This is a genomic window from Streptomyces sp. NPDC048623 (assembly GCF_040650755.1).
In the GTDB taxonomy this organism is placed as follows: domain Bacteria; phylum Actinomycetota; class Actinomycetes; order Streptomycetales; family Streptomycetaceae; genus Streptomyces.
Window position 1 is genome coordinate 111,452 of the sequence record NZ_JBEZHV010000011.1, and the last position, 53,878, is coordinate 165,329.

Annotated in this window: 46 protein-coding genes, 3 tRNA genes and 2 pseudogenes (1 of these 51 only partly in view); 18 read left to right on the forward strand and 33 right to left on the reverse strand. The window is 70.5% G+C overall.

All coding sequences use genetic code 11. From position 1 onward, the window contains the following. The 9 genes from AB0C73_RS18155 to AB0C73_RS18195 form a co-directional block, all read right to left on the reverse strand. A protein-coding gene (locus AB0C73_RS18155) for a class E sortase (RefSeq protein ID WP_362530732.1) crosses the window boundary here: on the reverse strand, positions 1-263 show its beginning. It extends 628 nt beyond the left edge of the window; the window shows 263 of its 891 coding nt (coding positions 1-263); its start codon is at positions 261-263; its stop codon lies beyond the left edge, outside the window. Further along, complete coding sequence (locus tag AB0C73_RS18160) at positions 260-2,329, reverse strand: DUF916 domain-containing protein (RefSeq protein WP_362530734.1); 2,070 nt, start codon at positions 2,327-2,329, stop codon at positions 260-262. Before AB0C73_RS18160 ends, AB0C73_RS18155 begins: the two co-directional genes overlap by 4 nt. A 69-nt stretch (positions 2,330-2,398) precedes the next feature. Next, a complete protein-coding gene (locus tag AB0C73_RS18165) occupies positions 2,399-3,973 on the reverse strand; it encodes an Ig-like domain repeat protein (protein WP_362530737.1) in 1,575 nt (524 codons plus the stop codon). A 14-nt stretch (positions 3,974-3,987) separates the two neighbouring features. Next, positions 3,988-4,983 (reverse strand): substrate-binding domain-containing protein, encoded by a 996-nt coding sequence (locus tag AB0C73_RS18170; RefSeq protein WP_362530740.1) that lies wholly within the window; start codon positions 4,981-4,983, stop codon positions 3,988-3,990. 95 nt (positions 4,984-5,078) lie between these two features. Then, entirely contained in the window at positions 5,079-7,766 is a 2,688-nt protein-coding gene (locus tag AB0C73_RS18175; RefSeq protein ID WP_362530741.1) for a hypothetical protein, read from the reverse strand. Then, the gene (locus AB0C73_RS18180; RefSeq protein ID WP_362530744.1) at positions 7,763-9,505 is read right to left on the reverse strand and encodes a phosphate ABC transporter substrate-binding protein PstS; all 1,743 of its coding nucleotides are present in this window, start codon (positions 9,503-9,505) and stop codon (positions 7,763-7,765) included. The genes AB0C73_RS18175 and AB0C73_RS18180 overlap by 4 nt, the downstream gene beginning before the upstream one ends. Positions 9,506-9,567: 62 nt before the next feature. Continuing rightward, positions 9,568-10,827, reverse strand: a complete 1,260-nt coding sequence (pstA, locus tag AB0C73_RS18185; protein WP_362530747.1) for a phosphate ABC transporter permease PstA — start codon at positions 10,825-10,827, stop codon at positions 9,568-9,570. Further along, positions 10,824-11,843 carry a phosphate ABC transporter permease subunit PstC gene (pstC, locus tag AB0C73_RS18190; protein WP_362530750.1) on the reverse strand — a complete coding sequence of 340 codons (1,020 nt, stop codon included), beginning with the start codon at positions 11,841-11,843 and terminating at the stop codon, positions 10,824-10,826. The genes pstA and pstC overlap by 4 nt, the downstream gene beginning before the upstream one ends. Beyond that, the gene (locus AB0C73_RS18195) at positions 11,840-12,193 is read right to left on the reverse strand and encodes a hypothetical protein (RefSeq protein ID WP_362530752.1); all 354 of its coding nucleotides are present in this window, start codon (positions 12,191-12,193) and stop codon (positions 11,840-11,842) included. Before AB0C73_RS18195 ends, pstC begins: the two co-directional genes overlap by 4 nt. 449 nt (positions 12,194-12,642) lie before the next feature. Between AB0C73_RS18195 and AB0C73_RS18200 the strand changes: the two genes are divergently transcribed. Then, a complete protein-coding gene (locus tag AB0C73_RS18200; protein WP_362530754.1) occupies positions 12,643-15,306 on the forward strand; it encodes a tetratricopeptide repeat protein in 2,664 nt (887 codons plus the stop codon). A gap of 107 nt (positions 15,307-15,413) precedes the next feature. Here the strand turns inward: AB0C73_RS18200 and AB0C73_RS18205 are convergent, their stop codons facing one another. The 5 genes from AB0C73_RS18205 to AB0C73_RS18225 all read right to left on the reverse strand — a co-directional run bounded on the left by AB0C73_RS18205 (position 15,414) and on the right by AB0C73_RS18225 (position 18,898). Next, complete coding sequence (locus AB0C73_RS18205) at positions 15,414-16,025, reverse strand: hypothetical protein (protein ID WP_362530755.1); 612 nt, start codon at positions 16,023-16,025, stop codon at positions 15,414-15,416. After that, a complete protein-coding gene (locus tag AB0C73_RS18210; RefSeq protein WP_362530757.1) occupies positions 16,012-17,310 on the reverse strand; it encodes an ABC transporter permease in 1,299 nt (432 codons plus the stop codon). Before AB0C73_RS18210 ends, AB0C73_RS18205 begins: the two co-directional genes overlap by 14 nt. Next, on the reverse strand, positions 17,304-18,080 hold the full coding sequence (locus tag AB0C73_RS18215) for an ATP-binding cassette domain-containing protein (protein ID WP_362530760.1): 777 nt from the start codon (positions 18,078-18,080) through the stop codon (positions 17,304-17,306). Before AB0C73_RS18215 ends, AB0C73_RS18210 begins: the two co-directional genes overlap by 7 nt. 67 nt (positions 18,081-18,147) lie before the next feature. Then, positions 18,148-18,492, reverse strand: a complete 345-nt coding sequence (locus AB0C73_RS18220) for a hypothetical protein (protein WP_362530763.1) — start codon at positions 18,490-18,492, stop codon at positions 18,148-18,150. Between the two features lie 238 nt (positions 18,493-18,730). Then, a complete protein-coding gene (locus AB0C73_RS18225; protein WP_362530765.1) occupies positions 18,731-18,898 on the reverse strand; it encodes a hypothetical protein in 168 nt (55 codons plus the stop codon). A 573-nt stretch (positions 18,899-19,471) separates the two neighbouring features. On the opposite strand from AB0C73_RS18225, the gene AB0C73_RS18230 reads away from it, so the two are divergent. The 4 genes from AB0C73_RS18230 to AB0C73_RS18245 all read left to right on the forward strand — a co-directional run bounded on the left by AB0C73_RS18230 (position 19,472) and on the right by AB0C73_RS18245 (position 26,992). Further along, entirely contained in the window at positions 19,472-21,067 is a 1,596-nt protein-coding gene (locus tag AB0C73_RS18230) for a sigma-70 family RNA polymerase sigma factor (protein ID WP_362530768.1), read from the forward strand. A 185-nt stretch (positions 21,068-21,252) separates the two neighbouring features. Continuing rightward, on the forward strand, positions 21,253-23,643 hold the full coding sequence (locus AB0C73_RS18235) for a non-reducing end alpha-L-arabinofuranosidase family hydrolase (protein ID WP_362530771.1): 2,391 nt from the start codon (positions 21,253-21,255) through the stop codon (positions 23,641-23,643). Positions 23,644-23,706: 63 nt separating this feature from the next. Beyond that, positions 23,707-26,334 (forward strand): RICIN domain-containing protein, encoded by a 2,628-nt coding sequence (locus AB0C73_RS18240; RefSeq protein ID WP_362531008.1) that lies wholly within the window; start codon positions 23,707-23,709, stop codon positions 26,332-26,334. A gap of 349 nt (positions 26,335-26,683) precedes the next feature. After that, positions 26,684-26,992, forward strand: a complete 309-nt coding sequence (locus AB0C73_RS18245) for a hypothetical protein (protein ID WP_362530774.1) — start codon at positions 26,684-26,686, stop codon at positions 26,990-26,992. A gap of 3 nt (positions 26,993-26,995) precedes the next feature. Here AB0C73_RS18245 and AB0C73_RS18250 read toward each other — a convergent pair whose 3' ends face one another. Continuing rightward, positions 26,996-27,640: a hypothetical protein gene (locus AB0C73_RS18250; protein WP_362530775.1), complete on the reverse strand. Its 645-nt coding sequence runs from the start codon at positions 27,638-27,640 to the stop codon at positions 26,996-26,998. A gap of 123 nt (positions 27,641-27,763) precedes the next feature. Here AB0C73_RS18250 and AB0C73_RS18255 point away from each other — a divergent pair, with 123 nt between their 5' ends. Next, positions 27,764-28,063, forward strand: a complete 300-nt coding sequence (locus AB0C73_RS18255) for a hypothetical protein (RefSeq protein WP_362530778.1) — start codon at positions 27,764-27,766, stop codon at positions 28,061-28,063. A gap of 181 nt (positions 28,064-28,244) precedes the next feature. Here AB0C73_RS18255 and AB0C73_RS18260 read toward each other — a convergent pair whose 3' ends face one another. The 5 genes from AB0C73_RS18260 to AB0C73_RS18280 all read right to left on the reverse strand — a co-directional run bounded on the left by AB0C73_RS18260 (position 28,245) and on the right by AB0C73_RS18280 (position 31,047). Next, positions 28,245-28,688, reverse strand: a complete 444-nt coding sequence (locus tag AB0C73_RS18260) for a hypothetical protein (protein WP_362530780.1) — start codon at positions 28,686-28,688, stop codon at positions 28,245-28,247. A 66-nt stretch (positions 28,689-28,754) separates the two neighbouring features. After that, positions 28,755-29,279, reverse strand: a complete 525-nt coding sequence (locus AB0C73_RS18265) for a hypothetical protein (protein ID WP_362530783.1) — start codon at positions 29,277-29,279, stop codon at positions 28,755-28,757. A 329-nt stretch (positions 29,280-29,608) separates the two neighbouring features. Continuing rightward, on the reverse strand, positions 29,609-29,854 hold the full coding sequence (locus tag AB0C73_RS18270; protein ID WP_362530785.1) for a hypothetical protein: 246 nt from the start codon (positions 29,852-29,854) through the stop codon (positions 29,609-29,611). A gap of 17 nt (positions 29,855-29,871) precedes the next feature. Beyond that, positions 29,872-30,138, reverse strand: a complete 267-nt coding sequence (locus AB0C73_RS18275) for a hypothetical protein (protein WP_362530787.1) — start codon at positions 30,136-30,138, stop codon at positions 29,872-29,874. A gap of 33 nt (positions 30,139-30,171) precedes the next feature. Further along, positions 30,172-31,047 carry a peptidoglycan-binding protein gene (locus AB0C73_RS18280; RefSeq protein WP_362530788.1) on the reverse strand — a complete coding sequence of 292 codons (876 nt, stop codon included), beginning with the start codon at positions 31,045-31,047 and terminating at the stop codon, positions 30,172-30,174. Between the two features lie 371 nt (positions 31,048-31,418). On the opposite strand from AB0C73_RS18280, the gene AB0C73_RS18285 reads away from it, so the two are divergent. Then, the gene (locus AB0C73_RS18285) at positions 31,419-31,907 is read left to right on the forward strand and encodes a hypothetical protein (RefSeq protein ID WP_362530790.1); all 489 of its coding nucleotides are present in this window, start codon (positions 31,419-31,421) and stop codon (positions 31,905-31,907) included. A 129-nt stretch (positions 31,908-32,036) separates the two neighbouring features. Continuing rightward, positions 32,037-32,522: a DUF1877 family protein gene (locus AB0C73_RS18290; protein WP_362530793.1), complete on the forward strand. Its 486-nt coding sequence runs from the start codon at positions 32,037-32,039 to the stop codon at positions 32,520-32,522. A gap of 18 nt (positions 32,523-32,540) precedes the next feature. On the opposite strand, the gene AB0C73_RS18295 is transcribed toward AB0C73_RS18290, so the two are convergent. Both AB0C73_RS18295 and AB0C73_RS18300 read right to left on the reverse strand, forming a co-directional pair. After that, a complete protein-coding gene (locus AB0C73_RS18295; protein ID WP_362530795.1) occupies positions 32,541-32,957 on the reverse strand; it encodes a hypothetical protein in 417 nt (138 codons plus the stop codon). A 489-nt stretch (positions 32,958-33,446) separates the two neighbouring features. After that, a complete protein-coding gene (locus AB0C73_RS18300) occupies positions 33,447-34,316 on the reverse strand; it encodes a hypothetical protein (RefSeq protein ID WP_362530798.1) in 870 nt (289 codons plus the stop codon). 472 nt (positions 34,317-34,788) lie between these two features. Between AB0C73_RS18300 and AB0C73_RS18305 the strand changes: the two genes are divergently transcribed. From AB0C73_RS18305 to AB0C73_RS18315, 3 genes and pseudogenes are all read left to right on the forward strand, one after another. Continuing rightward, the gene (locus tag AB0C73_RS18305) at positions 34,789-35,367 is read left to right on the forward strand and encodes a hypothetical protein (RefSeq protein ID WP_362530800.1); all 579 of its coding nucleotides are present in this window, start codon (positions 34,789-34,791) and stop codon (positions 35,365-35,367) included. Continuing rightward, entirely contained in the window at positions 35,364-35,852 is a 489-nt protein-coding gene (locus AB0C73_RS18310) for a hypothetical protein (RefSeq protein WP_362530801.1), read from the forward strand. Before AB0C73_RS18305 ends, AB0C73_RS18310 begins: the two co-directional genes overlap by 4 nt. Before the next feature lie 153 nt (positions 35,853-36,005). After that, positions 36,006-36,397: pseudogene (locus tag AB0C73_RS18315) on the forward strand (transposase family protein); the annotation flags it as partial. 6 nt (positions 36,398-36,403) lie between these two features. On the opposite strand, the gene AB0C73_RS18320 reads toward AB0C73_RS18315, so the two are convergent. The 3 genes from AB0C73_RS18320 to AB0C73_RS18330 all read right to left on the reverse strand — a co-directional run bounded on the left by AB0C73_RS18320 (position 36,404) and on the right by AB0C73_RS18330 (position 38,494). Beyond that, positions 36,404-36,856, reverse strand: a complete 453-nt coding sequence (locus tag AB0C73_RS18320) for a hypothetical protein (protein WP_362530804.1) — start codon at positions 36,854-36,856, stop codon at positions 36,404-36,406. A gap of 15 nt (positions 36,857-36,871) precedes the next feature. Beyond that, positions 36,872-37,786 carry a restriction endonuclease fold toxin-2 domain-containing protein gene (locus tag AB0C73_RS18325; RefSeq protein WP_362530806.1) on the reverse strand — a complete coding sequence of 305 codons (915 nt, stop codon included), beginning with the start codon at positions 37,784-37,786 and terminating at the stop codon, positions 36,872-36,874. A gap of 474 nt (positions 37,787-38,260) precedes the next feature. Further along, on the reverse strand, positions 38,261-38,494 hold the full coding sequence (locus AB0C73_RS18330; RefSeq protein WP_362530809.1) for a hypothetical protein: 234 nt from the start codon (positions 38,492-38,494) through the stop codon (positions 38,261-38,263). Between the two features lie 250 nt (positions 38,495-38,744). On the opposite strand from AB0C73_RS18330, the gene AB0C73_RS18335 reads away from it, so the two are divergent. The 3 genes and pseudogenes from AB0C73_RS18335 to AB0C73_RS18345 all read left to right on the forward strand — a co-directional run. Continuing rightward, positions 38,745-39,260, forward strand: coding sequence for a hypothetical protein (locus AB0C73_RS18335; RefSeq protein ID WP_362530811.1), 516 nt, complete (start codon positions 38,745-38,747; stop codon positions 39,258-39,260). A 125-nt stretch (positions 39,261-39,385) separates the two neighbouring features. Further along, positions 39,386-39,610 (forward strand): hypothetical protein, encoded by a 225-nt coding sequence (locus AB0C73_RS18340; RefSeq protein WP_362531018.1) that lies wholly within the window; start codon positions 39,386-39,388, stop codon positions 39,608-39,610. 194 nt (positions 39,611-39,804) lie between these two features. Further along, positions 39,805-40,038, forward strand: a pseudogene (locus AB0C73_RS18345) (tyrosine-type recombinase/integrase); the annotation flags it as partial. Between the two features lie 264 nt (positions 40,039-40,302). On the opposite strand, the gene AB0C73_RS18350 reads toward AB0C73_RS18345, so the two are convergent. The 3 genes from AB0C73_RS18350 to AB0C73_RS18360 form a co-directional block, all read right to left on the reverse strand. Next, positions 40,303-40,379, reverse strand: a tRNA-Ile gene (locus AB0C73_RS18350). Between the two features lie 163 nt (positions 40,380-40,542). Continuing rightward, positions 40,543-40,618, reverse strand: a tRNA-Asn gene (locus AB0C73_RS18355). Between the two features lie 5 nt (positions 40,619-40,623). Then, a tRNA-Asn gene (locus AB0C73_RS18360) sits at positions 40,624-40,696 on the reverse strand. A gap of 135 nt (positions 40,697-40,831) precedes the next feature. On the opposite strand from AB0C73_RS18360, the gene AB0C73_RS18365 reads away from it, so the two are divergent. From AB0C73_RS18365 to AB0C73_RS18380, 4 genes are all read left to right on the forward strand, one after another. Further along, positions 40,832-41,140 (forward strand): YtxH domain-containing protein, encoded by a 309-nt coding sequence (locus AB0C73_RS18365; protein ID WP_362530813.1) that lies wholly within the window; start codon positions 40,832-40,834, stop codon positions 41,138-41,140. 167 nt (positions 41,141-41,307) lie between these two features. Further along, the gene (locus tag AB0C73_RS18370; protein ID WP_362530816.1) at positions 41,308-42,747 is read left to right on the forward strand and encodes an FGGY family carbohydrate kinase; all 1,440 of its coding nucleotides are present in this window, start codon (positions 41,308-41,310) and stop codon (positions 42,745-42,747) included. Between the two features lie 122 nt (positions 42,748-42,869). Continuing rightward, positions 42,870-44,603, forward strand: coding sequence for an ABC transporter ATP-binding protein (locus AB0C73_RS18375; protein WP_362530819.1), 1,734 nt, complete (start codon positions 42,870-42,872; stop codon positions 44,601-44,603). Next, positions 44,603-46,534 (forward strand): ABC transporter ATP-binding protein, encoded by a 1,932-nt coding sequence (locus AB0C73_RS18380; RefSeq protein WP_362530821.1) that lies wholly within the window; start codon positions 44,603-44,605, stop codon positions 46,532-46,534. The genes AB0C73_RS18375 and AB0C73_RS18380 overlap by 1 nt, the downstream gene beginning before the upstream one ends. An 89-nt stretch (positions 46,535-46,623) precedes the next feature. On the opposite strand, the gene AB0C73_RS18385 is transcribed toward AB0C73_RS18380, so the two are convergent. The 5 genes from AB0C73_RS18385 to AB0C73_RS18405 all read right to left on the reverse strand — a co-directional run bounded on the left by AB0C73_RS18385 (position 46,624) and on the right by AB0C73_RS18405 (position 53,347). Beyond that, positions 46,624-47,724 carry an RNA polymerase sigma factor gene (locus AB0C73_RS18385; RefSeq protein WP_362530823.1) on the reverse strand — a complete coding sequence of 367 codons (1,101 nt, stop codon included), beginning with the start codon at positions 47,722-47,724 and terminating at the stop codon, positions 46,624-46,626. Positions 47,725-47,841: 117 nt separating this feature from the next. After that, positions 47,842-49,755 (reverse strand): DNA primase, encoded by a 1,914-nt coding sequence (gene dnaG, locus AB0C73_RS18390; protein ID WP_362530825.1) that lies wholly within the window; start codon positions 49,753-49,755, stop codon positions 47,842-47,844. Between the two features lie 22 nt (positions 49,756-49,777). After that, positions 49,778-51,040: an FAD-dependent oxidoreductase gene (locus AB0C73_RS18395; protein ID WP_362530828.1), complete on the reverse strand. Its 1,263-nt coding sequence runs from the start codon at positions 51,038-51,040 to the stop codon at positions 49,778-49,780. A gap of 184 nt (positions 51,041-51,224) precedes the next feature. Beyond that, positions 51,225-52,547, reverse strand: coding sequence for a deoxyguanosinetriphosphate triphosphohydrolase (locus AB0C73_RS18400; RefSeq protein WP_362530831.1), 1,323 nt, complete (start codon positions 52,545-52,547; stop codon positions 51,225-51,227). Between the two features lie 35 nt (positions 52,548-52,582). Next, complete coding sequence (locus AB0C73_RS18405; protein ID WP_362531010.1) at positions 52,583-53,347, reverse strand: sirohydrochlorin chelatase; 765 nt, start codon at positions 53,345-53,347, stop codon at positions 52,583-52,585. Between the last annotated feature and the right edge of the window lie 531 nt (positions 53,348-53,878).

Sequence of the window (53,878 nt, forward strand, 5' to 3'; positions counted from 1 at the left end):
AGCGCGACGGGGGTGCCCGGTTCGATGGACGGGCCGACCGGCGTGGTGGCGCCGGCCAGCGTGCCGCGCAGATCGGCGTAGCCGACGCGGCGGTCCCGCTCCTGGCGGAGCTCACCGAGCGGGCCGACCTCGGCGACGAAGCCGAGCAGCAGCGCGCCCAGGATCGCCAGGGCGCCGCCGACGGTCCACAGCCGGCTGGAGCGGGGGGCCCGCCCGGCGGCGGGGGCGGGACGCACGTCCACGGGGGTGAGGGTGGCTGTCATCGGGTGCCGAAGGTGATCAGTCCGCGGCGGCGGGCCCAGCGGACGGCGAAGGTGCCGGCGGCCACGAGGGCGGCCGCGAGCAGCCCGAGCAGCAGCGGGTCGGCGCCGGTGTGGGCCAGTCCGCCGCCTCCGTGGCCGCCGGTGGTGCCGGTGGTGCCGGTGGTGCCGGTGGTGCCGCCGCCGGTCGTGCCACCCGCGCCGGAGGAGCCGGTGCCGGGGTCGGTGGCCGAGGGGGTGCCCGTGGTGGGCCGGATGCTGGTGGAGACGCCGACCGTGTCGCCCCCGGTCGCGGTCGCGGTCGCGGTCGCGGAGTCGGTGGCGGTCGGGGTCGGAGTCGCGCTCGTCGACGGCGAGGAGGTGTCGGTCGGCGTCGGGGTGGCCGTACCGGTGGGGGTCGCCGTGGACGTGGGCGTGCCGGTCGGGGTGCCCGTCGGGGTGCCGGTCGGGTGCGGGCCCGCCGGGTCGGTGGTCCGGTAGACGGTGCCGGAGGTGAACCAGAGGGAGCCGGTGAACTCCCCGTACGTCTGGGTGCCGAAGGCCTTCCGGCAGATCACCGTCAGGTCGTACCTGCCTTCAAGGGTGGTGAACCCGGCCTCGTTGGCGTAGTCCCGCATGGTCATGGTCAGCGGCACGACGAAGCCGGTGCCGGCGGGGTCCTGCCCGTAGGTGGTGAGGGGCGCGTTGCCGACGACGTTCTTGCCCTCGGCCGGGAAGCCCTTGCCGGTGACCGTCACGATGACGTGGGTGGCGGGCGCCGGGCAGGCGCCCGAGGTGGTCAGGGCGATGCTGGTGTCGTCGGCGCCCTCGCCCGGGGTGATCCGGGCGGTGCCCAGCGGGGCGGCCGTGGCGGTCGGCACGGTGAGGAGGCCGACGCCGGCGAGGGACGCGGCCACGGCGAGGGCCACGCCGGTCGCGGCCCGCCCCGAGAGGCGGGTGAAGCGGGTGAACTGCACGATGAGCTCCTTGTCGGGAGTGTCGGGCGCCTCGGGGTTCTCGGCGGACTTCTTCGGGGACACGGCCGTCTCGGGCCGCCCGCGCCGCTTCCGCCGCGACCGCCACCGCCACACCACGCCCGCGATCAGCAGCAGGAGCAGGCCGAGCGCCGTCCACGGCACGGTCCACAGCCCCACCGAGCGGGTCAGCGAGGGCAGCTTGGGGTCGACGCCGTCCCGGGTCACCACCGGCTGTACGGAGACGACGGCGGAGGCGTGGAAGAGCGGCGCGATCCCCTCGGCCTCGGCGGTGACGGTCAGGGCGCTGCCGGGGAGCAGTTCGCCGAGGTCGCGGGCGCCGGTGGCGGTGACCGAGGAGTCGAAGAGGCCGTTGACGCGGACGGCCTGGCGGGCGCCGAGGCGCATGTTCCCGGTGTTGCGAACGGTGTAGGTGACCGTGGCCGTGCCGGCGGCGAAGGGGTTGAGGCTGCCGTGGTACTCGGCGTGGACGTCGTCCACGGTCAGCTCCGGGTGGACGGTGCCCGCCACCCGCAGATAGACGCGGGCTCCGACGCGCTGGTCGAGCCGGACCTGGTTGCCCTGCGCGTCCTTGCCGGTGCCGGAGAGCGAGGCGACGATGCCTCCGGTGTGGTCGCCGGGGGTGACGTCGCGCGGCACGGCCAGCGTGAACGGGACGATGACCCGGCCCTTGGGCGGCACGGTCACCTTGTTCTTCGCGAGCTTGATCCAGCTTCCGGCGTCGGTCGGCTTCGCACCGGCGGGGAGCAGGTCGAAGCCGCCGTCGACGGTGTTGACGGCGTCGCTCGCGTAGACGGCGAGGGTCAGCGGCTCGGAGCCGTAGTTCAGCAGGGCGATCTGGTCGCGGAGGCCGGCGCCGCCGGTGACTCCGTACGAGAAGTGGGGCCGCTGGTCGGGCTTCTTCGGGCCGGAGGGCTGGACGCCGAAGACGGCCTTCGTGGCCTGCTTCTTGTCGTTCTTCCTGTCCTCGGCGGGCACGGCGGGCACGGCGGCCGTGGCCGTACCCGGCAGGAGTACGAGGAGCAGGGCCGGGAGCAGCAGCAAAAGCAGGCCGAGCGCGCCGGTCCGGCGGGCGGGGCGGAGGTGAGCGGTCATGACGGGTCTCCAGAGGTCAGGGGCGGGGCGGAACCGCGGCGCGGCTCCGCCCCGGAGCTCACGCCTGGATCAGATGGCGGTGAGGGTGAGCGTGGTGGTGTACGTGCCGGCCTGCGTGGAGGTCGGGACGCTGAGGGCCAGGTCGGCGCCGATGTGGGCGGTGCCGAGACCGGTGCCGTTGGCGAGGGTGCGCGCGGCCTTCAGGCCGTCGGAGCCCGCGTCGCCGGGGGCCACGCCGCGGGCCGCCGCGACATGGGAGCCGGGGGTGACGGTCTGCGCGGGCGCCTTGTCGACGACCTTCGGGGACCAGCCGAGGTTCTGGCCGTTGATGGTGTGGGTGGCGCCGTCGCTGAAGTCGGTGACCTGGCCGCTCACGGTCCAGCCGGGGTTGCCGGCGCGGGTGTCGGTCAGCGTCACCGGGCTGAGGGCGCCGGCGGTGGTGAGCAGGTCGCCGTCGGCGTTGAGGACCGGCGAGGGGAGGGTGACCTGCGGGGCGTCGACGCTGATGACGAGGGCGCCGGCGTTGACGGTGGTGGTGATGGACTCCGAGGCCGTGACTCCTGCGAACGCGCCGACGGTGTACGGGATGGCGTTGGAGTCGGAGGCGGTGTACCGGGCCGGGTCGGCCGGGACGAAGACGGCGGTGAAGGAGTGCGCGCCGGCCGCCAGGCTGGAGGTGGTCAGCGTGGCGGTGCCGCCGGAGACCGGGACGGTGCCGAGCGGGACGGCGGTGCCGCCGACGGTGTCGGTGAACTTCAGCGAGCCGGCGGCGCCGGCCGGGGTGACCGTGCCGGTCAGGGTGACGGGGCTGTACTGCGGGGTGCCGGAGGCCGGGGAGACGGCGAGCGCCGTGCTCGTCTGGGTCGCCGCGGCCGGCTTGATCTCGTACGAGACGGCGGCCGAGGTGGAGCCGTTGTAGGAGGCGCTGTCCGGCGTGAACACGGCGGTGAGGGCGTGGGTGCCGGCCGTCAGGTTGCTCGTGGTCAGCGTGGCGGTGCCGCCGTTGACGGTGACCGGGGTGCCGAAATCGGCGGAGCCGTCCTTGAACTGGACGGTGCCGGCGGCGCCGGAGGGGGTGACGGTGGCGGTCAGGGTGACCGGAGAGCCCGCCTGGGCCGGGCCGGCCGGGGTGACGGCGAGCGAGGTGGTGGTGTCCGTCTTCACGGCCGGGTCGTTCGCCTGGTACGTGGTGTTCGAGGTGAACCAGATCGCGCCCGTGAAGTCGCCGAGGCTGGTCCCGTTGAACGCCGTGCGGCAGATGACGGTGAAGTCGTACCGGCCCTGGAGGGTGGTGAAGCCCGCCTGGGAGGCGTAGTCGCGCATGGTGGACGTCAGCGGGATGATCATGCCTCCGTTGCCCGCCTTGGGGTACGTGGTGATCGGCGAGTTGCCGACCACGTTGAGGCCGCCGGCCGGGAAGCCGGAACCCTCCACCTTCACCAGGACGTTGGTGGCGGTGTCCGGGCAGGCGCCCGAGGTGGTGAAGGAGATGCCGCTGGTGTCGGCACCGGTGGCGGGGGCGATGTCGAGGGTCCCGATGGGCGCGGCGTACGCGGCGCCCGCGGTGGCGAGGCCCGCCGCGAAGGCGGTGGTGACGGCCGCGACACCCAGCGCGAGGGCCCGGGAGATTCTGTTCTTCAGCACGGGGAGGCTCCTCATCACGGGGTCTGCTTGGTGGTGTCGCCGCAGTTCGGGTTGGTCGCGAAGCCGTAGGTGTTGATGACGGCGGTCTGCTTGCAGATGCCGGAGTTCGGGCCGACGAAGACGTCGCTCCACGGCGAGGTGGCGACCTTGCTGGTCGGGATGACGTTGTAGACGTCGCGCTTCACGCCGAAGCCGCTGTTCAGGACGGTCGGCGAGAGGCCGTCGACGGTGCCGAGGATGGCCCGGCCGCGCAGGTCGGCGATGGTCTGCGAGGACTGCGCCTGGTACTGGGCGATGGAGAAGGGCACGATCGACCTGTCGTCGAGGACGCGGCCGTCGTGCTCCTGGACCGGGGCGGTGCCCTTCTTGTCCTTGACGCAGGGGTAGACGCCGGCGACGACGTCGGCGTCGGTGATGCCCATCTGCGACTCCCAGAAGGAGCGGGTGCCGGAGCCGGCCTGCGGCAGGTAGACCGTGAGGTCGTAGTTCGGCCCGGATCCCACGTAGTTGGGGTCGCAGTGGTAGATGGCCTTGAGGTCGGCAAGGGTCAGCTTGCGCGGGATGGCGGAGCCGGGGGTGATGGCGTAGCTGACGCCGTCGATCGCGAACGGCACGTACGTCAGGCCCGGGCTGGCCGCGCCGAGGCTCAGGGAGGAGGAACGGGAGAAGTCGAGGCACCCGTTGCCGGCCTGGAGGGAGGTGAGGAGCGCGGAGCGTCCGGCGCCGGAGCCGTTGGGGCGCGGGATGGTGCAGTTGGGGTTGGTCGCCGGGTCCTTGGTGGTGATGGTCGCGGAGCCCGTGGCGTCGTACGAGCCGATGACCTTCTGCCCGTTGAGCGTGACGGCGTCGGCGAGGCCGTTCATGACGTCCTGGGTGGTGTCGGAGCCGACACCGGCGAGCTGGCGGTACTGCGGAGGGCCGGCCGGGTCCGCGGCGGCGATGCCGCTGCCGATGGTGACGGCCGCGAGCGTCGCGGCGGCGAGCGCGAGGCCGGTCTTCTTCTTGTTCACTGGGGGTTCTCCTCAGCTAGGCTGCGCTCCGGGTGGTGTCCGGGGCGCGTGTGCAGGACTTCCGTTGGCGCGGACGAATCAGACGTTCTCGGGCATCACCTCCCTCTCAGCTCGCGTACGGCGGCCACGAGGCGCGGCAGGTATCTCGGCAGCGCGGGGCCCGCGAAGGCGGCGAGCGCGCCGACGATCAGACAGACGAGCAGGGCGTTCCGGACGGCACCGACCTCCCAGGCGGGCGTCGGGGAGCCCAGGGCCGAGACGGTCCGCGGTCCCGGGGCGGGCTTCGCGGTCGCGGCGGGAGCGGCGGACCGGCTGGGGCCGGGGCTCGCGGGCGTGGTCGCGTTGCCGCCCTGGCCCGCGGAGCCCGTACCGCCGGAGTCCGTACCGCCCGAACCCGTACCGCCGGAGTCCGCGCCCGCTCCGCCCCCGCCCGTCGTCACTGCGCTGTCGGACCCGCCGGTGGACGTGCCCCCGGGTGACGGTGCGGGCGTCGGGGTGGGGGTGGGAGTGGGAGTGGGAGTGGCCGTCGGTTTCACTCCCGCCTGCGTCGTCACCTGGCGCGCGGCCGCGCGGGTCTGCTCCCGCAGCGCCTCGGGCAGCGGCGCGTAGCCGTGCGGGAGGCTGCCGGCGGCGACGCCCGGGGTCTGCCCGGCGCCGGCGGCGTACGTCAGCAGGGTTCCGTAGTCGCGTCCTTCGGCCGCGGTGAGGTCGGCCGGGACGGTGGCGGCGTAGGTGAGGACGGTCAGCGGGTACGCGGCGGGGTCCTTGGTACCCGGGTCGGGGACGCTCACCCCGTTCGGGCCCGGCTTGCGGGCCTTCGCCGCGGCCGTCAGGGACGCCGTGTCGGGGGCGGTGAACCGGCCCGCCGCGTTGAGGAGTTCGGCCCGCATCAGGCCGTACCGCTCGGCGGTCGCGGTGTCCGTCACGGCGAGCACGGCCCGCTGGCCGGCCGGCTGCGGCGGGTCCTTCTTGTACGCGGGCGGGGTCGCCGTCGCGTCCCAGGAGGTACGGGCCAGGGTGTCGCCGCGGCCGGCCGCGCGCGCCGCGGCGTGCATGTCGGTGGCGTACGGCTTCTTGTCCTGGATGCAGAGCGGGTGCTCCGGCCGGTCGTCGAAGGCCTGGCAGTACGGGTCGCTCTTGGGGAAGGAGTCGAGGGGCGTCGCGAGGTCCTTGTAGTGCGGGTTGACCTTCATGCCGGAGTTGCCGGGGTCGCCGTGGGCGCCCTCGTCGTCGGGCGTGCCCTTGAGGAACTCGGCGGCGGCCGGGTCCTGGGCCACCCACTCCCACAGCTGCCGGGTGGTGTCGGCGAGCGGCTGCGGGACGAGGGCGTCGCCGAGCTTGCCGCCGAAGTCCAGGTCGGCGTACTCGGGGTTGTGACGGATGAACTCCGGGTCGCGGCCGAGGTTCTCGGGGTTGCCCGCGACGCTCTCGGCGAAGCGGGAGACGCCGTCGCGGTACGACTCCGTCAGCAGCTTGGCGACCAGGCGCGGGGTGAGCCGCAGGGTCGTCATCCGGGTGCCGTTGCGCCGCCGGACCTCGTCGGAGGCGCCGAAGGACGCCTGGCTCTCCACGGAGTAGCCGATGGTGATGCCGGAGAGCGCCACCGGGGCGTAGACGGGGATGCGGCCGGAGTCGGAAGCGGGGGCGGGCGCGGCGCGGCCGACGAAGACCAGGCCGGGCGTGCCCGAGAGCAGCTTGACGCGGGCGGTCTCGTCGGGGACCTGGGCGTAGCCGTAGATCGCCTGGTCGCCGGTCCGGCAGAGGGCGGGCTGCCAGCGGGTGACGGCCTCCGCGGCCATCTCGCTGCCCAGGGTTCCGCGTTCCTCGGCGCCGATCGGGCAGTAGCTGCCGATGGGTTCGAAGCCGAGGGGGACGGTGATGCGGTGCTTCCAGTTGGCCGGGCTGAGCGGGGAGGACTGGAGCTGACCGCTGGACTGGGAGGTGTACGCGCTGCCGTCGACCTCCTTCGTGCCGCGCGGCACGATCACCAGCCAGCAGCCGCGGCCGGTGACGGTGCCGGTGCCGGTGCCGGTACCCTCCGTGCCCTGGGTCTCGACGGCGGCGCCGCAGCCGAGGCCGGGCGCCTCGACGCCGGTCTGCATCTCGAAGTGCACCTCGCCGGTGCCGCGGGCGTCGGTGCGGGCGTAGGGGACCTCGTTGGTGCTGTTGACGTCGAAGAACTCGTTCCAGTTGCCGGGGCTGACGTCGTCGCCGGTGACCGAGCGGAAGGGCGCGTACGAGATGCCGCTGGGACTGGGCGGCGGCAGCGGCTGGTTCTCGGAGTCCTTGAGGTGGGCGCCGTAGTTGAGCTGGCGGCCGTTGGTGTACGCGCCGGCGGCCTGGTTGCCGGAACCCGCGCCGAGCGCCGAGGAGCCGCCGAACTGGCACTGGTCGGTGCCGGGTCCGCGCTCGTCGCCCCAGCACTGCATGATCTGGAGGTAGTTGGCGGCGTAGGCGGTGTCGGAGACGGTGGGCGCGCCGCCGGTCCAGTTGATCCGGACGACCTGGTTGACGAGGTTGCGGGTCTGGCCGACGGTGATCCTCAGGTCGGCGAACTCGCCGGTGCCGGAGACGGTGACCGCCGAGCTCTCCCCGTTCCCCGCGTTCTCCCCGCTCTCGCCGTTCTCCCCGGTGGCGGCGTAGGCGGGTGCCGCGGCCGGGTCGAGGCCGGTGCCGACGGCGGCGACGACGGGGACGAGGGCCAGGCAGAGGGTGCCGAGGAGGGTCCGCAGCCGGCCGGGGCGGGTGGGTTGGGCTCTGCGAGCCGGTCGGGTGCCGGTCATCGGGGGCCCTCCCCCGTGCGGCGGGCGGCGAGCCGGCGGTGCAGCAGCGGCGGGCCGACGGTGACGGCGACGAAAAGCAGCGCGCCGAGCACCATGAGGGTGGTCTGCAGTCCGCCGCCGACGCTCGCCGCGGTGGTCACGGGGACGCCGTACAGGTCACCGCCGCCGCCCGCTCCGCCCGCGTCGCCGCCGCCCGCACCGCCGCCTGCCGCGATGGGCTGGCCGGTGTCGGGGTCGATCGCGCCGCCGGTCGCCGCGCCGCCGGAGCCGGTGGCGGCCCCGCCGGAGGTGCCGGCTCCGCCCGTACCCCCGGTGCCTCCGCCGGCTCCCCCGGTGGCCGCGCCGCCGGAGCCCGTACCGCCACCGGTGCCGCCCGTCCCCCCGCCGCCTCCGCCGGTTCCCCCGGTGGTGCCGCCGGAGGAACCGCCCGTCCGGGTCGGGGTCTTGTTGCCGCCGGTGCCGGTGTCGCACTGGGTGGCGCCCTTGAGGTCACAGGCGGGCGGCATGGGGGCGGTCTTGGCGAGGGTGTTGGTGCCGTCGCTGGAGAAGGTCGGGTTCTTGCAGTTGCGGATGTCGATGGTCTCGGCGACCACGCCGGGGATGCGGCGCACCTGGGTCAGACCGGCCTGCACCAGGTTGATGGGGAGCGGCGAGTAGCCGAGCCGGTCCACCGACTGCTGTCCCTGGCACAGGAAGTAGTAGGCGAACGCCCCGAGGGACTTGCCCTTCTGCGGGTTGAAGTTCGACTCCACCGCCGTCGGGACGATCATGTAGCTGTAGCTGGAGAGCGGGTAGGTCCGCGGGTCCGTGGAGTCGTAGACCCCGTCGAGGCGCTGGGTCAGGTCGGGGTTGATGCGTGCCGCGGTCAGCGAGACCGCCACGTTCTGGGCGGTGGGCTCGGTGTAGTAGCCCTTGGCGTTGAGGATCTTGGCCACCGGGAAGCCGGTGGTGGACACGGCGTACGAGTACTCGACGTAGGTGATCGTGCCCTGGTTGCCGTCCTGGGCGACGTAGCCGGAGACGCCGTTGGAGCCGGACTGCCCGACGAAGCCGGTGCCGCCGACGACGGGGAAGTTGGAGGTCGGTCCGCAGGGGGTGCTGCGGCCCGCCCGGCGGCAGTACGCGTCCCAGAGCGCCGGGTGCTTCCTGCTCATCCACGTGGTCAGCTGGGCGGTGGTGCCGGAGCCGTCGGAGCGGACCACGGGGACGATCCGGCGGGCCGGGAGGCTCGCCGCGAGGGCCGGGTTGTCGGCCTTGAGCGCGGGGTCGTTCCACATGGTGATCGCGCCGGTGAAGATCTTGGCGACGTTCTCGCCGGAGAGCCGCAGGTTGGTCACCCGGCGGCCGCCGATCCGCAGGTTGTACATGAAGGCGGTGCCGCCCGCGACGATCGGCATGTAGCTGAACTTCCGCGAGGGCGGCGGGTCGGCGACGCCCGAGTCGTTGATGCCGTACGGGATCTCCGAGACGGCGAAGTCGACGGTGCCGTTGCGGAACTGGTTGCGCCCGTCGGAGGAGCCGGTGCCGTTGTAGTTGACCGTCATCCCGTACTGCTTGACGTTGGCCCGCCACTGGTCGAGGGCGTTCTGGCTCCAGGTGGAACCGGCCCCGGAGACCGGTACGTAGCTCTCGGCGGCGGCGGGCGGAGCGACGGGCACCACGAGGGCGAGGGCGGTGACGAGCGCGGCCAGGGTGCGCCGCAGCACGCTCGCGGGGAATGCCGGTGGGCGTCCGGACATCGGGTTCTCCTGATCGGTGGCGGGTGGTGCGGGTGGTGCGGGGGTGGTCGTACGGCGGACGGTCAGCCGGCCGGGGGCGACGGGGCGGCAGCGGGCTCGGGCTCGGGTCCGTCGACGGGCGACCCCATGCGCTCCAGGTCCTTGAGCGAGGCGGCGGCCCTGCGGCGCTGCTGACGGTTGCTCAGCTGACCCGGTCCCCGGCCACCGATGAGCCGCGCGAGCAGGAAGAGCAGCAGGACGAGGGCCATCAGCAGGGCGGCGCAGCCGAAGCCGCGGGCGATCATGGCCTTCTCCGGGGAGGCCACCAGGGTGAAGGTGGCCAGCGGCAGCGAGGTCTGCGGCCCGTCGAAGGGGTTGAGGTTGAGGCCGGTCGCGGCGCCCGAGGTCAGCAGCACCGGGGAGGTCTCGCCGATGCCGCGGGCGGTGCCGAGGATGACGGCGGTGGTGAGGCCCGAGCGGGCGGTGGGGAGCACCACCGTCCATACGGTGCGCCACTGTCCGGCCCCCAGGGCGTACGAGGCCTCCCGGAGCGAGCCGGGCACCAGCCGGATGACCACGTCCGCGGCCCGGACGATGATCGGCAGCATCATCACCGAGAGCGCGAGGGAGGCGGCGAAGCCCGACTTGCCGAGGCCCAGGGCGAGGATGGCGGTGGCGTAGATGAACAGGCCGGCCACGATGGAGGGCAGGGCGGTCATCGCCTCCACGATGGTGCGGACGAAGCGGGCGTACCGGCCGGGCACCTCGTTGAGGAAGACCGCGCAGGCGAGGCCCAGCGGCACCGTGATCAGCAGGGAGATGCCGATCTGCTGGAGGGTGCCGACGATGGCGTGGAGCATGCCGCCCTGGGTGATCGGCTGGAGCGGCCCGGTGCCGGACATGTCCTCGGTGAAGAAGTTCAGGTGGGGCAGGGCCTCCCGGCCGCGCCAGAGGGCGTACCCGACGATGAAGAGGAGTGCGGCGAGCAGCAGGAACGCCAGGGCGTGGACGAGTGTCTGGGCGAGCCGGGCGCGGATCACGGCGCCGTTCTCGTCGAGGGAGATCAGCACCGCGTACAGCGCCATGAAGGCGAGGTAGGTGACGACGGTGAAGCCGAGGGCGCCGTCGAAGGGCAGCACCCGCCCGAAGAGCACGGAGGTCAGGGCGACGGCGGCGGCGCCCGCGCCGAGCAGGGCGAAGACGTCCCGGGCGTGCAGGGCCGAGGTGGTACGGCGGAACTCGGCGGGGGCGCCGGGGCCGTCGGGGACGACGTCGGGCGTGACCGTGCCGGCCTCGTCGGGACCCGGCTGGTCGGTGGTCGTCTGGTCGGTGGTCAGGGTCATGCCTCGGCTCCCGTTCCGGACCGGCTGCGGGCGACCACGGAGGACGCGACGAAGTTGACGACGAGGGTCATGAGGAAGAGCGAGAGGCCCGCCGCCATGAGCGCCGACATGCCGAACGGGCTGGCGGCTCCGTACCGCAGGGCGATCAGGGCGGAGACGGAGTTGGCGCCGTTCTCCAGGATGTGCGGCTGGAAGACGAAGACCGGGGAGATGATCATGACGACGGCGATGGTCTCGCCGAGTGCCCGGCCGAGCCCGAGCATCGTGCCGCCGATGATGCCGCCCTTGCCGAAGGGCAGGACGACGGTGCGGATGACGCCCCACTGGCTCGCGCCGAGCGCGAAGGCGCCCTCGCGTTCGCCGGGCGGCGCCTGGGCGAAGGCCTCGCGCATCACGGAACAGGCGATCGGGGTGACCATCAGCGCCACGACGACCCCGGCGATGAACGTGGAGGAGGTGTACACGGTGGCCGGGGCGAGCGGGTCGTCCGGGTCGGCGCCGTTCACCGTGAAGAGCGGGATCCAGCCGAGGTAGGTGGAGAGCCAGCGGGACAGGCCGGTGATGTGGGGCTGGAGGAAGAAGAAGCCCCACAGGCCGTAGACCACGCTCGGCACGGCGGCCATCAGATCGACCAGGCTCACCAGGGTGCGGCGCAGTCGGCGGGGCGCGTACTCGGTGATGTAGAGGGCCGTGCCGAGGGCGAGCGGCACGGCGAGGCCGATCGCGGTGAGGCCGATGAGGACGGTGCCGGGCAGGACCGCGGCGATGCCGAAGCGGCGGGAGTCGGGCTCCCAGGCCGGAGTGGTCACGAAGGAGCCGCCGGCCTCGCCGAGCGCCTGGGCGGCGCGGACCGCGAGGAAGACGCCGACGAGGGTCATGATGACGAGGACGAGCGCGCCGGCCCCGCGGGCGCCGACGCGGAAGACCCGGTCGGCGGGGTCCTGGGCGGCGGTCCCGGTACGCGGCGGCTCGGGTTCGGCGGTGGCGGTGGCGGTGGCGGGAGTCACGGTGCTCACGAGGCGTTCTCCGGGACGGCGTCGGGCAGCCGCAGGCCGCGCAGCCGGCGGGTGTGCGTCACGTCGGCGGCGACCTCGCCCTCGGCGGCCGCGGCCAGGAACAGCCGGAGGCTGTCGCGGCACTCGCGCTGACGGTGGAACTCGCGGGCGGCGACCGCCACGCAGCGCTCGTCCACGGCGAGCTGCCAGGTCCAGGAGCCGCCGCCGGCGCCCATGGTCACCTGGGGCACCGCGCGGTCGAGCCCGGCGCGCAGCCGCCCGACGGCGGCGCTGCACGCCGTGTGGTCGCGGTGGAGGTCGGGGCCACGCCCGAGTTCGTGGTTGTTGGCACCGACGAGCCGCCAGCTCACCGCGGCATCCGGCCCGGAGTGCCGCCCCTGGCATCTTTCGAGATCCACCCGTGAGACAAACAGAAACCGTGGCCGAGACACGGCACCGCCCCCTTCACCCGACCCCTCACGAAGGGCCGACATCCGGCCACTCCACCGTGACCGCGGGCATGACAATCACGGCACTGGGCGCTGACCACTCCACGGACCGGTGAAGCAGCGACGGCGGGCATATGAACGCGAGACGGAAGCCGTTGGGAGATATGTGGGGGACCGACCGATGACCGTCCGGCAGGGGCGGCAACCCGGTTCGGGTCACCGGGGACGACCGGGGCCCGATCCGTCAACTCCGGTTGATCTCCACGGCACTTGGCTGGTCCACGCGTCCGCCGCCATGGCATCATGCGCCCACGCCGACTTCATGGGGGATGACCGTGGCGGAACAGATCGGGTCACGTCGTCACACGATCTTGCTGGCCGGAACCGCCTTCAGCGTCGCCGCTCTGGGTACCACCGGCGACCTCATCTTCAACGTCCTCGGCGACGGGATGACGGCCAAGTCCGTGTCTGTCGGTGTCACTGTCGCGGTCGGCGGACTCGCGGCGTACCACTTCGTCAAGGAGCGCCGGGGGCACCACGTGGACACGGTGGCGTCCGGGCGGACGCGGCCGCGTCAGCTGCCTCCGGTGGGGTCGCTGGTAGGACGCGAAGCCCTCCTCGGCGGACTGCTCACCTTACTCAGGGATGTGCCCGCCTCGCCCGGGGGCATCCTGCCGACCGGTGTGGCGGAGAGCGAGGCGAAGATCGTCGTCGTCCACGGGGCGGCGGGCGTGGGGAAGACCACCCTCGCCCTCACCGCAGCACACCGGGCACACGACGCCTATCCCGATGGTCAGCTCTACATCAACCTCAAGGGAAACAGCGACACCCCCAAGTCGAGCGAAGAGGCGCTGGAGTTCCTCCTGGAGAGCCTCGGTACCGCTCGCGCCGACCTTCCCGCCGACGTCGACGGCCGGTCCGCTCTGCTCCGCAACCTCACCAACGACCAGCGCCTGTTGATCGTGCTCGACAACGCCCACGGCACCGAGCAGGTGCGCCCGCTCCTGCCCGTGGGCGCGGGATGCACGGTCCTGATCACCAGCCGGAAGCCGCTCTCCGCAGGTGTCACCCGGCGCGCGCCGCTGCCGGTGTCGCTTCCGGACGAGGGCGAAGCCCTGGACGTGCTGGCCCATTACGCCGGCCGCGAGCGTGTCGCCACCGACCCCGCGGCCGCCCTGCAGATCATCCGGTTCTGCGACAGGCTTCCCCTGGCCCTGCGCATCGTCGGTTCGAAGCTGGACCAGAGGCCCGATCTGAGCCTGCGCCGTATGCAGGCCCGGCTGGAGGACGAGAGGCAGCGACTGGGGGAACTCGTCTTCGAGAACGAGAGTCTGCACGCGTGCCTCATGCTCACCTACCGAGACCTCGAGGAGTCCACGCGAGCGGCATTCGGAATGATCGCTCTGCTGCCGGTGGGAAGGGTCACGGACTGGCACTTCGCGCACGTCGCCGCCGCCCGTGGGTCGGCGTTCGCGGCACCGGACGAGCTGATCGAGGTCAGCCTGATGGAGGTGGACGGCGGCGACGAGACGAGCACCGGCTATCGCGTCCATGATCTGGTCCGGGTCTTCGCGGTCGAGCAGTACGAGCAACTGCCCCCGGAGGAACGGCACCGGCACGAGACCCGCCTGGTGAAGGCATATCGTGACGCCGTCGTCGGCCTGGCCGCGCGGCGTGCGCCGGAACTCGGCGCGGAGGTGTCCGCGGCGAGGATCGGCGAACTGAGCCAGGAGTCGGCCGCCGGCTGGGTGTCCGCCGAACAGGATCGGCTGCTCTGGATCATCGGGCACGCCAAGAACATCGGCATGGCCGCCGAAGCGGCCGAGATCGGGGAGGCGCTGTCCTACTTCCTCGACGACATCAGCCTTCGCACCGGCTCGGCCGACTGGCTGTTCGCGGCTCCCTCCGAAACCCGGCCCCGCGTGCTCGCCGGTCTCCGGCGCGCCCGCGCTTCAGCGGCCGTGACGGAAGGCACACCGGACACAGCCCTGGCCCTGCTCCTTCGTACCGAACCGGACGACGGTGCCGGCCCTGTCGGGAGAGCCCGGGACGAGATGGTCGTCGCCCGCGCGTACGCCGCGAAGAGCGACTACCGGCAGGCCCTGGAGCACATGACCACAGCGACGGACGGCCTGCGCGCGGCCGACGACGCGTGGCACGTCCTGAACTCGCTGGAGAAGCTCGGCGAGTTCCAGAGATGGCGGGGCAGGCCCGAGTCGGCGGAGCGGAGCCAGCGCGAGGCGCTGCAACTGGCCGAACGCGCCGGTGACCTGAGAGCCCAGGCACGGCTGCGGCGGACGTTGGCGGAGACGCTCGGATACCTGCGCCGACCGGAGGAAGCGGCACCCCTGCTGGAGTCCGCCGTCCGTGACTTCCGGGCGCTCAACGACCGCCGGTGGGAAGGGGCCGGTCTCTACGCGCTCGGAAAGATCTACCGCCTCCTCGGACGCCGGGAAGAGGCCCTTGAGCGCTACGACCGTGCCGAGGAGATCTTCGGACCCATGGGCGAGCGCCACTGGGTGGGGCGTGTCACCAACGCACGCATCCGCGTCCTGGCCGGAATGGGACGCCTCGACGAGGCCGCCCACACGGCGGACATCGCCCTGGGCGTCTTCGAGCAGCTCGGCGACGAGATGTGGCAGGCCCACACTCAGCGGGACATCGGATGGCTCCATCTCAAGGCGGGCCGGCCCGAAGCCGCGCTCGCACCGCTCACCTACGCGGTCGAAGTGACCGAGCGCGCGGGAGACGCCTATGCCGGCTCCATGGCACTGCATCTCCGCGGAGTCGCCTACCGGGAACTCGGCCGGTACGCGGAGGCACACGCCGACCTCGAGGCGGCCCTCGCCGTCTACCGGTCCGGCTCATACGAATGGAACGAGGCGGCCGTCACCCACGATGTCGTCCTCTGTCTCCGCTCCGAGGGAAGGGCCACCGAGGCGGACACCCTGGCGGAGGCCACCGCCGCCGCCAACCCGATCTACCTCCGCATGCAGGGCCGAAACGGGGCCGAGGCCGTACCCGACGAAGACTGACCAAGGAAGCCGCGGCCGGCAACGTGCTCGTTCACGTCCTGTCCGTCGACCACGACAGCGCAGGAGCGCCCGACAAGGCGCACCATCCGCCGCGGCGTCGTGTCCGATCATCTCCTTCTGAGGAGGAAAACCCGCCTACGCCAGGGGGTCGCAGCGGTCGCCACGACTCCCACGGCGAGCGCGGTCGCGGCAAGAACCCAGCTGAAGAGATCGGTGGCTGGATTTGCCGTCCAGTCCCACCAGTTGAGGGGGTACCAGATCAGAAGGAAGGCCGAGGCCATGGGGAGGACCCAGCCGAGTTGCTGCCCGAGGAGCCTGATGGACAGCAAGGCAAGGCCGAGCCAGATCAGCAGGGAGCGAACGAAGACGACCCCACGCTCCGGTCCGGCGGAGAGAGCCTCGGTGCCGAAGGAGAGAGCGCAGGCAGTCAGCGTCAGTGCGACGCAGTACACGCTGTGGAGACGGTGCATGGTGCGCGCGCCGGTCTCCTCCTGGGCAGACATCGCTCCCCCGAAGGCTGCCGTGAGGAACACGGCCGAGAGGAGCGGAAGCTCCTGTCGGTAGGGCACGCTTGTGGAGAGACTCGCGCTGCCGATGGACGGCAGTGCGATGCGGCTGCCACCGAAGAACGCCGACAGGAGAGCGACCACCACGACTCCGGCGAGGATGGTTCCAGCCCGGTGGACTCTCCCGTAGCGGACAAGGTCAGTGCCATTCATCAGGCTTGCACCAGCGGTTCTCACCAAGATGGTTGCGCTCCTGGGCTATCCATTTCTGCTGCCCGGCCGGTGTCATCCGTGCCGCCTCGGCCGCGTCATGCTGAGCGGCGGTGACCCCGGTAAGGTGCAGTCCGTCGTCGGCGGTGGCCGGATCCTGCCCCATGGCCTGGTACTCCAGCCACATGTGAATGTTGTCGATGGCCTGCCATGCCCGGCGCTCCTTGAGAGGAGGAACGCAGCGGCCGAGCGACGTTGTGAACACCTGGTCGGCCATGGCGATCGCCGCGGTGCGAACGTGCCCTTCGGCTATGTCGAATCCTCGATCTCCCAATCGCCCTCGCCGCAATCCGACCTCGTAGAACTCGCTCGGTGCCTTGACCCACGGCTGCGTGGGTCGGTCGAGGCGCTGAGCCATATCAGTCAACTCCGGCAAGTACTTCCGGTGCTCGGGCCACACGCAGACCCGTGGGGCACTCTCGTCGGCGCGGTCACACAGCGGTTCGGTCGCCGACGCCGATCGTTCCACGCGCAGTTCGCCGGCAAACGGGGCGAAGGCCAGTGCGAGCAGGCAGCAGAGCACCGAACCGACGGCGACAACGCTGGTGTGTCGTGGCAGCTCCCAGCGGGGCATCTGGCGGTCGGCCTTGCTCGTTCGCGGTGGTGCCGTCACGGCCAGCGTGGCGAGAGCGAGGGCCAGGAGCAGGCGAACGGCGAGTGGCGGCAGGCTCACGTGAGTGTCCGGGGGACCTGCGAGGACGTTGAACTTGAACGGCAGGCCGAGCATGCTGATGAAGCAGCCCAGCGCGCAGACAACGGGTGTGAATCCAGGCGAGGGCCACCAGCGTCCGGCCAGGTGCCCGACCGACGCGAAGATGGTGAGAGTCGCGGCACCCAGCAGCAGGTACGAAGGCCACAGGAAGCCCGGCCCCGCATCCTTGAGCGAAACGGCCGCCGCGGTGAGGCACCCGATCCCGTACGCGAGGAATCCGAGTGTGAGAGTGGCGGCCAGCCTTGCGGCCTCGATCCGCCAGCCGGGCCGGGCGGCCGCGAGCAGGAACTCGGGCATCCCCGACCGGGAGGAGCGTCCCGCCTGCCATGCGGAGACTCCGGCGAGCACCGGACCCAGGAAGAGTGTGACGATCTGCGCCGCCACGCTGGCCTCGGGCCAGACACCTATCCAGTACTGAGAGCGCCCGAAAAGCACCGCCAGATCCACGATGATCATCACGGGAAAGGCGGTGAGCAGGGGGGAACGTCGCAGCTCGATGCGGTAGGTCTTCAGCATGCCGTTTCCTCGGTCGGCCGACGGCTGCCCAGAACAGTCATGTAGCCGCGCTCCAGCGGACTGTCTCCCGGGGCCGTGGGCGTGGACAGTTCCGCCAGTTGTTGTGGCGTACCGCTGTGGACCACTTGCCCCTGGTTCAGCACCAGGACGGTGTCACAGGCAGCGCCCACGTCCTCTACGAGATGGGTGCTGAGCACGACGGCCGTCCCTGAGCGGGCGAGGGAGCGGATGAGGTTGCGGAAGTCGAGGCGCTGTGCAGGGTCAAGTCCAACCGTGGGCTCGTCGAGCAGAAGCAGGGAAGGCGAGCCGACGATCGCCGCAGCGATGCCCGCTCGACGGAGCATGCCGCCGGACAGGGACTTCATACGGTCGCGGGCCCGGTCGGCCAGCCCGACCGCGGCCAGCGCCTGCCCGGTCGCCGGCCCGGCCTCCTTGGAGGGAACCTCGCGCAGCCAGGCGCAATAGCGGACGAAGTCGGTAATGGAGAACGCCGGGTAGTAGCCGAAGTCCTGGGGTAGGTAGCCAATCCGGCGACGAACTTGCCGGGCATCCCGTTCGCTTGTGACGGGCTGTCCAAACAGCTCCAGGTCCCCGCTTCGCGGTGGCACGATCGTGGCGAGGGTACGGAACAGCGTGGTTTTGCCGGCGCCGTTAGGGCCCAGCAGACCTGTGACACCCGGCTGGATGGACAGGGTGAGATCCTCAATGATGCTTCGACCGCCATATCCCTGCGTGAGGGCCGTCAATCGGGCAACAGGAACAGACGCCATAGACAGTTACTCTCCGAAATGAACGGTGGGTCCGCTTGCACAGCGGACCCACCGTAGCGTTCCTCAGCTACGAGTTGACATGAGTGCTGTTGATCTTGAACGTGCACTCATAGGTGTCGAACGTCCCCACGAACCCGTCGTCCACGTGCTTGAACCGCTGCTTGTCCAGCTCGTAGTTGCAGTCGTAGGTGATCAGGAACGTCTCGGGAGACGCACTCGGGCTCTGCGCGTTGTAGCAGTAGCCGTGACCGGCCGTCGTGTACCAGTACCCCCGGCAACCGCCGTACCAGGTCGATTCGTTGTACGCACTCGACGTCGGAGCGGCCAGACCGATGGCCGCAACCGACAGAGCCGCGACGGCAGCACCCTTTACAGCCTTGGCGCCCAGTATTCGGGCTACGACAGAATTCATTTCCCCCCTGGTCATCGAGGTGTTGACCTCATTCGAAGCGGCGATCGTAACGTGCGTCAGGCGCGAGAAGCCGGGAATCAAGGCTTGAGATTGGCACTTCTCAGGCCATAGGGAAGCCCCGTATGTCCGAAAGGGAAGAATTTACGATCCTTCAATCGACACCCTTCAAGCCAAAACCGTTGTCCGATTTCGAAGCACATATTGGCTTGATCGCTTGGCTGATCCGGGCGCGCGCAGGTCAGTGCCGGCCGAGGACGGGGACGACGTCCTGGAGGTGCGGAGCGCCGATCCGGTGAGGGGAGCCGCGGAGGTCGCCGGCCGCCGCGAGCCGCTGCACGACGTACGGCTGCTCGCCCCGGTCAGCCCTGGGAAGATCGTGGCAGTCGGCCGCAACCACGCCGATCACATCGCCGAGTTGAGCCGGGACAGCCGACCGCCCCCCTCCCCCGGCTCTTCTTCAAGCCACCGTCCATCGTGATCAGGCCTCGGGGAGCCGATCCGCTGCCCGGCCCAGTCACACGAGGTGCACAACGAGGCCGAGATCGCCGTGCGATGCGAGGTGGACAGCGAGGAGCGGCAGTCAGCCGGGACGGACACCGTGCTGCATCGGGTCGCGTCCCTGCCGGCGGGGAGCTGGGCGTGTCCGCCGGCGCAGCTGAAGTCGGTGGCGTACTTCATGATCATGCCGGCGCGATGTTCGTCAGCCGGCCGAACACGTCTTCTGCCTGGTGCAGCAGCGGCAGGCACCCTCGTTCCCGCGCCCCAAGCGGGCGAGCGCGCGCCCACGGATCTCGGGGCGGACTCTGCCAAGCCTGCGGTCCCGCCACACCGTGTGGGCCGCTGGGGGGTCGTCCGCGCATCAGTCGGGTGCTCACGGGCCAGACCGTCCGCCCGAGGCGCAGGCTTTGGCCGTATGCCTTCGTCGAGGCTAGGGTGTGCCGCCCGTACTCGGCGGATCGCTCCCCTGAAGAAGGTGGGAATGGGGCTCAAGGACGCAGACCACGCGGGGCTGGTCGTCGCGGCGCAGGCCGGTGACGATCGGGCGCGCGAGGAGCTGATCGCCGCGTACCTGCCGTTGGTCTACAACGTCGTCGGGCGAGCGCTGAGCGGACATGCCGATGTCGACGACGTCGTCCAGGAAACCCTGCTGCGCGTGGTGCGCGACCTGCCTTCCCTGCGTGTACCGGAGAGCTTCCGGTCCTGGCTGGTGTCGATCACGCTCCGCCAGATCAATTCCCACTGGCACCGACAACGCGCCTTCGCCGACCGGACCACGGTCATCGACGAGGCACGCCGGATACCGGACGCCGCCGCCGAGCCCGTGGACGTGACGATCCTGCGGCTGCACGTGTCGGACGAGCGGCGCCGGGTCGTCGAAGCCGGCCGGTGGCTCGACCCGGACCACCGGGTGCTGCTGTCGCTGTGGTGGCAGGAATGCGCCGGCCTGCTCAGCCGGGAGGACATCGCCGCCGCGACGGGCCTCACGGTCGCGCACGTCGGAGTGCGCCTGCAACGCATGCGCGAGCAGCTGGAACTGTGCCGGACGATCGTCGCCGCGCTGGAGGCCGCCCCGCGCTGTCCGCAGCTGGAGGGGACAGTCGTCGGCTGGGACGGTGACCATGCGTCGGTGTGGCGCAAGCGGATCGCGCGGCACACCCGTGACTGCCCGGTCTGCGTGGCGACGTCGACGGAACGGGTTCCGGCCGAACTGCTGCCCCTCAGCCTCACGACGCTGGCCGTCCCGGCCGCACTGATCGCCGCGCTGGCCGCCAAGGGCTTGCTGTCGGGTACGGCAGCGAGCGCTGCCGGGCTGGCCGCGGCCCCCGTCGCCGTCGGCACGGCGACGGGGGGAAGCGGTCTCCACGGCGCTCTGACCGGCAAACTCCAGGCCGTGACCGCTCATCCGCTGGTGAGCCTCGCCACCGGCGCGGTGCTCATCGCCGGGACCGCCACCTACGCGACCTGGCCCGAACCGGCGCCTCGGGTGCCCGGCGCCACCGCCGCGCCCGCGGTCGGCACTCCCACGCCGCTTCCCTCGCGCACCACCACGTCGGCCGGACCGTCCTCGGCGAGTCCGTCCCCGGTGAGCCCGTCCCCGGTGAGCCCGCCCTCGGTCAGCCCGTCCGCCATCGCGGGCACCGTTCCGCTGGGCGCGCAGTCGCTGGAGTCCGCGGACAGTCCCGGCCTGTTCGTCACGTACACGGGCGACTTCGCGGCGCTCGGCAGCGTCGCCGCGTCCAGCGGCGCACCGGCACGTCAGCGGGTCACCTTCACGGTCGTCGGGGGACTGGCCGACACGCGGTGCGTCACCTTCCGCGCCGCGGACGGCCGGTATCTTCGCCACCACTACCTCCGGCTGCGGCTGAGCACCGACGACGGCAGCGCACTGTTCCGTGAAGACGCCACCTTCTGCCCCCGTCCCGGGGCGGTCGCCGGGTCCGTGACCCTGCACGCGCACAACTATCCGGGATCGGTCCTCCGCCACCGCGACGGCGGCATCTGGCTCGACGGCTCCGACGGCACGCGGGCCTTCGCCGGCCAGGCTTCCTTCATCGTGCGCGGCCCCGGGGTCTGAGCACCGCCCCTCTTCCACGGGCGCGACCAGGCCACGGCGTCCGGCATAACGCTTTCCGCCTGCGAGATGCGTCACGGGGCAATCCTGCGGACGGCGCGACTTTTCTGTTACGAGACCGCGAGCTCGGCAGCCTCCACTTCAGGGGTGTTCCCCCACTGACGTATCCCCTGAAGAAAGCCCCTCACATGACGCAACACACCCAAGAACCCAGGGCGAAGGGCCTGCACCGGCTCCGCCGGCGACGCCGGACATGGGCGACAGGACTGTCGGCCACGGCGCTGGTGGCCGGCGTTGTGACGCTCCTCCCCGGCTCCGCCGGAGCCGCGGGCCTGGGCACCCAGGCTGCCCCTTCGGGCAGGTACTTCGGCACGGCCGTGGCCGCCGGCAGGCTCGGCGACTCCGCGTACACCGCGATCGCGGACCGGGAGTTCAACATGGTCACCCCGGAGAACGAGATGAAGTGGGACGCCATCGAACCGTCCCGCGGCCATTTCGACTTCGGCCCCGCCGACCGGATCGTCGATCACGCCCTGGCACGCGGCCAGCGCCTGCGCGGCCACACCACGGTCTGGCACTCGCAGCTCCCCTCCTGGGTCGGCGCCATCCGCGACGCGGGCACACTGCGCGGCGTGATGAACCACCACATCACCACCGAGATGACCCACTACAAGGGCAAGATCTATGCCTGGGACGTGGTCAACGAGGCGTTCGCCGACGGCGGCAGCGGCAGGCTCCGCGACTCGGTCTTCCAGCAGGTGCTGGGCAACGGCTTCGTCGAGGAAGCGTTCCGCACCGCCCGTGCGGCCGATTCCTCGGCCAAGCTCTGCTACAACGACTACAACATCGAGAACTGGTCGGACGCCAAGACCCAGGGCGTCTACCGCATGGTCAAGGACTTCAGGTCCCGCGGCGTGCCGATCGACTGCGTCGGGTTCCAGAGCCACTTCGGGGCGGGCGGCCCGCCGGCGAGCTTCAAGACCACCTTGGCCGGCTTCGCCGCCCTGGGCGTCGACGTCCAGATCACCGAGCTGGACATCGCCCAGGCCTCACCCACCCACTATGCGAACACGGTCAGCACCTGCCTGTCCGTGCCCCGATGCACCGGCATCACGGTGTGGGGCGTCCGTGACAGCGACTCCTGGCGCAGCGGCGAGAGCCCGCTGTTGTTCGACAGCGGCGGCAAGCCCAAGCCCGCGTACACCGCCGTCATGAACGCTCTCCCTTCCGGCTCCGGCACCAGCCCGGGCAAGCCGAGCGACGGTACCGGGGAGATCAAGGGCGTGGCCTCCGGCCGCTGTGTCGACGTCCCCGGCCCCGCCACCGCCAACGGCACCCGGGCCCAACTGTGGGACTGCAGCGGGCAGACCAACCAGCGCTGGACCTACACCGCCGCCAAGCAGCTGAAGGTGCAGGGCAGCAAGTGTCTGGACGCCAAGGGCAAGGGCACCGCCAACGGCACCCCGGTGATCGTCTGGGACTGCAACGGCGGCGCCAACCAGCAGTGGAACATCAACACCGACGGCACGATCACCGGTGTCCAGTCCGGGCTGTGCCTCGATGCCGTCGGCGCGGCCACCGCGAACGGCACGACGATCCAGCTGTACGCCTGCGCGTCCGTCGGCAACCAGAAGTGGGCCGCCCCGTCCGGGACGGGCGGCGGCACGTGCGCTCTTCCGTCGACGTACAAGTGGAGCTCGACGGGTCCCCTCGCACAGCCGTCGAACGGGTGGGCCGCGGTGAAGGACTTCACCCACGTGGTGCTGGGCGGCAAGCACCTCGTCTACGCGTCGAGTGCGTCGGGAACCTCGTACGGCTCGATGGCGTTCCGCCCCTTCACGAACTGGTCGGACATGGCGGCGGCCGGCCAGACCAGGATGAGCCAGAACGCGGTGGCGCCCACCCTGTTCTACTTCGCGCCCAGGAAGATCTGGGTGCTGGCGTACCAGTGGGGTGCCTCGCCCTTCAGCTACCGCACGTCGAGCGACCCCACCGACCCCAACGGCTGGTCCGCGCCGCAGCCGCTGTTCACCGGCAGCATCCCCCGCACCGAATCCGGCACCGGACCGATCGACCAGACCCTGATCGCCGACGAGAAGAACATGTACCTGTTCTTCGCCGGTGACAACGGCAAGATCTACCGCGCGAGCATGCCGATCGGGAACTTCCCGGGCACCTTCGGCTCGTCGTACACGACGGTCATGAGCGACACGGCGAAGAACCTCTTCGAGGCGCCGCAGGTCTACAAGGTCCAGGGCCAGAACCAGTACCTCATGATCGTCGAGGCTCGGGGTGCGAACGAGCGGCGCTACTTCCGCTCGTTCACGGCCTCCAGCCTGAGCGGTGCGTGGACCCCGCAGGCAGGCAGCGAAAGCAACCCCTTCGCGGGCAAGGCCAACAGCGGCGCCACCTGGACCGACGACATCAGCCACGGTGACCTGATCCGCGCCGACCCCGACCAGACCATGACCATCGACCCCTGCAACCTGCAGTTCCTCTACCAGGGCAAGTCCCCCACCGCGGGCGGCCCCTACGACCAACTGCCGTACCGGCCGGGCGTCCTCACCATGCAGCGCTGACCTGACCGATCCACGGTTGCACAAGGAGAAACACCCCCCATGAACAACCCCAGGAACAACCCCGTGAACAACCCCACCAACGCCGGGCGCCGCGGACGTCACCGCCGTCGCAGGACCGCCACCGCTCTGCTGCTCGGTGTGCCCGCCACCGTCGTGCCGTACCTCCTGTTCGTGCAGGACGACTCGCAGGCCGCGACGGTCGACGACAGTGCCTACTACAAGCTGGTCTCGGTGCGCAGCGGCAAGGTGCTGGACGTCAACGCCTTCTCCACCGCCGACGGCACCCGTATCCAGCAGTGGACCGACCAGAACACGGCCAACCAGCAGTGGCGGCTGCGCTCCACCGGCGACGGCTACTACGAGCTGGTGAACCGCAACAGCGGCAAGGTGCTCGGCATAGCGGGCGATTCGACCTCGCAGGCGGCTGCCACGGAGCAGCAGACCGACAGCTCCTCCGCCTCCCAGGAGTGGCGGATCGACGAGGTGAGCGGTTCGGACGCCGTCACCTTCACCTCCCGCAGGAGCGGCATGGTCCTGGACGTCTCCGGAGGCTCCACGGCCGACGGCGCGGCGGTCATCCAGTACGGCGGCCACGGCAGCACCAACCAGCAGTGGAAGCTGGTGAAGACGGCCGAGGCCCCGGCCACCGGGACCGGACCGTACGCGTGGAAGAACGCCCAGGTGGTGGGCGGGGGTTACGTCACCGGGCTGGTGTTCAACCCCCGGGAGAAGGGGCTGCTGTACGCGCGTACCGACATGGGCGGCGCCTACCGCTGGGACGCCGCGGCCGAGCAGTGGATCCCGCTGACCGACTGGCTCGGCGAGAAGGACTGGAACCTGCTGGGCATCGACGCGGTGGCCACCGACCCCGTGGACCCGAACCGCCTCTACCTCGCGGCGGGCACCTACACCAACGACTGGGCCGGCAACGGCGCGATCCTGCGCTCCACGGACCGGGGCCGCACCTTCCAGCGCACCGAACTCCCCTTCAAGCTGGGCGGCAACGAGGACGGCCGCGGGGCCGGTGAGCGGCTGGTGATCGACCCCTCGGACAACCGCACCCTCCTGCTCGGCACCCGTAAGAACGGCCTGTGGCGCAGCACGGACAGCGGTGCGACGTGGCGGCAGGTCTCCTCGTTCCCCGTCAAGGACGGGGCGGGCAGCGGTGGTGGCATCTCCTTCGTGACGTACGGCCCGGCCGGCAGCAGGACGGTCTACGTCGGCGTCGCCGACAAGTCCACCTCCCTGTACCGCTCCACCGACGGCGGCACCACCTGGCAGGCCGTCCCCGGCCGGCCCACCGGCCAGTTGCCGCAGCACGGCGTGCTCTCCGGTGACGGCTCGCTGTACCTGACGTACACCGACGCCCTCGGCCCCAACGGCGTGACGGCGGGCTCGGTCTGGAAGTACGCACCGGCCGGCGGAACGTGGAAGAACGTCTCCCCGTCCCAGGGCGGCTACGGGTTCTCCGGCCTGGCCGTCGACCCGCGCCGGCCGTCCACGGTGATGGTCACCACCCTCGACCGCTGGTGGCCCGAGGACGAGATCTACCGCACCACCGACGGCGGCACGACCTGGAAGGCACTGGCGGACAAGTCGGTGCGGAACGCCTCCGCCGCTCCCTACGTCGGCACCCACACCGGACACTGGATGACCGCCCTGGCCATCGACCCCTTCGACTCCGGGCACGTGCTGTACGGCACCGGCAACGGCATCTGGCGCAGCAAGGACGCCAACGCCACCGACAGCGGCGGCACCAGCCACTGGACCGCGGGTGGGGCGCGGGGCCTTGAGGAGACCGCGCTGATGGACGCGATCGCCCCGCCCGGCGGTGCCGCTGTCGTCACCGCCATGGGCGACCAGGGCGGTTTCCGCCACGACGACCTGACCAAGGTGCCCGCCGGACGCCTTGACAACCCGATGATGTCCAACAGCACCGACATCGACTTCGCCCAGGCCAACCCCTCGATGATGGTCCGCGTCGGCCGCGGCGGCGCGCAGGACGGCGCCTACTCCACCGACGGCGGCACCAGCTGGAACGGCTTCAAGGCCGAGCCGGTGGCCGGTGCCCAGGACGGCCGCGTCGCGCTCGCGGCCGACGGCTCGACCATCGTCTGGACCCAGGCCGGCCAGGTCCCGTACCGCTCGACCGACAAGGGTGCGAGCTGGTCGAAGGCCGGCGGCCTTGGCACCGACGCCGTGGTCGTCGCCGACCGCTCCTCGGCCAGGACGTTCTACTCGCTGTCCGGTGGCACGCTCCACGCCAGCACCGACGGCGGAGCGACCTTCAGCCCGCGGGCCGGCAACCTGCCCTCCGGCCGTCTCACCGCCGTCCCCGGCGTCGCGGGGGACCTGTGGATCGCCGGCGGCGGCCAGGGGCTGCTGCACTCCACCGACGGCGGCCGCACCTTCACCACGCTCACCACGGTGAAGTCCGCCTCCGCCCTCGGCTTCGGCAAGGCCGCACCCGGTGCCTCCTACCAGGCCCTGTACCTGATCGGCACCGTCAAGGACGTCACCGGCGTCTTCCGCTCCACCGACAAGGGCGCCACCTGGCTCCGCGTCAACGACGACGCCCACCAGTGGGGCAGCATCGGCGGCGTCGGCGTCATCACCGGCGACCCGGACACGTACGGCCGCGTCTACATCGGCACCAACGGCCGCGGCCTCCAGTACGGCGACCCCTCCTGACCCCGACACCGGATGCGCTCACGTTCGACGTGTGAGCTGACGCGCGATCACTGACGGACTGCCGCCCTCCTGGCCGATGGGACATCTCGGCCGGAGGGCGGCTTTCCGTTGTAGAGCGGCCCGGGTTCGTGGGCGGTGACACGCCCGCCGCCAGCCTCGATCCACTGGATCGCGAGCTCCTCCAGCGCCGCCCAACCCTGGAGGCAGGATCAAGGAGTGCGCGGGCGGGTCGGCACGTTCGACCTCGTGACGGCGTGACGGCGTGACGCACGGGGTGAGTAGCGGCACCAGAACAGGTTGAGTACGCCCTCGGATGTCCGCGGCCGACAGCGGTGATGAGGTGGGGGACATGAGCCCGGACGACAGCAGCCCGCCCCCGGCCTCCCACCCGACGTGGTGGAAGGCGCCCCTCGTCGCGACCCTGCCGGGACTCCCGCTTCTGGTCGGGGAGTTCGCCCTCTTCTGGACCGACGGCTACACCAGTGGCTTCGAGACCATGCTCGTCATGGCCACGATCCTGCTGGCCATCTCATGGGTCCTGCCTCACCGTATGTCCATGCGGATCCCGCGCCTGCTGGCCGCCGGCACGGCCCTCGCCGTGACCACACTCCCGCTGATGCTCGCGTTGCTGATGGGCCTGGCCATGGCCTCGGGCTGACGCCTACCGCTTGGGCCGTACGGTCAGGGAGAAGCCGGCCTCCAGCAGTTCGGCCGCGAACGCGGCCACGTCCTCGGCGGTGTGCTCCCCCGGCATGAACGTCCTCGCCTCCGGCAACGGCGGAGGCGTCGGCTTCGGCTCCGCCGACGGCTTCCGCCCACGGGGCTTGATCTGCTCACGCTCCCCCGCCCGGATCCGGTCGATCCCCTCCTGGACGGTCGCCCTCTTCCGGTCTTCGGCGTCCGCGAGAACGGTCTCCAGCAGCCACAGCGGCGACCCTGAGACCACGGCGTCCTCGGGCGCGAAGGTCTTTCGAACCCGCCACTGGTAGACGTCCATGTACTTCTTGCCGAAGATCCAGGGGATCTCCTTGAGGCCGACGACGTCCGGCAGCTCGGCAGGATCGTCAACCTGGTAGCCGCCGGCGATCCGGGCCTTGTACTCCTTCAGCCGCTGGGCGTCCACCTCCCGGCTGCCGTCCTCGGACAGCCCGAGCACTGTGGGCAGCAGCCAGTACGGGTTGCCGGAGATGACCGCGTCCGGCTCGCCCAGCACGCCGCGCGTCTTCCAGAGCTGCGAGGTCTGCCGCTCCACTCCGTAGAGGAACGCGATCTCCGCGTGCCCCAGCAGGTAGGGAAACTTCCTCACGGCCGCTGCCTCCACATCGCCGAATCAATAAAACACGCTTGATGTGTCAACTATAGTTCGGCGCGCTGGCAGACTGGGAAGTCTGATCGACGTGCGCACGATCTTTGCTGTGGAGGTGGTCACATGAAGACGCCTGAACCCGGCCGCGACCGTCAGAACCTGGCAGGGTTTCGGCAGTTCACGCCACAGGAATCGGCCGACTTCGTCGGTGCCCGCGACCTGATCAACGCGGTCATCGCGGTCTACAGCAGCCTCGTTCACAAAGCTCGGAACGAAGAGGAGAAGCGGGCACTCCGCGAGGAACAGCGCCTTCACGTTGACGCGCGTCGCGATCTCACCGTCTTCGACGGGGACGACGTGCAGCGCATTCGCGCCGAGTACCCGTCGCTGCTGCGGAAGCTGCGCGCCAGGGATGGCGGCTGAGGGGTCCGGCTGGTTGCTGCCGGCTCCAACACCTCGTAGGCTGCGTCCCTCTTTCCTTGTGGAATAGCGCCCCAGGATCTGACTCGCACTCTGCCCGGGGCGTTGTCTTTCCCAGCGGGGCTCTTGCGGCAGATACCGCAAGAGCCCCGGCTCCTGGGCGGCTTCCGGGAGAGGACGGACCTCACAGAGGCCCGTCGGCAACCGCCACCTTCCAGACAGCCTTGCCGGACACCTTCACGAACACGACCTGCGGCTCCTTCTCGGTAATCCGCTCGGCCGCGTTCTCCACCCCGTCGCAGGGGTGACTGATCCACTTCGTTCCGTTGGCCTCCAGCGAGATCTCCCCCGTACCCGAGCACACGAAGTGCACGGTGTACGACTTCTGCGGCGGGGTGAAGGCGGGTAGCTTCACGGCTGCGCTGCCGGACACCTCACCTACGAGGATCTTCTTCCCCTGCATCTGTTCCAGCCGCAGATCGGGACCCGGCTTCGACGGCCGCGGCGTCCCCGTGGTGCTTCTGGTGGGCGTGCCCGAGGTTCCCCCGTCAGTCTCGGGTGACGCGGTACACGCTGCGGTCACGGCAACCAACACCGCGCCGGCGGTCAACAGCCCTTTCGAGCGCACAGCTCTCCTCATCGCCGACAGGCTCCTGTCCAGTAGCGGCGGACCCCTGACATCACCAGCGTCGCATCAGTAGTACACGCGCCAGTTGGTCCGGTACGGGGCCCAGGCGTTGAAGTAAGTCTTGGTGCCGTACTTGCAGTTGCTGTACTGCTGGGCGGTCCAACCGGAGACATTCTCCCTCCAGTTGCCGAAGTCGCCCTTGAGAGTGGAGTGGGGCTTGACCGTGCCGGACACCTCTTCACCGATCTCGGCGGTCATCGACTTTTCCACGCTGCCATTGATCGTGGCCTCGATGCTGGCGAAGATGCCCGCCTTCAGAGAAGCCGACACGCTGAGGGAAAGGCCGTAGGTAGTCGTCCCGCTCTTCTTGGACGAGAACTTGTAATTCTGGGTGCTTCCCGTGCCGTTGGTGACCGAGGTCCGGTACTTCACGTCATGGGTGTTCGGAGTATTGCTCGAGATGACGGCTCTCATCCCGGGATCGCAGTACTCCGCCTGAGGCTGCGGATTCACCGGATCAACCGGCGCAGCCACTGCAGTCACGGTCGACAGAGCCGTGAGGGCCAGTGCTCCTGCGGCGGCGATGGCCATCCTGTGCGACAACATGGTCGTTCCCCCTTGTGGTCACGTAACGCCTTTGGTCGGTCGGCGTTACGTGGATGACGCTAGCTGCGGAATGAACCGATCCGCGAGGAAGCGATGGAAGCTTGAGGTTTAACTGAGGTAGGAATCCGGAACAAGCTGGCGACAATAGGAGCGCACCGGGCGCCTCTCGGCGACGATTGAACTCAGCCGACGCCGACAACTCCAAGACCTCACCGCTCTGCCGGGTCTGCACGGAGTTCGTCCGACGGCCTCACGTTGATGCGTCATGAACGACGAGACGTGGATGCCACCTGGCATGGCCAGGCTGGGAGATGTCAGCGGCCCGTAGCCGACCAGAGGGCGACCCCCAGGCCGGCGAGACCGGTGAGGGTGCCGACGGCCGGGAGCGGCCAGCGGGATCGTTCCAGGGCGGTGACGCGGGTGTCGAGCTCCTCGACGGCCTTGTCGATCTGGTCGGAGCGCTGGACCAGGAGGGCGAGTTGGCCGTCGATGCGCGCCAGCCCGACTTCGAGGGCGCGGCGGAGTTCGGCGAGCTCCAGGGCGATCTCTCCGTCGGGCATGGCTGATTCTCCTGCTGTCAGTTGATGGTGGACACGGCTGCCGGGTCACTCTTGGCGGGGAGCCACGAGGCGGTGCCAATGCGGCCGAGCAGGGAGCCGATGGCGCCCTTGACGACAGCGAGGCCGGCCGGGATCGCGGCGACGGCCGCCGATTCGAGCGCGGACAGGGTGACGAGGTTGGTCGTGCCAGAGGCGAGGAGGAGGCCGAGGAACGCCTCGATGTACGTGAGGACGGCGCGCTCGGCGATGTCGGCGAGGAGCTTCGGGGTGCTGGCAGTGGCCATCGTGTCGTGGAACCTCTCGTTCGAGGGGATGGGTCAGGGCTTGGGAACGCGGAGCTTGTCCCAGCTCGTCGGGCCCGGGGTGCCGTCGGCGTCTGCGCCGGAGTAGCCGAGCTTGCGCTGCCAGGCGGCGTAGGAGCGGCGGTCGGCCTCGGTCCAGCGCGGGCCGGGCCCCTGGGTGTACCGGCCGCAGCCCACGGCGACGAGGCGCTTGCCCATCGCGGTGATCAGTGCCGAGCGTCGGCCGGTGCGGAAGAAGTCGGCACCGGGGAACGGGGCGAAGGCGGACTCGCCGTCCGCCTGCTTCGGGCTCGCCGGCTTGCTGCCGAGGAGCTTGGCGACGACGGTGCGGAAGTCGTCCATCGCGATACCGGCGGGGTCCGGCTTGCCGGGCTGCCACTCCTTGTGGGCGATGACCGAGCGCTCCGTCCAGCCGTGGGCGCGGCACAGCGCGGTGCTGACCTTGTGCATGGCGTCGAGCTGGGCCTGCGGCCATGCCTGGCCACCGCCGGTGTTGATGCACTCGAAGCCGTAGAAGTGCGCGTTGCCGTCGGTGTCGGCCTCGTTGTCCGGCGGCAGCGGTTTCTCCGCGATGACCGCCTTCAGGACGTCGCCGTCCCCGGCGCCGGCGTGGTTGGCGCGCCCGTAGCCGACGAGGTGCAAGGTGCCGGAGCGGTCGATCACCCCGTGGCAGAGCGGGCCCGGGAGCGAGGTATAGCCGGTACTACAGAGCTCCACCATGCCGGCCTCGGTGGAGTACGGGCCGGTGTGGTGGACCATGACGCCGTGGACTGGGCCCCAGGCGCCCTTGTGGTTGCGGTTGTGGGTGCGCCAGCTGCCGTGCTCGACGACGCGGACGCCGGACTGCTTCAGGACGGCGAGGAACTGGTCTGCGGACAGGGGCTGTGCCACGTTGGGCGCCTTCTCCCCCGCGCCTCCGTGTTACGTGCCGCTCAGGAGCCACCCGACGGTCCCTCGGCATCGGACGCGCCGTGCTGTTGCGTCTGGCTCGGGTGGAGGGTCACCAGAGTGGCCGGAGCCTATCCCACCAGACGTCCGGAAACCCATGGCCATGAGTATCGCCATGCCGCGCTTGTGCGAACCTTGATCACGTCTCGGTGGAGTGGCGACTGAACGGGGAGCGCGCTGTAATGACGCGGCGACGTTGGCAGGTTGGGGTGGCGCTGGCCATTGGGGTCGCCCTCACGACCAGCTGTAGCGGCGAACGGCAGGATGTCGACGGACATACCGCGCCAGCGCCGACGTCCGCTGAGGCAACCCATGTGGCCCTCTCCAAGGAGCAGATCGCAGAGGAGCTTCCGACGCTGGACGCCGTTCCGCCTGGGTGGGAGGAAGTGGGGACACCTCGGCTCGATAACACCCCCGGCAAGGACGGAAGCCGGGCATACGGACACAAGGGATACAGAGCGCCCGATCTCGACGGTGCGGTCGGGTTCGGTATCACTTCGTACGGCAATCCGGCGCACGCCATGGCAAGGTTCAGCAAGGTCAAGGCGGATTACGGCAGTCAGACGCGCCCGACTTCGATCGCTGGAGCAGATCAAGCATTCGCACGGAGCGGCTGTATCGCCGAGCGCTATTGCAGCGCCACCATCTATGTGCGAGCAGGCTCAATGGTCCTGATGGTCAACATCAACAGCGACACGGGCGAAGCCCCCGATCCGAAGATCCTCAACTCGGTGACTCGTATGCATGTGGCAAGGGCTCGGCAGATCGAACGTGGCGAAGCCCCAACGGCCAAGGCGTCCTAGGCCGTGTTTCGAGAGGGTCCCCCCGGGTGCCGCGAGCCGATTTCGACGACACGTGGCTGTCAGTGCCTTCAAGTAGGTTCTGTCCGTTCGGCCTGACAGGTGGGTCGTTGAGCTGAGGGATTGGTCGTCGTGAGCATCTACCTGCACTTTCGTGCCGTGGCTGAGTCCGAGATCCGAGACGATCACACCTGGCTGGCTGCGTTCATGTCTGAGGCTTGGGAAAACGACGACGCCGAGTACGAAGCGGGCATCGCGCACTCGATCAACAAGGGCTGGGACGCTGTCAACGACCTCTACGCCGCAGCCGATGCACTCTATACAGACGCCGACGAGCCCTGGAATCTGCCGATCTACGGCGGCCGCCCGGTACCCCACAGCGCTGATGCCGACCCCTCCGATCCACCGCTGATGCTTCTGGAGCCGTCTGGGGTGTCACAGGCCGCGCGTTTCCTTACGACTATCTCTTTCGACGAGCTGTGGAACGTCGTCGAGGCAAGGTTCGGTGCACTCGGCTGGTCCAAGCAGGAACACCTCGAACATCACAGGGCCCTCCAAGAGTTCTACGGGCAGGCGGCTTCGGCAGGCCACGCGGTGGTCAAAGCGGTATGGGCTTGAGTCGTGGCCACGTGCTGATCAGAGCGCAATGCCCAAGCCGTCCAAGAACTCCTGGAACAGATCCTCCACGAACGGGTCGGACCGCTTCGACAGGACATCGGCGATCACCTTGGGCGCGGGAGTCAGGCCAGCCGCCCACGCCCAGGCCACAGCACGCTCCGCAGCCTCCTCCGGCCCCAAGAACCAGTCGTCGACGGATTGGCCATCCTCCGCCATGTAGGCGGACATAGATGTCCGATCCAGACATGCGCGCCAGGCTTCCTGGTCCCTGGTCCGGCCTTCCAGCACAAGGCAGTCGCTGTCCATGACGAATCCGGCAAGAACCGGATGGCCAGTGACTTCCACAAGCTCGATGAGACTCTCCTCATCGAGCGAGGTCTGCCCTTCCAACGACCAGAGCCGCCAGTCATCAGCGCGCTCCTGAAGCAGCTCCATGCGCACCCCGTCAGTGAAGGCCGCCACCTCACCCAGCGAATGCCGATGGCGAACGACGACAAGGGAACCCCAGTACCCCATCTGCTTGCTCCATGTCCGAAAGTCGCTGCGTGGCTGCCCAGAACCGCGTTCGCGCAGGGAGGGGTGATTCTTGCAGAGATCCACTTCCGCAACGGCCCTAACAGTTGAGAGGGGTACGGAGTCCGGCCAGGTGTGATCGGCTTCCGGCGGCTCGGCTCTACTTCGTGTACGTGACCCGCAACTGCGGCGGGTACGTCTGGCCGACGCCCTGCGCTCGCCCATCGACCGGACCATGGCGTGCAGAGGGCCGAAGCTGAGCTGGAGTGCGTATCCCGACGGCACCTCGGCGGGGCTGACGGTTCCGAGCACGCTCGCGGGGAGGCGGGTCACGACCGACAGCCGTTCCCGCAGCGTCTCGACGTACTCGCGGAGTTCGGCGAGCTGGGCCGACGTGTCGACCGTGCTGAGCTAGCCGCTGTCACCGAGCGGCCAGACCATCCCCGGTTCCACCCGGACCGGGAGCGGCTGGCCGGTGCTGCGGTCCACGGGCAGGCGAGCTCCGGAGAGACCGATGATCGGCGAGCCGGTCGTCGCCGAGGCGCGCTGGCTGTCGGTGTCGGCTGCGGCGAGGTCGTCGAGGAGCTGGGCGGCGGAGAGCAGGCTCGACTGCCCGAAGTGCTCGGCGCCGATGGTGTTCGGCACGTGCACGATCGGGATGAAGTCCACGTGGAGGTCGAGCCGGTTGAGGACGTCGCCGTCGGCGTTGGTGCGGAACCGGGCGCGGCGCAGCGAGAGCGCATCGATGTCGCCGGTCTTGTCGACCTGGTCCAGGTCCCACTCGGCGTCGGTGAGGTAGCAGGTGAGAGCGCTCAGCCGGCTCGCCCATGGGTACGTGCGGGTGGCGCTCCCGTCCTCGCTGATCGGGCCGAGCTCGTACGTGATGCGGCGCAGCGTGCCCTCGCGTCCCATCGCCGGGTCGTCCGGGATCTCCCACGCGAGGTGGACGCGGTCCGGGTACTCGTCCGCGTCGATAGCCCCGTCGGGCAGCACTGGGAAGTAGAAGCCGGGGTCGATCGTCTTCAGCACCGGCCGGCCCTTCGCCCTGGACCAGGCCAGCAGGTAGACCGTGTCGCCGAGCAACACGGCGTTCCGCTCAGCGTGCTGCATCCGCATCCACAGGTGCTCGCCCGACGCCCACTCCCGGAGCATGGCTTCACGCTCCTGGGCGGTGGCGTCGTCCTCGACCCCCTCGACCGTGATCTGCTGGGTCTCTCCCAGGAGGTGGCTCAGCGTCTGGTCCACGATGACCGAGGCGTCCCCCGTACTCGCGGCGGTCATCGCCGTCCTCGCCGAGCAGGGCGGCCGCCTGGATGCTGTCGTACGCGGCGAGGATCGTGTACGCGGCGAGTCGACGGCGATGCGTCTCCGGCACCCAGGACGCCCCGGCGGGCCCGGCAGCTCCAGAGACGTCTTGGTTCAGTGAACCTCTTTCATCCTGTGTTGGAGGGTGAAAGAGGTTCACTGGCTCAGGCCGGTTGGCGCTGGCTCACGAAGCGAGATCGGTGCAATGGGCAGCGAACGTGGCCGTATGCCGGCATGGGTTGCCGGTGGCTGAAACCAGTCTTCCTCAATTCTTCCTCAGAAGAACGATCACGTTCCCCTGTTCTTCCTTGAACACGGCTATGGTCGTCGCACGCGGTCGCCTCACTGACCTAACGGCGACCGGAGCAGTTTAAATATGGGGGGAATTATGCGTTTGACGATGGGTGGGTCCGTCGTCCCGGTTTTCGCTCTGGCTCTGCTGAGCGGCATGGCAGTCCCGGCACACGCGGAAGACGGCGGGCCGGAGTCTGTGAACGCTTCGGCCGAGGCCGTGCAGGAGGCCGCCCCGGAGGATGTCTCGCTGGAGCAGCTTCCGGAGGTGCCGGTCAACTCTGAGAGCGGCACGCAGGCGTGCGACAACCCGCGCCGCACATGGATCGAGATCCCCTCGAAGACCGGCATCCACATGCCGGCCAAGTTCGGGGGGACGTCTTTCAAGGACGGGCCCGGGGGCACCATGGTGGTCAAGGTGGAGAAGTCAGGGAAGGTCCAGCGGGAAGTCAGCGTGGGCGGTGAGGTGGAGGTCAGCGGCATCGTCGCCAAGGCCAAGGTCTCGATCTCGGCCAAGATCGGCACCGAGGTCGGCATCAGCATCGGGCACGAGTACCGCAGGAACGTGACCAGCGGCAAGTACGGCCACCTCCAGTACGGCTCCTGGGGATACTCCGTGAAGTGGGCCAAGTACGAAACCAGCGCCGACCGGTGCGGCAAGAAGCTCATCAAGAGCGGCACCGCGAAGCTGCCCACCTCGGAGGTCGGCTGGAACTACTGGGAGACGAGCTCATGACGCTGCCGCACAAGTCGATGGCCGTAGCCGGAGCCCTGGCCCTCGCGTCCTTCCTGGCGACCGGCTGCAGCAGCGAAAGCACGACACCGCCTAGCGCTCCATCACCGTCGGCGACAGGCAAGCCGACGGCAACACCCTCACCCTCGGGGGAGGACGAGAAAGCCCAGGGCAGCCGGGCCAAAGCCGTACTGGAGACGATCTCCCCCGACGACCCGAAGTTCGTGGAATCTGGGCTGGAGAGGGTGCCGGACGGGGTGCACACCCGCTCCTCGCTCAAGAAGGGCAAGGCGTACAAAGTCTCCGTAGCCTGCGTCGGCACGGGGACCGTGAACCTGGTAATCGACGGAAAGCCGTCACAGTCCATTTCCTGTGACGGGACATCGGCAAGCCAGCGCGTACAGAATTCACCGACGGAATTGCCGATTGATATCACCGCGACCCCCGGAGCGACAGGCATGGTCGCCTGGCAGGTCACCGCCGTTTGATAGAAATGGTTCCTGCTCGGTGAGCTCTTTCAGAGTGGCCACTGATCGGGTGGCGGGCTTGGGTCCGCAACGCACGAGGCTCCCGTACCGTTGAGAGAGGTGTTCGACGTCTCAACTCATCAGTGCGGGAGCCTCGTCGGCCTGGTCTACCTCCGTCGGGATGGCGTCCCGCTTCGTGGTGTAGCCGATCCCTCGGGAAAGCTGCTGTGGATCTCACCCGTGCTGCCCGGCCGCACCCACGACCTGACCGCAGCCCGTACCCACCACATCATCCGGATCTGCGAACGCCAGGGCGTTCCCGTCCTCGCCGACCGCGCCTGCCTCGGAACCGGCCCCTGGGTGACCACACCGCTCAGACGTCCGCCCTCGGGAAACTCGCCCCCACCCAGCGGACGGTCACCCGAGCACTGTCGGTAGCACGGGCGCCTGTCGAACGAAGCATTGCGGGACTGAAGTCCTGGCGGATCTTCCGCCGGGCCCGGTGCAGCCCGAACCGCCTCACGTCAATCGCCGGCGCCATCCGCACCCTGAAGGGGCAGCACTGAAAACACTCAGTAATCGAAGGGAGCGAGGTAGTTCCTCATCGTGTCCCGGATCTCTGACTGGCCGCCGCTGGCCGGCAACTGGCGCGGGGCTTCTTCGCCGTTCTCCATGGCAAGGCTGCTCGCGAAGCGCACGAGATGTGGTGCCGGAACGAAGGAATCGCGCAGCCAGACGGCGAACGCAGCGGCTTCGTCGACTGTCACGTCGGTGAGTGCGATGTAGGCGTAGTCCGGATCCGGCATCGCTGCCGTCCCGTACACCCACACGTCAGGCGACAGCTCCACCTCGTAGTCGAGCACCGTCATGCCATGGATGCCGGACTTCCTGTACCTCAGCCTGGGCTCGGGGAACGCCTCCCCCAGCGCCCTCTCCAGGCCCTCCAGCGTCGCTCCCCAGGCCGCACCGTCGTCCTCGGGAGGGTAGAAGCCGAAGTTCGTGCGGATGTTCCGCTCCGTTGCCATGGGTCTTCCTCGATCTCAGGGGACGTGACGTGTCGAGCCGGTCGTGCCCGTCATCGCCATCATCGACTGACAGTACGCGGCGCTGTCCTTGCCGTTCGTGACGATCTCCAGGCCCCTGATCTCTTTGTTCGCGGGATTGGCCATGGCGTCCTCGTAGCGGGCGAGTTCGCTCTCGTCGGTGGCGTACAAGGAGTCGACGACGGGATCCCAGGCGATCTGCCCCTTGCTGTTGATCTTGACGGGCTTGGCCAGTGTCTCATCGACTCGGTCGAGCGTGCGGAAGCTCTTGTTCTTGCAGTCCGGGTCCCGTACGTGTTTCGCCTCGACGAGATATCCGTCGGCGGGGCGTATGCCATCCACCATCAGTCCGCGCTTACTCCCGGGCAACGGCACCTCCCGCTCGGGGTAGCCAGACACGCGGAGCTGGTAGGCGTTGTCGGGATCGCCCGGACCGCCGCCGCCCGCGAAGCTACCGGGCTGGAGGCCGTTCATCCACGCGCGGAACTGCTGCTGCTCCGCCGCGGTGAGCAGTCGGGTCGTCCCCGGGGCCGGTGGAATGGGGTCAGCAGCGGGAATGCCCGGGTCGACCGGGTTGATCATCGGCGCCAGCGTCGGCACCTGCCCGGTGTACGACGCGAGCACGACCGGGACCGGCACGGGCGCCGGCGCGGGTATGAGCGGCGGCAGGAACGGCAGCCCCGGCAGGACGGGAGCCGGGGGCGGGTCGGCGTTGGGCAGCTTGATGCGCCCGACAGACGCGTCCAGCGCGTGCCCCACCGTGCCGAGGTCGTGGATGCAGGGGTCGCTGAGTACAGCGTCGAGCAGGCCGCCGTCGTATCCGTTGCCCCCTAACATCGGCTGGTCCCAGGGCATGTCGACCGCGAAGATGTCCAGCTTGTGCTGGGCGATCTTCCCCTTGGCGGCTTCCACGTGTTCGGCGTAACGGTTGCACGCCCTGGCGATCTACGTGCAGGCGGCGACCAGGTTCGTCACAAGGGCTCGTCCTCCTGCGCCTTCGCGGGCAGGTAAGGCCGACACTGTGCTCGACGTACGTCTGGAAGGCGTCAGCCGCCTCGCCGGAGTGCGCCTTGCTCGCGGTCACTGCGTAAGCCTGCGCATGCTCCAGAAAACGCTGCATCAGCACGCCGGCGTGACGCCAGGAACCGGCGACATCCCGGATCTTCTTCGGCGAACCGCGGAACCGGTCACTGCCACCGGCCGGGACGTACTGGTCGTACCAGGCGGTCTCGCCCACCACCTCGGGGAGCTCCCGCCCGAGCCCGAGGTAGTTCTCCGTGCAGTCGGCGCCGGGGTCGCCCATCCCCGCGGTGAGGTCGACCTGCCGTCCCAGGAAGGCGGAGACCTGACGACTCTCCTGAGCCATGAACTCGCGGGCGTTGCGCATCAGCCCCTTGCTCGTCTCACCGAGGACGTACGAGCTGAAGCCATCTTGTCGAGCGTCGTGGAGGCCGCTGAGACGTACACCTTGGCGAACGCCCGGCCCGCGTCGTCGTCCCCGGCCATCCCGTGCTGGCGTGCCAACTCGTGGCCCAGGGCTATGGCCGTGTCACGAGCTCCCCGCATCGTGTCGAGCAGCCCCATGGAACCGCGGATCATTCCCTCCGCGATGAACTTCAAGTCTGGCGTCAGCCCCGTCACCGTCGCACCCCCCTTGCAAACGTGAACGGCCAACCTATCGCAGGCGAATCTGCGTTGTCAGTGCTGCCTCGCTCGCTCGGCTTGATCCTGAGGATGGCGTTGGCCGCGCCACCGCAGCTCTTCCTTGCCCAGGCATGGGCAACTGATGTGCAGCAGAACCGCGTCTGTAGGGTTCGCCTGTTGAACCGGTGGGCGGGGTGACAGGCCCCGCGGAAGGACGTGGGGGACCGTGGGCGAAGTGGTTGCGAGCAGCAGCTCCTGGGAGATAAGCCACAGGGAGGGAGGTGTGCTTGCCGCGCGCTGGTGGAAGTGGGCACTATCGGCTCCCGATCACCGCAGCCCCGTCGGTGACACGACCGGTGAGCACGCGGGCTGGAGGCAGCCGGACGATGTGTGGTTCCTCGCAGGCACGTACGGCGGACGCGTAGTCCGGCGGTGCAAAGTGCCCTCCGACCGTCCGCTGTTCTTCCCGGTGCTCAATGTCCAACACAGCCGCTTCGCCTCATGGAGACACCTGGCCCTCCCAGTGACGTCGGCGACGGCATCGCTCAACGGGATGCCGCTCCCCCTACACGAGTTCGTCTCACCGCCGTTCTGGTTGAGGCTGATGCCCTCCCTTGCCTGGGGCGTGTGGGGTGGGGTCGCTCCCTTGCCACCGGGAGAGTACGTCCTGGAGATCAGGGGCATCACGACCGGCGAGTTCTGGGTCGACACGACGTACCACCTCACCGTTGCGAACTCCTGACAGCTCGCTTGTCCGGCCGCGTCGGAGTCGGGGGCTGCGTGCTGCCTTGTCCACCGGTCGTACTGTGCCCGCCGATAGTCCTCCGCCAGGGCGACGAAGTCAGCACAGGCGTCAAGGAGGCGCTGGTGGCTTCGCTCGCGGTGGGCACGAGCTGCGGACCGGGCTGCGGTCTTCTCTTGGTAGCGGTGCGCGACGACAGCACCCAACAGTGTTCCGATGACGGCTATGGCGGCCGCGATGATCCCCGACACAACAACCAGCCCATCATCTGGTGGGGCTCGCCGATAGGGCGCGAATCGGCCACGCAGATACACGTCGTCGATGTCGAAGACGGGGCTGCGGGGAGCTGAACTGCTTCGCTCCCCGCCTCGCCTCACGTCGGCGCGACTCCCAACTCCCGCCACAACTCCGCCGTGCGCACCCGCAGCTTGTTGCCGACGCTTGGTGCCGACGCGCAGAACCGGCACCGGGAAGTCGCCGTCGCGGACCATCCGGTACGCCACCGTGCGGCCGACGCCGAAGGCGCGGCCGGCTGTCTCGACGTCCGCCCATCCGGCTGCACGATCTACGGCACGAGGCCGCCACGCTCGCGCTCACGGCGGGAACGGATCTCAAGGTCGTCCAGGAGATGCTCGGCCATTCGACGATCACCCTGACCGTCGACACCTACACGAGCGTCGTCCCGGCGCTCTCCCGGGCCGCCGCCGAGGCCGCCGTCGCCATCGTCCCGCGCGCCAACCGCCGGCCCGGCCTCCGGGTCGTCGAGACGGCCGCCTGATGGCGGCCGGTCACACGTCCGCTCACACTTTCGCGGCGCCGCGTTCTCGGTGAGTTCTCGGCGTCCCGGCAATTCACCCACAAGCGGACACGAAAAAAGGCTGCGGCCCCTGGATCCGATCCATCCGATGCAGGGGCCGCAGCCGTACACGCGATGTGATGCGTTCGGGTGACCTCGGCGTGTTGTTCCAACATCGCACGTCATCCCGGGTGCACCGTGGATGCGGTCGGCGGAAGGCGAAACCTTCCTGCCGCTGCGGTGCAGTGGTGGGGCGGGTGGGACTCGAACCCACGGCCGACGGATTATGAGTCCGCTGCTCTAACCGGCTGAGCTACCGCCCCGAGCATCACGGCGCGTACAAGTGTGCGCGCCGTCTGCCGCAGCATAGCCGCTCATACGATCTCCTGCTCCGGATGGTCGGCCATGCTCAACCAAGAGGACTCCCGGGTCCCGTCGGCGGTTCCGCGGCAAACGAAAAAGGACCCCGAAGGGTCCTCTTCCTGGTGGCTCCCCCGGCTGGACTCGAACCAGCAACCCTCCGGTTAACAGCCGAATGCTCTGCCAATTGAGCTACAGGGGATCGCGCTCCCCCGACTGGACTCGAACCAGTAACCTGCCGGTTAACAGCCGGCTGCTCTGCCAATTGAGCTACAGGGGATTGCTGCGTTGCGACGAACGGTCCCACCTCCGGCCTAGCCGGGGGGCGGGCGCTCGCTGCGAGACATAGATTAGCGCAAGCAGGGGGGTGCTCCGCCAATCGGTATCCCCAGGGCGTCCAGGGAAGGATCGCAGCGTGCGGTACAAGCTGGTCTTCGTGGCCGGGCTGGGTCTCGGTTTCGTCATCGGTACGCGCGCGGGGCGCGAGGTGTACGAGCGGATGAAGGCGTCCGCCAAGCAGTCCGCGAAGCAGATCGCCGGGAACCCCGCCGTGCGCAACGCGGCCGAGTCCGCCGCCCACGGCGGGCGGCAGGCGGCCGGGCGCGCGCTGCACCTGGTCGGTGACCAGGCGCAGAAGATCAGGTCCCGGCGCGAGCACAACGGGCACTACACCCCGCAGTCCGCGCAGTACGAGGACGACGACTGGGGAACCAGCAACACCTGAGCCCGTACGCCGGGTCACGTACGCCGGGGCCTGAACGCCGGGGCCTGTCGCCTGCGCCTGTACGCCAGGCCTGCACCCCGGACCCGTACGCCCGGGCCCGCACCGCCCGGGCCCGTACACCCGTGCCCGTACGCCGGACCCGCCCCCATACGGCAGAATCATGTGCCATGGGGATAGTCGCCGGCCTGGACAGCTCTTCGGACTCCACGCGCATCGTCGTCTGTGACAGCGACACGGGTGCCGTGCTGCGGCAGGGCCATGCCCCGCACCCCCTGGAGCCCAAGGCCACCGACGTCGACCCGCAGGCCTGGCTGCTCTCCCTCGGGGAGGCCGCGACCGGCGGGTTGCTCGAAGGGGTGCAGGCCATCGGGGTCTCCGCGCAGCAGCACGGGCTCGTGCCGCTCGACGCGCAGGGCGGGCTCGTGCGGCCCGCGCTCGTCGGGAACGACAAGCGGGCCCAGGTCGCCGCGGCCGATCTGGTCGAGGCGCTCGGCGGGCGGCAGGGGTGGAGCGAGGCCGTCGGGACCGTGCCCCGGTCCGGGATGCCCGTCGCCAAGCTGCGCTGGCTCGCCCGTAACGAACCCGAGCACGCCCAGCGGATCGCCGCCGTCCTCCAGCCGCACGACTGGCTGGTCTGGCAGCTGCTCGGCAGGCCCGCGCGCCGCACCACCGACCGCGGCGCCGCCTCCGCCACCGGCTACTGGTCCGCGCGCAGCGGGTCCTACCGGCCCGATCTCGTCGAGCTCGCGCTCGGGCACCAGGCCGCGCTGCCCGAGGTCCTCGGGCCCGCCGAGGCCGCCGGCACCACCCCCGAGGGGCTGCTGATCTCCGCCGGTACGGGCGAGACCATGGCCGCCGCGCTCGGTCTCGGCCTCGGCACCGGGGACGCGGTGGTGTCCCTCGGCGCGTCCGGCTCCGTGATGGCCGTCCACCACGAGGCCCCGGCCGACCCGAGCGGGACGATCACCTCGTTCGCCGACGCCGCCGGCATGCACCTGCCCGTGGTGCACACCTCCAACGCCGTACGGGTGCTCCGCGGCACCGCCGAGATGCTCGGCGCCGAGTCGCTCGACGAGCTGTCCGCGCTCGCCCTGAAGTCCACGCCCGGCGCCTCCGGGCTCGTCCTCCTCCCCTACCTGGAGGGCGAGCGCACCCCGAACCTGCCGCACACCGCCGGCACCCTCAGCGGGCTGCGCCGTGAGTCCATGAAGCCCGAGCACCTCGCCCGGGCCTCCTTCGAGGGCATGCTCTGCTCCCTCGCCGACGCCATGGACGTGCTGCGCCGACGTGGTGTGGAGGTGCGCCGGGTCTTCCTGCTCGGCGCCGCCGCCGGGCTGCCCGCCGTGCAGGCCATGGCGCCCGCGCTGTTCGGCGCCCAGGTCGTCGTTCCCCAGCCGGCCGAGTACGCGGCGCTCGGCGCCGCCCGGCAGGCCGCCTGGGCCCTCGGGGTGTCCCAGGGGACCCTCTCCCCCGCCGTCCCGCCGGCCTGGCAGGGCGCCGCGGCGCAGGTCTTCGAGGCGGGTGACGAGCTCGCCGTCGGCCAGGCCGTGCGCCAGCAGTACAACGCCACCCGCGACCAGCTCCACCCCGGCGCCTTCACCCACTGACGCCGCCCGAGCCGATACGGTCCGGGCATTCGCACCCCCGTTCGTAAAGACTTCCCCAGGGCTCACAGCCCCGGCCCAAAACGAGTCGTAACGTCTCGGGAGCGCGGGCGATAGTAGGTCCCGTGCTCATAAGACTCCTCCGAACCTTCCTCGGGCCGTACAGAAAACCCATCGCCCTGCTGGTGCTGCTCCAGCTGCTGCAGACCAGCGCCACCCTCTACCTGCCGACCCTGAACGCGGACATCATCGACAACGGTGTCGTGAACGGGGACACCGGCTACATCCTGCGCTTCGGCGCGCTGATGATCGGCGTGTCCCTGGTGCAGGTCGTCTGCAACATCGGGGCCGTGTACTTCGGCGCCCGGACCGCGGCCGCGCTCGGGCGGGACGTCCGGGCCGCGGTCTTCGGCCGCGTGCAGTCCTTCTCGGCCCGGGAGGTCGGACACTTCGGCGCGCCGTCGCTGATCACCCGCACCACCAACGACGTGCAGCAGGTCCAGATGCTGGTCCTGATGGCGTTCACGCTGATGGTCTCCGCGCCGATCATGTGCGTCGGAGGCATCATCATGGCGCTCGGCCTGGACGTGCCGCTGTCGGCGGTGCTCATCGCCGTCGTGCCGGTGCTCGGCATCGCGGTGTCGCTGATCGTGCGGAAGATGCGTCCGCTGTTCCGCACCATGCAGACGCGGCTCGACACGGTGAACCGGGTGCTGCGCGAGCAGATCACCGGCAACCGGGTGATCCGCGCCTTCGTCCGCGACGGATACGAGCGCGAGCGGTTCAAGGGCTCGAACACCGAACTGACCGACGTGTCGATGTCCACCGGCCGGCTGATGGCGCTGATGTTCCCGACCGTGATGACGGTCGTGAACGTGTCGTCGATCGCCGTCGTCTGGTTCGGCGCGCACCGCATCGACAGCAACGACATGGAGATCGGCGCGCTGACCGCCTTCCTCGCGTATCTGATGCAGATCGTGATGGCCGTGATGATGGCCACCTTCATGTTCATGATGGTGCCGCGGGCCGAGGTGTGTGCCGAGCGCATCGAGGAGGTCCTGGCGACCGGGTCGAGCGTCGTGCCGCCGGCCGCGCCGGTACGCGAGCTCGCCCGGCACGGGCATCTGGAGGTCAGGAGCGCGGACTTCCGGTACCCGGGCGCGGAGGAGTCCGTGCTGCGGGAGATCGAGCTGGTGGCCCGCCCCGGCGAGACCACCGCGATCATCGGCTCGACCGGTTCCGGCAAGTCGACGCTGCTCGGCCTGGTGCCGCGGCTCTTCGACGTGACCGGCGGCGAGGTCCTGGTCGACGGCGTGGACGTGCGCGAGCTCGACCCCGAGCTGATGGCGCGGACGGTCGGCCTGGTGCCGCAGAAGCCGTATCTCTTCTCCGGGACGGTGGCGACCAATCTGCGCTACGGCAAGCCCGACGCGACCGACGAGGAGCTGTGGCACGCCCTGGAGGTGGCCCAGGCCAAGGACTTCGTGTCGAAGCTGGAGGGCGGCCTGAACGCGCCCATCGCGCAGGGCGGCACCAATGTCTCCGGCGGGCAGCGGCAGCGGCTCGCGATCGCCCGCACGCTGGTGCAGAAGCCGGAGATCTATCTCTTCGACGACTCCTTCTCCGCGCTCGACTACGAGACGGACGCGCTGCTGCGCTCCGCGCTCGCCGAGGAGACGGCCGAGTCGACCGTGGTCATCGTCGCCCAGCGGGTGTCGACGATCAGGGAGGCCGACCGGATCGTGGTCCTCGACGAGGGCCGGGTGGTCGGCACGGGCCGGCACCACGAGCTGATGGCGGAGAACGAGACGTACCGGGAGATCGTGCTCTCCCAGCTGACCGAGGCGGAGGCAGCCTGATGGCCGGTCCTGGCGGACGAATGATGGCCGGCGTCGGCGGGCCGGACTCGAGGTCCATGGACTTCAAGGGTTCGGGCAAGCGGCTGCTGCGGCAGCTGGCGCCGGAGCGCGGCACGCTGTGGCTGATGCTGGTCGCCGGTGTGCTGTCGGTGGCGGCCTCGGTGGTCGGCCCGAAGATCCTCGGCAAGGCGACCGACCTGGTCTTCGCGGGCGTGGTCGGGCGGCAGATGCCCGAGGGCACCACCAAGGAGCAGGCGCTCGCGGCGCTGCGCGCCAAGGGCGACAGCGGCATGGCGGACATGCTGTCCGGGGTCGACTTCACCCCGGGCAAGGGCATCGACTTCACGGCGGTCGGCGAGGTCCTCGGCCTCGCGCTCGGCGTGTACGTGGTCGCCGGTCTGCTGATGCTGGTGTCCACCCGGATGTCCATCAAGGTCATCAACAAGACGATCTTCCGGATGCGCGAGGACGTCCAGGCGAAGCTGGCGCGGCTGCCGCTGTCGTACTTCGACAAGGCGAAGCGCGGCGAGGTGCTCTCGCGGGCGACCAACGACATCGACAACATCTCGCAGACGCTCCAGCAGTCGATGGGCCAGCTGATCAACTCGCTGCTCACCATCGTCGGCGTGCTGGCGATGATGTTCTGGATCTCGCCGCTGCTCGCCCTGGTGGCCCTGGTCACGGTCCCGCTGTCGGTGGTCGTGGCGACGCGGATCGGCAAGCGCTCGCAGCCGCACTTCGTGCAGCAGTGGAAGTCGACCGGCAAGCTCAACGCCCACATCGAGGAGATGTACACCGGCCACACGCTGGTGAAGGTCTTCGGGCGGCAGGAGGAGTCCGCGAAGGACTTCGCCGAGCAGAACGAGGCGCTGTACGAGGCCGGGTTCAAGGCGCAGTTCAACAGCGGTGTGATGCAGCCCGTCATGCTGTTCGTGTCGAACCTGAACTACGTGCTCGTGGCCGTCGTCGGCGGTCTGCGGGTGGCGAGCGGCAGCCTGTCCATCGGTGACGTGCAGGCCTTCATCCAGTACTCCCGGCAGTTCTCGATGCCGCTGACGCAGGTCGCGTCGATGGCGAACCTGGTGCAGTCGGGCGTCGCCTCCGCCGAGCGGATCTTCGAGCTGCTCGACGCGGAGGAGCAGGAGCCGGACGCGCCGCGCAGCGAGAAGCCCGCCGACCTCAAGGGCAAGGTGGCGCTGGAGAACGTCGCCTTCCGTTACGAGGAGGACAAGCCGCTCATCGAGGACCTGTCGCTCGCGGTGGAGCCCGGGCAGACGGTCGCGATCGTCGGCCCGACCGGCGCCGGCAAGACGACCCTGGTCAACCTGCTGATGCGGTTCTACGAGGTGACCGGCGGCCGGATCACCCTCGACGGCACCGACATCGCGAAGATGTCGCGCGAGGACCTGCGCACCGGGATCGGCATGGTGCTCCAGGACACCTGGCTGTTCGGCGGCACCATCGCCGAGAACATCGCGTACGGCGCGACGCGCGAGGTCACCCGGGCGGAGATCGAGGAGGCGGCGCGGGCCGCCCACGCCGACCGCTTCATCCGCACCCTGCCCGAGGGCTACGACACGGTCATCGACGACGAGGGCGCGGGCGTCAGCGCCGGCGAGAAGCAGCTGATCACCATCGCGCGGGCGTTCCTGTCCGACCCGGTGATCCTGGTCCTCGACGAGGCGACCAGCTCGGTCGACACCCGTACCGAGGTGCTGATCCAGAAGGCGATGGCGCGGCTCGCCCACGGGCGTACGTCGTTCGTCATCGCGCACCGGCTCTCCACGATCCGGGACGCGGACGTGATCCTGGTGATGGAGAACGGCTCGATCGTCGAGCAGGGCACGCACGAGGAGCTGCTCGCCTCGGGCGGGGCGTACGCGCGCCTGTACGCGGCGCAGTTCGCGCAGGCGGTGGCGGAGGTCGACTGACCGCCCCCTGACCGGCCCTGGTGGCCCGTGCCGCGCCGTGAGGCGGGGTGCGGGCCACCTCCGCGTTTCGGTCGGTCCAGTCAGTCCGGTCAGTCCAGATAGCCGCGCAGCTGGTCGGCGTAGGCGTGGTCGCGCAGTTTGCCGAGGGTCTTGGACTCGATCTGGCGGATGCGTTCGCGCGTCACGCCGAAGATCTGCCCGATCTCCTCCAGGGTGCGGGGCCGGCCGTCGTCGAGGCCGTAGCGCAGCTGGACGACCTTCCGCTCGCGTTCGCCGAGGGTGGAGAGCACGGCCTCCAGGTGCTGGCGGAGGAGGAGGAAGGCGGCGGACTCGACGGGGGACGCGGCGTCGCCGTCCTCGATGAGGTCGCCGAGCGCGACGTCCTCCTCCTCGCCGACGGGAGCGTGCAGCGAGACCGGCTCCTGGGCGAGCCGCAGCACCTCGCCGACCCGCTCCGGCGCGAGGTCCAGCGCGGCGGCGACCTCCTCGGCGGTGGGCTCGTAGCCGCGTTCCTGGAGCATCCGGCGCTGGACGCGGACGACGCGGTTGATGAGTTCCACGACATGCACGGGGACGCGGATGGTCCGGGCCTGGTCGGCGAGGGCCCGGGACATCGCCTGGCGGATCCACCAGGTCGCGTACGTCGAGAACTTGTAGCCGCGCGCGTAGTCGAACTTCTCCACGGCCCTGATGAGGCCGAGGTTGCCCTCCTGCACCAGGTCGAGCATGGTGAGCCCGCGTCCCACGTACCGCTTGGCGACGGAGACGACGAGCCGCAGATTGGCCTCGATGAGGCGGCGTTTGGCGATCCGGCCGAGCACCACGATCCGGTCCAGGTCGAGGGCGAGCCGGCTGTCGAGATCGGGGGTGTTGGCGAGTTTCTCCTCGGCGAAGAGCCCGGCCTCGACCCGGCGGGCGAGCTCGACCTCCTCCTCCGCGGTGAGCAGCGGCACGCGGCCGATCTCGCGCAGGTACTGCCGGAACAGATCGTTGGACGGCCCGTTCCCGCCGAGGTCGACGCGCCGCCGCTGGGCGGGCACGGCGACCTCGGGTTCCTGTTCCTGTTCCTGTTCCTGATCGGCGGCTTCGACCGCTTCGACGGCCACGAGCTCGACCGGGGAGGGTTCGGCCGGGGAGAGCTCGGCCGGGGAGGGTTCGGTCGCTGCGAGGGTCTGGGGCTGGGTCTGCACGGGGGCGACCTCCAGGGCGGGCGGGACGGCACCGTCCGCTCAGTGTGTCGTACGACACAACACCGCCACGAGGGGCGTGCGGTGACTTTTTGAGTCCGCCTTGTGACCGAACGTGTGTCAGAGCGCGGCGGCGCCGTGGTTGCGCAGCGACTGCCCGTACTGGGTGAGCACCCACAGTTCGTTCTGTACGGCGGCCAGCTGGGCCGGGTCGCCGTGCGCACCGAGCCGGGCCAGGGTGCTCTGGACGTCGCGGATGCGGCGGTCGACGGCCCGGAGCCGTACGGTCACCAGCTGGTCGCCCGCGTACGCCTCGTCGACGTTCTTCGCGAAGATCACCTCGACGGCGAGCTCGGTGACGAGCGCGCGCACGGTGTCGTCGGGCGCGGCCTCGCGGACCGTCGCCAGATAGTCGGAGGGTGCGCCGGTGGCGCCGCCCGCGTCGTGGATGCACTGGCGGACGGCCGCGTACGGCGGGGCGGTGAACTCGTCGACGCCGTACGCGTCGAAGGCCGGGGAGACCAGCTCCGGGCGCTGCAACGCCAGCTTGAGCAGCTCGCGTTCGGTGCGGTGGGCGGGGCTGCGCAGGTTGAGCGCGGGCCCGGCGGGGGCGACGGGCGCCTGGATGCCGGCGGTGTCGTACGGCCGGCGCCGGTCGGAGCGGCGGTCGGCCCCCCGGCCGGCGTCCTTGCCGCCTCCGCCGCCGCGCTGCCACTGGGCGATCTGCGAGACCCGGCGAACGACGAAGCGCTCGTCGAGGATGCCGACCATGCCGGCGAGCTGGACGGCGACGCCGTGCTGCACGGCGAGGTTCTTGAGCTTGGCGACGATCGGGGCGGCCTCGTCCAGGGCGGCGGCCTGGCCCGCCGGGGTCTCCAGGTCGTAGCGGTTCACGATCTGGCGCAGCGCGAACTCGAACAGCGGCGTACGCGGCTCGACCAGGTCGGCGACGGCCTCGTCGCCCTTGGCGAGGCGCAGCTCGCAGGGGTCCATGCCGTCGGGGGCGATGGCGATATAGGTCTCGGCGGCGAACTTCTGGTCGTCCTCGAAGGCGCGCAGGGCGGCCTTCTGGCCGGCGGCGTCGCCGTCGAAGGTGAAGATGACGCGGGCCGAGCCGTTGTCCATGAGGAGCCGGCGCAGGATCTTGATGTGCTCGCCGCCGAAGGCGGTGCCGCAGGTGGCGATGGCGGTGGGGACGCCGGCCAGGTGGCAGGCCATGACGTCGGTGTAGCCCTCGACGACGACGGCGCGGCTGACCTTGGCGATGTCCTTCTTGGCCAGGTCGATGCCGTAGAGCACCTGGGACTTCTTGTAGATCGGCGTCTCGGGCGTGTTGAGGTACTTGGGCCCGTTGTCGTCCTCGCGCAGCTTGCGCGCGCCGAAGCCGACGACGTCGCCGCCGACGTCCTTGATCGGCCACATCAGGCGCCCGCGGAAGCGGTCGATGGGGCCGCGGCGCCCGTCCTGGGAGAGGCCGGAGAGGATCAGCTCGCGGTCGGTGAAGCCCTTGCCGCGCAGGAAGCGGGTGAGGTGGTCCCAGCCGGCCGGGGAGTAGCCGACGCCGAAGTGCTCGGCGGCGGCCTGGTCGAAGCCGCGCTCGGCGAGGAACTTGCGCCCGATCTCGGCCTCGGGGGAGCCGAGTTGCTCGGCGTAGTAGCGGGCGGCGGCCTGGTGCGCCTCGACCAGGCGGGTGCGTTCGCCGCGCTGGTGGCCGGGGTTGTAGCCGCCTTCCTCGTAGCGCAGGGTGATGCCGGCCCGGGCGGCGAGCCGTTCGACCGTCTCCGAGAAGGAGAGGTGGTCGATCTTCATCACGAAGGCGATCGTGTCGCCGCCCTCCTGGCAGCCGAAGCAGTGGAACAGGCCCTTGCCGGGGCTGACCTGGAAGGAGGGCGACTTCTCGTCGTGGAAGGGGCAGAGGCCCTTGAGGTTGCCGCCGCCCGCGTTGCGGAGCTGGAGGTATTCGGACACGACGGCGTCGATCGGGACCGCGTCCCGTACCGCCTTCACGTCGTCATCGTTGATCCTGCCTGCCACGCATAGAGTCTACGGGTGGGCGTCATGCTCCCAGGCTGTCCAGGGGCACCGAGGGGTCCGCCAGGCGCTCCGGGTCCACCTGCACCCGGGACCGGATCAGCTCCTGGATCGGGTCTGTGACGTCCCACACATTCACGTTCATGCCCGCGATCACCCGGCCCTCCTTCAGCCAGAAGGAGATGAACTCGCGCTTGCCGGTGTCGCCGCGCACCACGACCTGGTCGTACGAGCCGGGCGGCGCCCAGCCCGAGTACTCCATGCCCAGGTCGTACTGGTCGGTGAAGAAGTACGGGACGCGGTCGTAGGAGACGTGCTGCCCGAGCATCGCGCGGGCGGCGACCGGGCCGCCGTTGAGGGCGTTGGCCCAGTGCTCGACGCGCAGCCGGGTGTGCAGCAGCGGGTGGTGGGCGGCGGCGATGTCGCCGGCCGCGAAGACGTCGGGGTCGGAGGTGCGCAGCGACTCGTCGACGGCGACGCCGCCGCCGTCGGCGCGGTCGACGAGGGCGAGCCCGGCGTTCTCGGCGAGCGCGGTGCGCGGGGCGGCGCCGATGGCGATCAGGACGGCGTGCGCGGGGTGCTCCTCGCCGTCGTCGGTGCGCACGGCGAGGACCATGCCGTCCTGGCCGGTGATCTCGGTGATCCGGGCGCCGAAGTGGAAGCGGACGCCGTGCTCGGTGTGCAGGTCGGCGAAGAGCTGGCCGAGTTCGGGGCCGAGGACGCGGTAGAGCGGGGTGGGGTCGGCCTCGACGACGGTGACCTCGGCGCCGTACGTCCGGGCCGCGGCGGCGACCTCCAGGCCGATCCAGCCGGCCCCGGCGATGACCAGGTGTCCGTTGTCGCGCCCGAGGGCGCGCAGCTCGTCGCGCAGCCGCTCGGAGTGGGCGAGCCGGCGCAGATGGTGGACGCCGGCCAGGTCGGTGCCGGGGATCGGGAGGCGGCGGGGCTCGGCGCCGGTGGCGAGGAGGAGCTTGTCGTAACGGATGACGGTGCCGTCGCCGAGACGGACGGTGCGGGCGTCCCGGTCGATGGCGGTGACGGTCTGGCCGAGGTGCAGTTCGACGTCGTGCTGCGCGTACCAGGCGGGCTCGTGGACGAAGACGGAGTCGCGCTCGTCCTTGCCGAGGAGATAGGCCTTGGAGAGCGGGGGGCGTTCGTAGGGGTGCTCGCGTTCGTCGCCGATGAGGATCACTCGTCCGTTGAACCCCTCGGAGCGCAGCGTCTCCGCCGCCTTGGCCCCGGCCAGGCCCCCGCCGACGATGACAAAGGTCTGATCTGCGTCGACCACGTTGATTCCTCCTCGTTGCGACCGGTTCCCTACGCTACGCCCCCGGGCGCGGCCGGGGCCGTACCGCCCCGGGGCATGCATGCGAGGGTCCCGCACCGGCCGGGAAGGCGGAAGGGGGCGGACGGCCCCCCGGGCCGGCCAGGGGGCTCCGCGGGGCGGTCCTCAGGCGCGCGGGGGGGGCGCCTCAGCCGCGCGGGGGGCGGAGCCGGGCGTGGAGGGTGCGGGCGGAGGCGTCGGTGAGGGAGGCGATCTGGTCGACGATCACCCGCTTGCGGGCACGGTCGTCGGGCGCGCCGACGAACAGCGCCCGGAACTGCGGTTCGAGCCCCTCGGGCGCGCGGGCGGCGAGGTCCTCGGCGAGCTCGGCGAGCACGATGCGCTGGTCGGCGCGGAGCGCCTCCTGTTCGGCGCGCTGCATCACGTACCGGTCGGCGACGGCCTTGAGGACGGCGCACTCGTTGCGGGTCTCGCGGGGTACGACCAGCTCGGCGGCGTAACGGGTGAGCCGGCCCGAGCCGTACGCCTGCCGGGTGGCGCCCTCGGCGGCGAGGCAGAAGCGGCCGATGAGCTGGCTGGTGGCGTCCTTGAGACGGGCCTGGGCGACCGCCGAGCCGTCGTAGCCGTGCGGCCACCACTCCTGGTCGAGCAGCCGGTCGAGGGCGTCGGCGAGCTCCTGCGGGTCGGTGTCCTCGGGTACGTAGCGGCCGAGGGCGACCGCCCAGATGTCGGCGCGCTCGGGCTCGGCGAGGAGGAGGTTGGGGTCGATGTGCCCGGCGTGCAGCCCGTCCTCGACGTCGTGCACCGAGTACGCCACGTCGTCGGACCAGTCCATGACCTGGGCCTCGAAGCACTTGCGGTGTCCGGGCGCGCCCTCGCGGATCCAGGCGAAGACGGGCAGGTCGTCCTCGTACACGCCGAACTTCGGCGACCCGGGGTCGGTGGGGTGCGCGCCGCGGGGCCACGGGTACTTGGTGGCGGCGTCGAGCGCGGCGCGGGTGAGGTTGAGCCCGACGCTGACGGGCTCGCCGGTGGCGGGGTCGGTGACGAAGCGCTTGGGCTCGATTCGGGTGAGGAGCCGGAGCGACTGGGCGTTGCCCTCGAAGCCGCCGCAGTCCTTGGCGACGTCGTTGAGCGCCTGCTCGCCGTTGTGCCCGAAGGGCGGGTGCCCCATGTCGTGGGCGAGGCAGGCCGCCTCGACCAGATCGGGATCGCATCCGAGCGCCGCCCCGAGCTCGCGCCCCACCTGGGCGCATTCGAGCGAGTGGGTGAGCCGGGTGCGGGGGCTCGCGTCCCAGGCGTGGCTTCGGGTGCCGGGCGTGACGACCTGCGTCTTCCCGGCGAGCCGCCGCAGCGCGGCGGAGTGCAGCACCCGGGCGCGGTCGCGCTGGAAGGCGGTGCGGCCGGGCCGTTTGTCGGGTTCGGGCGCCCAGCGCGCGAGGGCGGCGGCGTCGTAGCCGGGGGTGGCGGTGGGGGCGGGCGGGTTCGTGGGTTCGGTGATGCCTTCCATGCCCCGAAGGTAACGGGCGGGACGGACAGAAGGGGTCAGATGGCGGCGAGTTCCTTTCGGTGACTGCGGGCCGCCAAGGCTTCGTCGTAGCGGAGGAGGACCAGGCGGGCGAGGGCCGGGTGGGCGCCGAGGGGGGCGGAGGCCAGCCAGGGGGCGTGGGCGGCGGCGCGGGTGGCGAAGCGGCCGGGGGCGGTGAAGCAGGAGGCCACGGCGACGCGGTGACGGCCGCGGGCGGCGAGGGCGCGGACGGCCTCGGGGACGGTGGGGGCGGCGGCGGAGGTGTAGGCGGGGAGAACGGGGACGCCGCCGAGGCGTTCGCCGAGCAGGCCGGCGATGCGGCGGATGTCGGTGGCGGAGTCCGGGTCGCGCGAGCCCGCGGCGGCGAGGACCACTCCGGTGGCGGGCGAGGCCCCGTCCTCGGGGCGCAAGCCCGCTTCGGCGAGGCGGTCGGCGAGGGCCTCGACGAGGAGGGGGTGCGGGCCGAGGGGTGCGGCGATCCGGGCGCGGAGGGCGGGATGGGCCTCGACCGCGGCGGGCAGGTCGTGCTTGACGTGGTACCCGCGGGCGAAGAGGAGGGGGACGAGGACCGCGTCACCGGTGAGCCCTGCGAGGGTGTCGGTGAGCAGGGGCGCGTTCAGTTCTATGTGCGCGAGCCGTACGTCGAGGCCGGGGCGCAGTTCGCGCACCCGGTCGAGGAGGCGCTGGAGTTCGGCGGCGGCCCGGGGGTCGCGGCTGCCGTGACCGACGGCCACGAGCGTCGGCGCGGGCTCGGCCCGCCGCGCGAGGATCCGGCCGAGCATCCCGGCGGCGGTGCTGTCGAACGTGTCGGCGTCCGGCTCGTACGTCGTCATGCACCGATGCTGCCGGGGCGAGGTTGCGCGGCCGTTTCACGCGGGTCACGGGCGTTTGCGGCGGGCTCACGGGGAGGGGTGTGGGGTTGTCAGGCGGGCGACCCGCGCCCCGGGGCCGACGCCGGGAGGAGGCGGGTGCGGATGCGGGGCGGGTGCGGGTGCACGCCGGAGCCCGGCCCGGGAGGAGGCCGGACCGGCCCGAGAGGCGGTACGGCGCCGAACGGACGGCCTGAAGGAGGCGAGGCGGGTGCGACTGGCGGCCAGCCGCAGGCAGGGCCGGCCCGAGCGGCTGCACGGCGCCCAACGGACGGCCTGAAGAAGGCGAGGCGGGTGCGACTCGCGGCCAGCCGCAGGCAGGGCCGGCCCGAGCGGCTGCACGGCGCCAAACGGACGGCCTGAAGGAGGCGAGGCGGGTGCGACTGGCGGCCAGCCGCAGGCAGGGCCGGCCCGAGCGGCTGCACGGCGCCCAACGGACGGCCT

Coding starts and splice junctions, on each gene's coding strand:
- AB0C73_RS18160 (WP_362530734.1), bottom strand. CDS start 2,329: ATGACCGCTCACCTCCGCCCCGCCCGCCGGACCGGCGCGCTCGGCCTG.
- AB0C73_RS18175 (WP_362530741.1), bottom strand. CDS start 7,766: ATGACCGGCACCCGACCGGCTCGCAGAGCCCAACCCACCCGCCCCGGC.
- AB0C73_RS18180 (WP_362530744.1), bottom strand. CDS start 9,505: ATGTCCGGACGCCCACCGGCATTCCCCGCGAGCGTGCTGCGGCGCACC.
- pstA (WP_362530747.1), bottom strand. CDS start 10,827: ATGACCCTGACCACCGACCAGACGACCACCGACCAGCCGGGTCCCGAC.
- AB0C73_RS18205 (WP_362530755.1), bottom strand. CDS start 16,025: ATGAATGGCACTGACCTTGTCCGCTACGGGAGAGTCCACCGGGCTGGA.
- AB0C73_RS18210 (WP_362530757.1), bottom strand. CDS start 17,310: ATGCTGAAGACCTACCGCATCGAGCTGCGACGTTCCCCCCTGCTCACC.
- AB0C73_RS18215 (WP_362530760.1), bottom strand. CDS start 18,080: ATGGCGTCTGTTCCTGTTGCCCGATTGACGGCCCTCACGCAGGGATAT.
- AB0C73_RS18220 (WP_362530763.1), bottom strand. CDS start 18,492: ATGAATTCTGTCGTAGCCCGAATACTGGGCGCCAAGGCTGTAAAGGGT.
- AB0C73_RS18230 (WP_362530768.1), top strand. CDS start 19,472: ATGGGGCTCAAGGACGCAGACCACGCGGGGCTGGTCGTCGCGGCGCAG.
- AB0C73_RS18235 (WP_362530771.1), top strand. CDS start 21,253: ATGACGCAACACACCCAAGAACCCAGGGCGAAGGGCCTGCACCGGCTC.
- AB0C73_RS18245 (WP_362530774.1), top strand. CDS start 26,684: ATGAGCCCGGACGACAGCAGCCCGCCCCCGGCCTCCCACCCGACGTGG.
- AB0C73_RS18255 (WP_362530778.1), top strand. CDS start 27,764: ATGAAGACGCCTGAACCCGGCCGCGACCGTCAGAACCTGGCAGGGTTT.
- AB0C73_RS18265 (WP_362530783.1), bottom strand. CDS start 29,279: ATGGCCATCGCCGCCGCAGGAGCACTGGCCCTCACGGCTCTGTCGACC.
- AB0C73_RS18270 (WP_362530785.1), bottom strand. CDS start 29,854: ATGCCCGACGGAGAGATCGCCCTGGAGCTCGCCGAACTCCGCCGCGCC.
- AB0C73_RS18275 (WP_362530787.1), bottom strand. CDS start 30,138: ATGGCCACTGCCAGCACCCCGAAGCTCCTCGCCGACATCGCCGAGCGC.
- AB0C73_RS18295 (WP_362530795.1), bottom strand. CDS start 32,957: ATGGAGCTGCTTCAGGAGCGCGCTGATGACTGGCGGCTCTGGTCGTTG.
- AB0C73_RS18300 (WP_362530798.1), bottom strand. CDS start 34,316: ATGACCGCCGCGAGTACGGGGGACGCCTCGGTCATCGTGGACCAGACG.
- AB0C73_RS18305 (WP_362530800.1), top strand. CDS start 34,789: ATGGCAGTCCCGGCACACGCGGAAGACGGCGGGCCGGAGTCTGTGAAC.
- AB0C73_RS18310 (WP_362530801.1), top strand. CDS start 35,364: ATGACGCTGCCGCACAAGTCGATGGCCGTAGCCGGAGCCCTGGCCCTC.
- AB0C73_RS18320 (WP_362530804.1), bottom strand. CDS start 36,856: ATGGCAACGGAGCGGAACATCCGCACGAACTTCGGCTTCTACCCTCCC.
- AB0C73_RS18370 (WP_362530816.1), top strand. CDS start 41,308: ATGGGGATAGTCGCCGGCCTGGACAGCTCTTCGGACTCCACGCGCATC.
- AB0C73_RS18380 (WP_362530821.1), top strand. CDS start 44,603: ATGGCCGGTCCTGGCGGACGAATGATGGCCGGCGTCGGCGGGCCGGAC.
- AB0C73_RS18400 (WP_362530831.1), bottom strand. CDS start 52,547: ATGGAAGGCATCACCGAACCCACGAACCCGCCCGCCCCCACCGCCACC.
- AB0C73_RS18405 (WP_362531010.1), bottom strand. CDS start 53,347: ATGCTCGGCCGGATCCTCGCGCGGCGGGCCGAGCCCGCGCCGACGCTC.